The 42,124-nt window shown below is 31.2% G+C and carries 32 protein-coding genes and 2 pseudogenes; 10 read left to right on the forward strand and 24 right to left on the reverse strand.

Annotated features, from left to right (window positions below):
* Nucleotides 1-267: 267 nt before the first annotated feature.
* From Q1A15_RS20360 to Q1A15_RS20390, 7 genes and pseudogenes are all read right to left on the reverse strand, one after another.
* Nucleotides 268-687, reverse strand: a complete 420-nt coding sequence (locus tag Q1A15_RS20360; RefSeq protein WP_299628205.1) for a hypothetical protein — start codon at nt 685-687, stop codon at nt 268-270.
* Nucleotides 671-1,624: pseudogene (locus Q1A15_RS20365) on the reverse strand (RHS repeat-associated core domain-containing protein); the annotation flags it as partial. The gene Q1A15_RS20360 and the pseudogene Q1A15_RS20365, both read right to left, overlap by 17 nt.
* A gap of 719 nt (nt 1,625-2,343) precedes the next feature.
* Nucleotides 2,344-2,688: a hypothetical protein gene (locus Q1A15_RS20370; protein ID WP_299628207.1), complete on the reverse strand. Its 345-nt coding sequence runs from the start codon at nt 2,686-2,688 to the stop codon at nt 2,344-2,346.
* Nucleotides 2,664-2,969, reverse strand: coding sequence for a hypothetical protein (locus Q1A15_RS20375; protein WP_299628209.1), 306 nt, complete (start codon nt 2,967-2,969; stop codon nt 2,664-2,666). The genes Q1A15_RS20370 and Q1A15_RS20375 overlap by 25 nt, the downstream gene beginning before the upstream one ends.
* Before the next feature lie 2 nt (nt 2,970-2,971).
* Nucleotides 2,972-3,859: a tyrosine-type recombinase/integrase gene (locus Q1A15_RS20380; protein ID WP_299628211.1), complete on the reverse strand. Its 888-nt coding sequence runs from the start codon at nt 3,857-3,859 to the stop codon at nt 2,972-2,974.
* Nucleotides 3,852-4,784: a tyrosine-type recombinase/integrase gene (locus tag Q1A15_RS20385; protein WP_299628213.1), complete on the reverse strand. Its 933-nt coding sequence runs from the start codon at nt 4,782-4,784 to the stop codon at nt 3,852-3,854. Before Q1A15_RS20385 ends, Q1A15_RS20380 begins: the two co-directional genes overlap by 8 nt.
* A 116-nt stretch (nt 4,785-4,900) precedes the next feature.
* Complete coding sequence (locus Q1A15_RS20390) at nt 4,901-6,427, reverse strand: hypothetical protein (RefSeq protein WP_299628215.1); 1,527 nt, start codon at nt 6,425-6,427, stop codon at nt 4,901-4,903.
* Nucleotides 6,428-6,583: 156 nt separating this feature from the next.
* Between Q1A15_RS20390 and Q1A15_RS20395 the strand changes: the two genes are divergently transcribed.
* Entirely contained in the window at nt 6,584-6,916 is a 333-nt protein-coding gene (locus Q1A15_RS20395) for a helix-turn-helix transcriptional regulator (RefSeq protein WP_299628217.1), read from the forward strand.
* A gap of 189 nt (nt 6,917-7,105) precedes the next feature.
* Here Q1A15_RS20395 and Q1A15_RS20400 read toward each other — a convergent pair whose 3' ends face one another.
* The 7 genes and pseudogenes from Q1A15_RS20400 to Q1A15_RS20430 all read right to left on the reverse strand — a co-directional run bounded on the left by Q1A15_RS20400 (nt 7,106) and on the right by Q1A15_RS20430 (nt 13,176).
* Entirely contained in the window at nt 7,106-7,483 is a 378-nt protein-coding gene (locus Q1A15_RS20400; protein ID WP_299628219.1) for a hypothetical protein, read from the reverse strand.
* A gap of 5 nt (nt 7,484-7,488) precedes the next feature.
* Nucleotides 7,489-8,373: pseudogene (locus Q1A15_RS20405) on the reverse strand (RHS repeat-associated core domain-containing protein); the annotation flags it as partial.
* A 719-nt stretch (nt 8,374-9,092) separates the two neighbouring features.
* On the reverse strand, nt 9,093-9,437 hold the full coding sequence (locus tag Q1A15_RS20410) for a hypothetical protein (RefSeq protein WP_299628207.1): 345 nt from the start codon (nt 9,435-9,437) through the stop codon (nt 9,093-9,095).
* Complete coding sequence (locus Q1A15_RS20415; RefSeq protein ID WP_299628209.1) at nt 9,413-9,718, reverse strand: hypothetical protein; 306 nt, start codon at nt 9,716-9,718, stop codon at nt 9,413-9,415. Before Q1A15_RS20415 ends, Q1A15_RS20410 begins: the two co-directional genes overlap by 25 nt.
* A gap of 2 nt (nt 9,719-9,720) precedes the next feature.
* Nucleotides 9,721-10,608, reverse strand: a complete 888-nt coding sequence (locus Q1A15_RS20420; RefSeq protein ID WP_299628211.1) for a tyrosine-type recombinase/integrase — start codon at nt 10,606-10,608, stop codon at nt 9,721-9,723.
* Nucleotides 10,601-11,533, reverse strand: a complete 933-nt coding sequence (locus Q1A15_RS20425) for a tyrosine-type recombinase/integrase (protein WP_299628213.1) — start codon at nt 11,531-11,533, stop codon at nt 10,601-10,603. Before Q1A15_RS20425 ends, Q1A15_RS20420 begins: the two co-directional genes overlap by 8 nt.
* 116 nt (nt 11,534-11,649) lie before the next feature.
* Nucleotides 11,650-13,176 (reverse strand): hypothetical protein, encoded by a 1,527-nt coding sequence (locus Q1A15_RS20430; protein ID WP_299628215.1) that lies wholly within the window; start codon nt 13,174-13,176, stop codon nt 11,650-11,652.
* Between the two features lie 156 nt (nt 13,177-13,332).
* Here Q1A15_RS20430 and Q1A15_RS20435 point away from each other — a divergent pair, with 156 nt between their 5' ends.
* Nucleotides 13,333-13,665, forward strand: coding sequence for a helix-turn-helix transcriptional regulator (locus Q1A15_RS20435; RefSeq protein WP_299628217.1), 333 nt, complete (start codon nt 13,333-13,335; stop codon nt 13,663-13,665).
* A 189-nt stretch (nt 13,666-13,854) separates the two neighbouring features.
* On the opposite strand, the gene Q1A15_RS20440 is transcribed toward Q1A15_RS20435, so the two are convergent.
* From Q1A15_RS20440 to Q1A15_RS20460, 5 genes are all read right to left on the reverse strand, one after another.
* On the reverse strand, nt 13,855-14,232 hold the full coding sequence (locus tag Q1A15_RS20440; RefSeq protein WP_299628219.1) for a hypothetical protein: 378 nt from the start codon (nt 14,230-14,232) through the stop codon (nt 13,855-13,857).
* A 5-nt stretch (nt 14,233-14,237) separates the two neighbouring features.
* Nucleotides 14,238-18,818 carry a DUF6443 domain-containing protein gene (locus Q1A15_RS20445; protein ID WP_299628221.1) on the reverse strand — a complete coding sequence of 1,527 codons (4,581 nt, stop codon included), beginning with the start codon at nt 18,816-18,818 and terminating at the stop codon, nt 14,238-14,240.
* A gap of 7 nt (nt 18,819-18,825) precedes the next feature.
* Nucleotides 18,826-22,161, reverse strand: a complete 3,336-nt coding sequence (locus tag Q1A15_RS20450; RefSeq protein WP_299628223.1) for an RHS repeat domain-containing protein — start codon at nt 22,159-22,161, stop codon at nt 18,826-18,828.
* Between the two features lie 183 nt (nt 22,162-22,344).
* On the reverse strand, nt 22,345-22,578 hold the full coding sequence (locus Q1A15_RS20455) for a hypothetical protein (RefSeq protein WP_299628225.1): 234 nt from the start codon (nt 22,576-22,578) through the stop codon (nt 22,345-22,347).
* 16 nt (nt 22,579-22,594) lie between these two features.
* The gene (locus tag Q1A15_RS20460) at nt 22,595-22,888 is read right to left on the reverse strand and encodes a DUF6787 family protein (protein WP_299628226.1); all 294 of its coding nucleotides are present in this window, start codon (nt 22,886-22,888) and stop codon (nt 22,595-22,597) included.
* Nucleotides 22,889-23,037: 149 nt separating this feature from the next.
* On the opposite strand from Q1A15_RS20460, the gene Q1A15_RS20465 reads away from it, so the two are divergent.
* Genes Q1A15_RS20465 through Q1A15_RS20490 form a run of 6 tightly spaced genes read left to right on the forward strand, consistent with a single transcriptional unit; the run spans nt 23,038 to nt 26,701 of the window.
* On the forward strand, nt 23,038-23,418 hold the full coding sequence (locus tag Q1A15_RS20465) for a hypothetical protein (RefSeq protein ID WP_299628228.1): 381 nt from the start codon (nt 23,038-23,040) through the stop codon (nt 23,416-23,418).
* A 13-nt stretch (nt 23,419-23,431) separates the two neighbouring features.
* Complete coding sequence (locus Q1A15_RS20470) at nt 23,432-24,583, forward strand: hypothetical protein (RefSeq protein WP_299628229.1); 1,152 nt, start codon at nt 23,432-23,434, stop codon at nt 24,581-24,583.
* A 43-nt stretch (nt 24,584-24,626) separates the two neighbouring features.
* On the forward strand, nt 24,627-24,935 hold the full coding sequence (locus Q1A15_RS20475) for a hypothetical protein (protein ID WP_299628231.1): 309 nt from the start codon (nt 24,627-24,629) through the stop codon (nt 24,933-24,935).
* A gap of 11 nt (nt 24,936-24,946) precedes the next feature.
* Entirely contained in the window at nt 24,947-25,489 is a 543-nt protein-coding gene (locus Q1A15_RS20480; protein WP_299628233.1) for a YceI family protein, read from the forward strand.
* Nucleotides 25,467-25,850, forward strand: coding sequence for a hypothetical protein (locus Q1A15_RS20485; RefSeq protein ID WP_299628235.1), 384 nt, complete (start codon nt 25,467-25,469; stop codon nt 25,848-25,850). Before Q1A15_RS20480 ends, Q1A15_RS20485 begins: the two co-directional genes overlap by 23 nt.
* Nucleotides 25,835-26,701 (forward strand): DUF5777 family beta-barrel protein, encoded by an 867-nt coding sequence (locus Q1A15_RS20490; RefSeq protein WP_299628237.1) that lies wholly within the window; start codon nt 25,835-25,837, stop codon nt 26,699-26,701. The genes Q1A15_RS20485 and Q1A15_RS20490 overlap by 16 nt, the downstream gene beginning before the upstream one ends.
* Before the next feature lie 61 nt (nt 26,702-26,762).
* On the opposite strand, the gene Q1A15_RS20495 is transcribed toward Q1A15_RS20490, so the two are convergent.
* Both Q1A15_RS20495 and Q1A15_RS20500 read right to left on the reverse strand, forming a co-directional pair.
* On the reverse strand, nt 26,763-27,542 hold the full coding sequence (locus tag Q1A15_RS20495; RefSeq protein WP_299628239.1) for a class I SAM-dependent methyltransferase: 780 nt from the start codon (nt 27,540-27,542) through the stop codon (nt 26,763-26,765).
* A 6-nt stretch (nt 27,543-27,548) separates the two neighbouring features.
* A complete protein-coding gene (locus Q1A15_RS20500; protein ID WP_299628241.1) occupies nt 27,549-30,611 on the reverse strand; it encodes a DUF2723 domain-containing protein in 3,063 nt (1,020 codons plus the stop codon).
* Between the two features lie 292 nt (nt 30,612-30,903).
* On the opposite strand from Q1A15_RS20500, the gene Q1A15_RS20505 reads away from it, so the two are divergent.
* Nucleotides 30,904-35,775: a hypothetical protein gene (locus Q1A15_RS20505; RefSeq protein ID WP_299628243.1), complete on the forward strand. Its 4,872-nt coding sequence runs from the start codon at nt 30,904-30,906 to the stop codon at nt 35,773-35,775.
* 29 nt (nt 35,776-35,804) lie between these two features.
* Entirely contained in the window at nt 35,805-36,104 is a 300-nt protein-coding gene (locus tag Q1A15_RS20510; protein ID WP_299628245.1) for a hypothetical protein, read from the forward strand.
* 153 nt (nt 36,105-36,257) lie between these two features.
* Here the strand turns inward: Q1A15_RS20510 and Q1A15_RS20515 are convergent, their stop codons facing one another.
* The 3 genes from Q1A15_RS20515 to Q1A15_RS20525 all read right to left on the reverse strand — a co-directional run.
* Nucleotides 36,258-38,297 carry an OmpA family protein gene (locus Q1A15_RS20515; RefSeq protein ID WP_299628247.1) on the reverse strand — a complete coding sequence of 680 codons (2,040 nt, stop codon included), beginning with the start codon at nt 38,295-38,297 and terminating at the stop codon, nt 36,258-36,260.
* Between the two features lie 11 nt (nt 38,298-38,308).
* Complete coding sequence (locus Q1A15_RS20520; RefSeq protein WP_299628249.1) at nt 38,309-39,232, reverse strand: type IX secretion system membrane protein PorP/SprF; 924 nt, start codon at nt 39,230-39,232, stop codon at nt 38,309-38,311.
* Between the two features lie 39 nt (nt 39,233-39,271).
* Nucleotides 39,272-42,124, reverse strand: a 2,853-nt coding sequence (locus tag Q1A15_RS20525) for a gliding motility-associated C-terminal domain-containing protein (protein ID WP_299628250.1), incomplete at its 5' end; no start/stop codon positions are given.

Consider the following 42,124-nt stretch of genomic DNA (forward strand, 5'->3'; position numbering starts at 1 on the left):
TCTACAATACTTTATACTATCTACCAGTACATCGAAATAAATTTGTCTTGTAAATACATCTACCCAATATACTGTAGTAAAAGACACAAAATAAATGCCTGATCCATTATGGAATTTATATTTTCTACTCATAGCTTTACTAAAATATAAAAACTAAACAAAAAAAACCACAACACTTATAAAAATGTTGTGGCTATTATATTTAATTAATGTTATTGAATACTCTTACTTGGCACCCGAAAGGATTCGGGCGCTAGCGAGGGGGGGCTAATCTGACCCATTACCAATTATGTATGTATCATATGTTGAAATTTTACTTGAAGGAAAAATATGCATTTTCTTTTTTTCAGAGTACAAACCCATACCTTTTGATATTTTAAACTCTAGTTTAGAAATAATTTCACTCATATACTTATCTTTAAAAAAATGAATATATTTTTTATAATTGTTGTTATCAAGCGTATCAAATGTATATATGGTATTATATAATTTCAAGATAATTGTCAACTCCTTTTCATTAAAATCTTGTTCAGATTCCATCATAGAGCAATACATTAATACTTTTTCATCAAATTGTTTTAATGTCATTTTATTTTCAACTTTTAAAGTTCTTTGAGAGGATAAGCTACAACTCAATAGACCTGAGAGAATTAATATGATAAATATATTCTTATTTATTTTTTTCATAATCAATTATTTTTTGTGATGTTTCAGAAAAATTACTTGTCGCTTTAACAGGAGTAGCATGAGGTATTATATTTCCATCTTTATCTCTACTAAAACTCCATGTAAAAGAGCCAACAACTTGATCTTTACCCGAACCTCCGTAATTCGTTAAAACAAAAGTTGTATCAAAAGTTATATCTTTAATATTATACCCTACAACAGCAGTTGGAATATCAAATATAGTAATCTGACCAGTGCTTGTATTATTATCCCAAATTGCATTGGCATAATTTACATCATTCAAATCATCTTCACTATTGTAATAATTTCCATTTCCTGATTGTCCTGGAGAATTTGGTCCACCATCAACAAATGCTGTTCTAATTTCACCATTAATATTCATTTCTTGAAGATCAGGATTGTTAAGTTGCTCTGCATTAACGGTCTGTATAATTTGTAATCCATCTGCCCCTAAAGAGCTTGAAACTTCAACTCTTACATCAGTAATTAATGGTTCATTTGTGTGGAATTTCACAGAGCTATTATTACTTCTATTAGTTTTTACGTAATCACCCGAACGACCAGTACCTCCTCCTACTTGAGTAATTGTTGGACGGGATATTATTGGATCTTGTGATGGAAAAACAGTATGTACTCCAAATCCAAGACCATTAATTACATCATTTCCATTAGGAACAAACCCTTCAAGTCCTTCAATCTCTATTTTCCAAACAGGGTTATTTGATGCAAATTGATACAATATTTGATTTGGATAATCTTCAGCAATAGGATCTATTCCAAAAAATCTACCTAAAGCTGGGTCAGCATTTCTCCATTTATAAGATATCCAACCAAGTCCAAGTTCATCTTGATGTTCTTGTCCAAGATACCCCAGTTTTTGAGCTGTGGAGTTTCCAAGTGAAGAAACGTTGTTATTATAGCCTTTATGTTTCAATCCAAAAGGATAGTAGTTTACGCGTTTTTTTTAAAAACAGGCACACTTTTTTAACGGTTATCTACCAAAATCATAAAAAAATTGAACGTCCATAGCATCTTCTTTTCCTATTCCAAAGATAAAAAAACTAACCTAATCCGCGCCAGTAAAACCCTTGTCTTTTACTGGCTTCCACTCCCTCGATATCTTACATAATTGGCATTATAATACACTTGTATTTCATGTCAGGTACTTATAATGTAAATTATGTAAAATACTCCCTTCATCCATGCGCCCAAACGCTTTTTGAGTGGACGTAACCTATAAACAAGTCATTTTAAATCATAACGCAACTCCTCGCAGCTGCAGCCGCTGTTGCGTTATGATTAAAAACGTTTTGATTCTTTTTCCGTCAAGAGTAAGTAAACGTTTTAAAAGTATTGGGTTTTGCGGTTGATGACGAAGCAGAGAAGCCAATGCTTTTAAAATGACTTGTTTTTCATTCAGTATGGGAGCGTTGGAAGTGCGGCAATTTTACATAATAGTGTTATAACTACCTGGAGTTTACGCAAGAGTATTATAACAGCTATTATGTAACTTTGCTTTGGTGATGTGGCTGGTGAGCGGAACAACTTTAAAAACAGAGAGAAGAGAGGAACGAGCTGGCTGGATTTAAAGTTGTGGGGCAATACGTACTGATTGGTTTTTAACGAGCAACGAAGCGAAGCGGAGTTGCGAAGCTTTTAACTTCTTTTCTTCCTTCTTAATGGATTCATTGAAGTAGCAAAAAAATCTGTGACATAAACTGTATTTGTTGACACTTCTATAAAGTAGATAATCTTAATTGTATTACGTTTTGTTATAGGGTAAATCAATGATCTAAACTCTTTATTAAAACTAGCCAAATCTTCTTCTAAACTTCCTCTTTCTGGATTAATTTCTAAAGACATAGCTAATGCTATAATTTCATCTGATTTTTTATTAGCACTTTCAACACTATGGGTTTCGTACAGGTGAGTTAATAAATTCCAGTAGTACTGCTCGGCTTTTGAGGTAATTTCTACTACATAGCTTTTTGATTCTTCCAATGGTCAACTTCTTTCTTAAATTCTTTGATAGATCTTGTTTCTCCTTTTTCGATAGCTTCTAAAGATGCTTGTGCTCTTTCTTTTAATTCTTGTACCTCTGTAGTATAAAAATTATCTGATTCTTTAATTCCTTTGTCGATCATCGTTTCTAGCTTATTAAAAAGAGTCTCATTAATATGAAACAACTTTTGTATAAACTCATATTTTCTTGCTTCTAAATCCATAATCGTTACCGTTTTGGGTTTACAAAGATAATTTAATGTTTTTATTTCTCTTTTCATAATTAACTTATCGGGTGGAAGTTGTTAACGATTTCATGTAAACTTTCTAAATCGTCTTGTACATATCTTTCTGTGGAACTGATATATCGATGTCCTGCTAAGATTTGTACTTCTCGTAAGTTATAATGCCTTAACCAATTCGTAATTACACTTGCGCGTATTTGATGTACATTCTTTACTTTATAATTCCTCTTTTTTAACTTCTTTAAAACGTGTTGTATCGTATTACCTAATCTTGCGTTGTTTGGGATAAATACGCGATTACTTTCTATATTTTTTCTTGTAATGATTTCTTCTCTAATCTCTTTTATGTATTCTAAAAACTCTATGACTTGCCATGATTTTAATTCTAGAGTTCTGCTGTTACTTCTTGCTCCACTTTTTATATAAACCCTTCCCTTGTATAATTGTAAATCTTCAAGTTCTAAATGTATCAGTTCTGTGGTAGTTAAACCTTGATAGACTAACAACCCTAATAATACTTTATTGCGTTTTGCTGTTAAGCTATGGTATGGGTCTTTTATATATTCTGTTTGGTAACTGTAGTATAAATCTTCTAGTTCGTCAGCTTCAAGCAAATTGTAATTCGTTATCCTTTTTACGCCTTTAATATTAATATTTTCTATTGGATTGTCTACTCTGTAATTCTCTGAGAGTAGATAGTTAAAATATACTTTTAGACTTCCTATTTTATGCTTTACAGTCTTCTTTGTTGTTCTTCTGTTCTGTAGGTACTTAATGTATTTTAATAGTGTTTTATAATCAATACGCTCTGGATTGGTGTGATTGTTTTTGCTCCAAGCTATAAACTTATTTGCTTGTATCATGTAACCTTTAACCGTACTTTCTCTGTAGTTCTCTTTTTCTAAGTACTTTTTATAATTATTCATCTTGATGTATTGTTTTTAATAGATGTGTATAGATTTGTGTAGATTCTAAAGAGCTATGCCCTAAAAAGGTTTTGATATTTTCTAGCTTTACTTCATGCTCTAATAGATGCGTAGCTATGGAGTGACGTAATGTGTGAAGTGTAATCTTTTTATCAATAATACTTTTATTAGCAGTGACTTGTACTAACTTTTCTAATCGATTAGCAAAACTCATTCCTTGCATACGCTTTCCTTGCTTACTCATAAATAAGGCTTCACTTACATGGGCATCTTTAAACTCTAGTCGAGCTTCGTAGATATAATCTTCTAAGATTGCTGCATTCTTACGATTAATAGGTACAAAACGTTCTTTGTAATTCTTGCCTTTTCTAACTAAAATTCTTTCTTTATCAAAAAGGATATCACTAACATCTAAGTGTACAGCTTCATTTCGTCTAAGTCCACAGCTGTAGAGTATTACTAACATAGCTTTGTCTCGTAATCTAAATCGCTGCTCGTGATGACTATAATTCGTCGCATTAAATAGTTCTTTAATCTCGGATTTGGTAAGTATATTAATCTTTTCTTCAGTTGGGTTTTCTTCTGATTTTAGATGCACCGTAATTCCTCTATGATTGTGATGTTGTAAATATTCTTTAAACTTCTTTAAGGCTTGTTGGTGTTTGTTTAAGTAACTTTTACTTAAGGCTCCGCTTTGTCTTTGATTGCTTCGTTCTTGTAAATAGCTGTAATAATCTTTTACCGTTTGCGTAGTAATTTGATTGATATTCTTAATACAGCTTTGTTCCAGATAATAAAAAAACTCTTGTAAGTGATTTGGTAAATAATACACCGTACTTTCTGCATAACCTAAGATGTCTAACCACTCTTTAAAACTAACCAACAACACTTTATAACTCTGATTTTGTAACTGTAATTTTTTCATAGGTCGGTTGTGTTTTTTTAAAAGATGTACTTTAGTTACAATAAACTCTTACTGTTTATGTTAACTTCGCCGTTAAGTAGTGACGAACTATAGCGAAGTAGCGAACTTCGACAAACTCAGTTAACAAGGTTGATTTGATCTGTACAATCTTGTAACGCCTTACTTATTTGATCTTTAAGGTTTGTATATTCATTAATATCTATAATTTCATAATGATATAATTGACCTTTCTTTCCTTTGACTTTTTTGATATAACCTTCTTCTAAAAGTTGTTTGTGATAACGGCGTAATGTAGTTTCTTTTATCCGTAGGTTTTTTCGTATTTCTGAGCTAGTATAACTTGTTTTGTTTTCTATAAATAAATATCTTTTCAACTTCTCTAAATAATCTCTACATGCTCCTGTTATCGTATCTGATTTTCTAAGTAAAACTTCTGTGATTAATTCGTTAGCTTCTTCGATATCTTCAATTGTGGTTTCGATATACATTTCGCCTGTTTCTTCATTTACGTGTTGTTCTCTTTGATATTGTTTGTAAAAGGTAATTGCTTCTATAAATTGTAAATAATGTGAGTTAGTTCTTCTTGGTTTAAACACGGATTGTGGTAACTCTAAATGTTCCGCATAAGGATTGATTACCTTAATAGGTTTGAGTACTCTTTGTACATCTTTTAGTAATTCTCTAGCTTCTATTTGTTCTTCTTCATTGAGTTTACCTGCACTTATTAATCGCTGATAGTTCATAATACGTTTGTCTTGCTCCTCGCTTTCATCGATATACAGCAAAAAACTACGATTACTATTATCTTCATAAACACTTTCTTGTGTGGTACAACCCGATACACTTACTGGTCCTTCAACCGTTAAATGAATCGTCTTTGTTGTTCCCTTTCTATCTTTATGTACAACCGTTTTGGTAATTCTCTTTTTAGACTGTAATTCTCGTAGTGGATATAACACACTTTCTGCGCCGTCTAAATCTTCGATTAAAATAAGTTTATGTTGTAATTCGGTACGATTGAAGTAATAAAAAGCATTGGCTGAGAGTACTGTTATTTCTACTTTGTCTTCTTCGGGTATTAGCTCTGCAACCTTAGATTGTAAGTGTGTTTTTCCAACTCCGCTACCTCCTAAACTAATACAATGTAACGGATTGTTAGTTTTTCTGCTTGTAAATATGAGATACATCAGCAAGCGGTTAGTGTACTCACCGATTACTCCGCTTTTGCCGATGCACTCATTTGTTCTTTTTAGCAAATTCCCCTTCTTTAAAAATGCCTCTGCGGCTCGCAGTTCACTGGCATTTAAAGTTTTGTATTGTGGTTTATTAGCTTGTTCCTCTTTGCTAAGCAGTAAAAATCTGTAGTTCTCTAATTCGTGTGTTAATTCTTGTAATACTTTTCTTGTTATACTAGTTCCAATCTCTAAGCGTTCGGCTATTCTTCTAACAAACTTTTCTACTTGAGTATCGTTGTATAAATCTATGGAGTGGCGTAAAATATTGGTTGACTTTAACTTTTGTATGCTGAGCGTTACGCGTAAACTCTCTAGTTTATTTAGCTTTAAACCGCCTAATACATGAACTTCTAAGTGTTTTGTGGTGTATTTGTAATTGTTTGGATTGGAAGTATTAAGTTTAGTCATCTTAAAAGATTAAAAAATTACTATTCTCATATTTGTCTCAAAAGTAACTATTTCGAGAACATTAACAAAGACTTATATAAGATTTATTATTTTTTACGACTAGATTTTGTCTTATATTCGCATTAAAGAGGTGTAAAAAGATTCTAATTCTCAATAATGACTATAGCAGAACGTATACGATTATATAGACAACAAAAGGGTTTTTCTCAAAATGAGTTAGCCGAACTTTCTGGGGTAAATAATAAGAGTTTATCGAGATATGAGTTAGGAAGTAGTATTCCGCCTGCTGATGCTTTAAAAAATATAGCAGATGCACTTGCAATATCTGCCGACGCTTTATTAAGTGATGATATCATAACTATAAAAGATAAAGACTTATTAAATCGATTTGAAACAATTCAAGATATGACGGGAGATGACAAGCTAATAGTAATAAAGTTTCTTGATCTTGTAATTAGAGACTACAAAGCCAAACAAGCATATTCTTAAAAACAAAAAACCACGCTATACTAAAATAACGTGGCTTATATAAAAGTAAAACTCTATTAACTTACTCGTAAACGGCACTCGATAGAATCGAGCGCTAGCCGCTAATTTGACATTCGAGCGCTAGCGGGGAGACTTTTAATTATTTAAAATCATATTTTTTAATATGACCCTGTTTACTACATTACCTATCTAGTTTATTTTTTGCATGTTGCATTTTAACTCTTTAGTTATAAAAACAGAAAAATATTCGCTATCCTTCCAAATCTTTTTACCTTCAATATCTGGAGAAAACAGAGAATCTGATTTTGTAATATTTAAGTCTATCTCATTCACCAAAATTTTTATATTATCATATATTTTAACTTTATTAATCTCTTTAAGATTATTATTGCTTTTAGGGATTATAATAACTCCCTTAACTGAATTTTCAATTTTCTTTACTTTAAGAAGGTAACTTGTATCTGTCGAATCTATCTTTAAAATATTAAATTTTTCTTTTTTTTGACAAAAAGCTAATACAGGCAAAATAATTAAAATAGTAAATAGGAATATTTTTTTGGAATACATAATTTCTATTTTTTCTGTAATTTAAAATTCTTCTCTTTATATAAAACTTTTCTCTTTCTACCTTTGGTAACATACATTGTGACATCTCCTCTCAATGTAGTATAATTTACATTACTTATTTCAGGCTTATAGCCAAAACTAATATTTCGTCTAGAATCTGAATTATTTGCTTTTTTGTGGGCAGATACATATTCTTGACTATTTGGTTTAGCTCCTGGTGATTCAACGGCACCTATATATGCTTCCACTACTTCATGAAGAATTGTTACTCCTTCTTTCTGACCAATAAAATCTTCTTTAATTTTTGTATGATTAGGATTTACTGTTTGAGTGGCTGTTATACTTCCATCATCATTAACAGTGCTTCCCCCAAATGCTCCTCCTGTAAAAAGATTTCCACTCTTAGCAACAGTATTTTTATCAGTTGCATCAACGTTAACTATTCTTTTACTATCCTCTGTTGCTTTTAAAAGATGTGATGCTGCGCTTCCTTCTTCTAAAGTAACTCCTTCATTAACTGTCGCCCTAACTTTTCCTTTTTTATCTATTGTCAAAGTTAATTCAGAACTAACTGATTTTTGAAGTTGACTAAAAGCTTCGTCCGCTAATTCTCCATTAATAATAACATCCTGAGGTCCCATTCCGGTTGGGTCAATAAATCTAATAGGACTATTATATACGAAGTTATATGGAGACCATTCATAAAACTCTTCAGCAAGAGGATCAATATTCATCCACCTACCTAAACTAGCATCATAATTACGAGCATCAAAGTCATGCCATTGTAGACCTAACTCTTCATTAAGTTCTTTTCCGTTATACCCAAACTTCTGCGCCGTACTATTTCCAAGCGAGTTAGTAATATTATTATAGCCTTTATGTTTCAATCCAAAAGGATAGTAGTTTACGCGTTTTTTTTAAAAACAGGCACACTTTTTTAACGGTTATCTACCAAAATCATAAAAAAATTGAACGTCCATAGCATCTTCTTTTCCTATTCCAAAGATAAAAAAACTAACCTAATCCGCGCCAGTAAAACCCTTGTCTTTTACTGGCTTCCACTCCCTCGATATCTTACATAATTGGCATTATAATACACTTGTATTTCATGTCAGGTACTTATAATGTAAATTATGTAAAATACTCCCTTCATCCATGCGCCCAAACGCTTTTTGAGTGGACGTAACCTATAAACAAGTCATTTTAAATCATAACGCAACTCCTCGCAGCTGCAGCCGCTGTTGCGTTATGATTAAAAACGTTTTGATTCTTTTTCCGTCAAGAGTAAGTAAACGTTTTAAAAGTATTGGGTTTTGCGGTTGATGACGAAGCAGAGAAGCCAATGCTTTTAAAATGACTTGTTTTTCATTCAGTATGGGAGCGTTGGAAGTGCGGCAATTTTACATAATAGTGTTATAACTACCTGGAGTTTACGCAAGAGTATTATAACAGCTATTATGTAACTTTGCTTTGGTGATGTGGCTGGTGAGCGGAACAACTTTAAAAACAGAGAGAAGAGAGGAACGAGCTGGCTGGATTTAAAGTTGTGGGGCAATACGTACTGATTGGTTTTTAACGAGCAACGAAGCGAAGCGGAGTTGCGAAGCTTTTAACTTCTTTTCTTCCTTCTTAATGGATTCATTGAAGTAGCAAAAAAATCTGTGACATAAACTGTATTTGTTGACACTTCTATAAAGTAGATAATCTTAATTGTATTACGTTTTGTTATAGGGTAAATCAATGATCTAAACTCTTTATTAAAACTAGCCAAATCTTCTTCTAAACTTCCTCTTTCTGGATTAATTTCTAAAGACATAGCTAATGCTATAATTTCATCTGATTTTTTATTAGCACTTTCAACACTATGGGTTTCGTACAGGTGAGTTAATAAATTCCAGTAGTACTGCTCGGCTTTTGAGGTAATTTCTACTACATAGCTTTTTGATTCTTCCAATGGTCAACTTCTTTCTTAAATTCTTTGATAGATCTTGTTTCTCCTTTTTCGATAGCTTCTAAAGATGCTTGTGCTCTTTCTTTTAATTCTTGTACCTCTGTAGTATAAAAATTATCTGATTCTTTAATTCCTTTGTCGATCATCGTTTCTAGCTTATTAAAAAGAGTCTCATTAATATGAAACAACTTTTGTATAAACTCATATTTTCTTGCTTCTAAATCCATAATCGTTACCGTTTTGGGTTTACAAAGATAATTTAATGTTTTTATTTCTCTTTTCATAATTAACTTATCGGGTGGAAGTTGTTAACGATTTCATGTAAACTTTCTAAATCGTCTTGTACATATCTTTCTGTGGAACTGATATATCGATGTCCTGCTAAGATTTGTACTTCTCGTAAGTTATAATGCCTTAACCAATTCGTAATTACACTTGCGCGTATTTGATGTACATTCTTTACTTTATAATTCCTCTTTTTTAACTTCTTTAAAACGTGTTGTATCGTATTACCTAATCTTGCGTTGTTTGGGATAAATACGCGATTACTTTCTATATTTTTTCTTGTAATGATTTCTTCTCTAATCTCTTTTATGTATTCTAAAAACTCTATGACTTGCCATGATTTTAATTCTAGAGTTCTGCTGTTACTTCTTGCTCCACTTTTTATATAAACCCTTCCCTTGTATAATTGTAAATCTTCAAGTTCTAAATGTATCAGTTCTGTGGTAGTTAAACCTTGATAGACTAACAACCCTAATAATACTTTATTGCGTTTTGCTGTTAAGCTATGGTATGGGTCTTTTATATATTCTGTTTGGTAACTGTAGTATAAATCTTCTAGTTCGTCAGCTTCAAGCAAATTGTAATTCGTTATCCTTTTTACGCCTTTAATATTAATATTTTCTATTGGATTGTCTACTCTGTAATTCTCTGAGAGTAGATAGTTAAAATATACTTTTAGACTTCCTATTTTATGCTTTACAGTCTTCTTTGTTGTTCTTCTGTTCTGTAGGTACTTAATGTATTTTAATAGTGTTTTATAATCAATACGCTCTGGATTGGTGTGATTGTTTTTGCTCCAAGCTATAAACTTATTTGCTTGTATCATGTAACCTTTAACCGTACTTTCTCTGTAGTTCTCTTTTTCTAAGTACTTTTTATAATTATTCATCTTGATGTATTGTTTTTAATAGATGTGTATAGATTTGTGTAGATTCTAAAGAGCTATGCCCTAAAAAGGTTTTGATATTTTCTAGCTTTACTTCATGCTCTAATAGATGCGTAGCTATGGAGTGACGTAATGTGTGAAGTGTAATCTTTTTATCAATAATACTTTTATTAGCAGTGACTTGTACTAACTTTTCTAATCGATTAGCAAAACTCATTCCTTGCATACGCTTTCCTTGCTTACTCATAAATAAGGCTTCACTTACATGGGCATCTTTAAACTCTAGTCGAGCTTCGTAGATATAATCTTCTAAGATTGCTGCATTCTTACGATTAATAGGTACAAAACGTTCTTTGTAATTCTTGCCTTTTCTAACTAAAATTCTTTCTTTATCAAAAAGGATATCACTAACATCTAAGTGTACAGCTTCATTTCGTCTAAGTCCACAGCTGTAGAGTATTACTAACATAGCTTTGTCTCGTAATCTAAATCGCTGCTCGTGATGACTATAATTCGTCGCATTAAATAGTTCTTTAATCTCGGATTTGGTAAGTATATTAATCTTTTCTTCAGTTGGGTTTTCTTCTGATTTTAGATGCACCGTAATTCCTCTATGATTGTGATGTTGTAAATATTCTTTAAACTTCTTTAAGGCTTGTTGGTGTTTGTTTAAGTAACTTTTACTTAAGGCTCCGCTTTGTCTTTGATTGCTTCGTTCTTGTAAATAGCTGTAATAATCTTTTACCGTTTGCGTAGTAATTTGATTGATATTCTTAATACAGCTTTGTTCCAGATAATAAAAAAACTCTTGTAAGTGATTTGGTAAATAATACACCGTACTTTCTGCATAACCTAAGATGTCTAACCACTCTTTAAAACTAACCAACAACACTTTATAACTCTGATTTTGTAACTGTAATTTTTTCATAGGTCGGTTGTGTTTTTTTAAAAGATGTACTTTAGTTACAATAAACTCTTACTGTTTATGTTAACTTCGCCGTTAAGTAGTGACGAACTATAGCGAAGTAGCGAACTTCGACAAACTCAGTTAACAAGGTTGATTTGATCTGTACAATCTTGTAACGCCTTACTTATTTGATCTTTAAGGTTTGTATATTCATTAATATCTATAATTTCATAATGATATAATTGACCTTTCTTTCCTTTGACTTTTTTGATATAACCTTCTTCTAAAAGTTGTTTGTGATAACGGCGTAATGTAGTTTCTTTTATCCGTAGGTTTTTTCGTATTTCTGAGCTAGTATAACTTGTTTTGTTTTCTATAAATAAATATCTTTTCAACTTCTCTAAATAATCTCTACATGCTCCTGTTATCGTATCTGATTTTCTAAGTAAAACTTCTGTGATTAATTCGTTAGCTTCTTCGATATCTTCAATTGTGGTTTCGATATACATTTCGCCTGTTTCTTCATTTACGTGTTGTTCTCTTTGATATTGTTTGTAAAAGGTAATTGCTTCTATAAATTGTAAATAATGTGAGTTAGTTCTTCTTGGTTTAAACACGGATTGTGGTAACTCTAAATGTTCCGCATAAGGATTGATTACCTTAATAGGTTTGAGTACTCTTTGTACATCTTTTAGTAATTCTCTAGCTTCTATTTGTTCTTCTTCATTGAGTTTACCTGCACTTATTAATCGCTGATAGTTCATAATACGTTTGTCTTGCTCCTCGCTTTCATCGATATACAGCAAAAAACTACGATTACTATTATCTTCATAAACACTTTCTTGTGTGGTACAACCCGATACACTTACTGGTCCTTCAACCGTTAAATGAATCGTCTTTGTTGTTCCCTTTCTATCTTTATGTACAACCGTTTTGGTAATTCTCTTTTTAGACTGTAATTCTCGTAGTGGATATAACACACTTTCTGCGCCGTCTAAATCTTCGATTAAAATAAGTTTATGTTGTAATTCGGTACGATTGAAGTAATAAAAAGCATTGGCTGAGAGTACTGTTATTTCTACTTTGTCTTCTTCGGGTATTAGCTCTGCAACCTTAGATTGTAAGTGTGTTTTTCCAACTCCGCTACCTCCTAAACTAATACAATGTAACGGATTGTTAGTTTTTCTGCTTGTAAATATGAGATACATCAGCAAGCGGTTAGTGTACTCACCGATTACTCCGCTTTTGCCGATGCACTCATTTGTTCTTTTTAGCAAATTCCCCTTCTTTAAAAATGCCTCTGCGGCTCGCAGTTCACTGGCATTTAAAGTTTTGTATTGTGGTTTATTAGCTTGTTCCTCTTTGCTAAGCAGTAAAAATCTGTAGTTCTCTAATTCGTGTGTTAATTCTTGTAATACTTTTCTTGTTATACTAGTTCCAATCTCTAAGCGTTCGGCTATTCTTCTAACAAACTTTTCTACTTGAGTATCGTTGTATAAATCTATGGAGTGGCGTAAAATATTGGTTGACTTTAACTTTTGTATGCTGAGCGTTACGCGTAAACTCTCTAGTTTATTTAGCTTTAAACCGCCTAATACATGAACTTCTAAGTGTTTTGTGGTGTATTTGTAATTGTTTGGATTGGAAGTATTAAGTTTAGTCATCTTAAAAGATTAAAAAATTACTATTCTCATATTTGTCTCAAAAGTAACTATTTCGAGAACATTAACAAAGACTTATATAAGATTTATTATTTTTTACGACTAGATTTTGTCTTATATTCGCATTAAAGAGGTGTAAAAAGATTCTAATTCTCAATAATGACTATAGCAGAACGTATACGATTATATAGACAACAAAAGGGTTTTTCTCAAAATGAGTTAGCCGAACTTTCTGGGGTAAATAATAAGAGTTTATCGAGATATGAGTTAGGAAGTAGTATTCCGCCTGCTGATGCTTTAAAAAATATAGCAGATGCACTTGCAATATCTGCCGACGCTTTATTAAGTGATGATATCATAACTATAAAAGATAAAGACTTATTAAATCGATTTGAAACAATTCAAGATATGACGGGAGATGACAAGCTAATAGTAATAAAGTTTCTTGATCTTGTAATTAGAGACTACAAAGCCAAACAAGCATATTCTTAAAAACAAAAAACCACGCTATACTAAAATAACGTGGCTTATATAAAAGTAAAACTCTATTAACTTACTCGTAAACGGCACTCGATAGAATCGAGCGCTAGCCGCTAATTTGACATTCGAGCGCTAGCGGGGAGACTTTTAATTATTTAAAATCATATTTTTTAATATGACCCTGTTTACTACATTACCTATCTAGTTTATTTTTTGCATGTTGCATTTTAACTCTTTAGTTATAAAAACAGAAAAATATTCGCTATCCTTCCAAATCTTTTTACCTTCAATATCTGGAGAAAACAGAGAATCTGATTTTGTAATATTTAAGTCTATCTCATTCACCAAAATTTTTATATTATCATATATTTTAACTTTATTAATCTCTTTAAGATTATTATTGCTTTTAGGGATTATAATAACTCCCTTAACTGAATTTTCAATTTTCTTTACTTTAAGAAGGTAACTTGTATCTGTCGAATCTATCTTTAAAATATTAAATTTTTCTTTTTTTTGACAAAAAGCTAATACAGGCAAAATAATTAAAATAGTAAATAGGAATATTTTTTTGGAATACATAATTTCTATTTTTTCTGTAATTTAAAATTCTTCTCTTTATATAAAACTTTTCTCTTTCTACCTTTGGTAACATACATTGTGACATCTCCTCTCAATGTAGTATAATTTACATTACTTATTTCAGGCTTATAGCCAAAACTAATATTTCGTCTAGAATCTGAATTATTTGCTTTTTTGTGGGCAGATACATATTCTTGACTATTTGGTTTAGCTCCTGGTGATTCAACGGCACCTATATATGCTTCCACTACTTCATGAAGAATTGTTACTCCTTCTTTCTGACCAATAAAATCTTCTTTAATTTTTGTATGATTAGGATTTACTGTTTGAGTGGCTGTTATACTTCCATCATCATTAACAGTGCTTCCCCCAAATGCTCCTCCTGTAAAAAGATTTCCACTCTTAGCAACAGTATTTTTATCAGTTGCATCAACGTTAACTATTCTTTTACTATCCTCTGTTGCTTTTAAAAGATGTGATGCTGCGCTTCCTTCTTCTAAAGTAACTCCTTCATTAACTGTCGCCCTAACTTTTCCTTTTTTATCTATTGTCAAAGTTAATTCAGAACTAACTGATTTTTGAAGTTGACTAAAAGCTTCGTCCGCTAATTCTCCATTAATAATAACATCCTGAGGTCCCATTCCGGTTGGGTCAATAAATCTAATAGGACTATTATATACGAAGTTATATGGAGACCATTCATAAAACTCTTCAGCAAGAGGATCAATATTCATCCACCTACCTAAACTAGCATCATAATTACGAGCATCAAAGTCATGCCATTGTAGACCTAACTCTTCATTAAGTTCTTTTCCGTTATACCCAAACTTCTGCGCCGTACTATTTCCAAGCGAGTTAGTAATATTATTATAGCCTTTATGTTTCAATCCAAAAGGATAATAATTAGATTCTTCTACGATTTCATTTTGGGTAATATTACCATCTCCGTTATTATCTGTATATGATAAGCGTATGTTTCCTAAATGATCTTTGTATTGGTATACGTAATCAAATGATGAGATTGCCGCGCTACCGCTCGCAATGACAGGTTGTGTGTAACCTTCTGCATGGTTGAAGAATTGTAAAGTTTCTTCATTGTTATCTCTTTGTTCATAGATATAATTACTTGCATAGTTAATTGTCAAATCATAAGGATGTTCATTTGATACTATTTTTCTTAGCTTCTCTCCAATAGCCGAATAAAAATATTCAATGCCACCATCTTCAAACTCTACGAAAACAGGAAGATTTAAATGATTATAATCAATATTTACTATACCTTTATTTGCATCGGTAATCATATTACCATTGGCATCGTAAGTATAATCATCTCCTGAAGTATTTCCATCTTTGAAACCATAATGACCACTGTAAGCTAAACTTGTATTATCTGTAACTTTTTTAAGTTTATTTCCACTATCATAATCATAAGTCAACTTATCCATATCTCCAAAAATAGTCGCTTGAATATTCCTCGGACCTTGACGTCGAAGTGAAGTAATATTTCCGTTCTTATCGTAATTTACAGAATTCAGGTTATATCGTCCTGTGTTGTCGATAGCACTTGAGATTCTATTCAGTGCATCATAAGAGTAATTGTAAGTCTTTTTACTGTTATCTACATTGGCAGTTTGCCAGCTAGTCTGAGAAATATTACCATTATATAAACGCTTACTTAACTCCACATCACTATCGTTATACTTGATTCTAAAGTTAAACAAATCATTGTCATTATGCACATCTTCATTGATATTTGTTAACCATCCACGAACATTGTACTTATAATCAACCTTTTGTAATCCTTTACTGTTGTCTACAATCTTAAAGTCTTTGATAGTTGTTCCTGTTGAGTGAATAGAAATATCCCCTAATAAAGTACCTGAAGATGTTTTTGTTGAAATATAAAATGTTTCTCCATTCTTTTTATAGTGAATCTTATTTCCAACACGTTCAACTCTAAATACAGATCCCGGTGTATTAAAGTTATCTAAAACTAACTTACTTCCTCCTGACTCATAAACCTTCACAGAACTTTGACCATTTATATAAATAGCATAATCTATTGTTGTGTATGATGCATTGGTATTATTTTGAGATAAACCAACCATATAAAATTTATGCCCTACATTAGTTATAAACTCCACATAACCATTTCCATTGATATTTCCTTGAGTTGCTAATCCATGAGACCAACCTTGAGCAGCTGTTTTGGTTATAGTATTATTATTAATTGTTATACCACTTGTGACATCTTTATATCCAGCTTTGGTTCCGTTTCCTACTAATTTACTCTCTAATTGACCTAAATCATCATAATTATTCTTTACAATTCGTTCTGAGATTTGATCATTTACCTGTTGTGTTTGACTTACCAAACGATCCATATGATCATACTCGAATCGATCTACGGTAATAATATCAGCCTTTCCTGTTTTTTTGTGAGTAGTTTTTGTTTCTAAAACTTTACCTGTAAAATCATCTAACTTATTCTCAACAATGTCTATTGTATTTAAATAGTCATTCTTTGAATACACATAAATAGGACGAGCCTTTTCATCGTAATAACTTACTGTTGTGATCCAATCGTTAGTAGATAAAACTCGTACTTTAGTCACTGTAGCTAATCCTTTAGTTCTTGTTGTAGAAGTTTGACCATAACTCGTAGTTACTGTAACTGATAAACCACTTGGTAAATCTACATAAGTGTCATAGTAGTTTACTGTGTAAACTTCTGTTACTGCTGTTGGAATAGATGTACTTGTATAAAATAGATTTATGTTTCCTCTTAATTGAGAAGTTAATTCTCGTTTTTCAAATTGAGTGTAATTTCCAGTACAAGCATAACGTTGCATGTCTTTTCTGAAAGATGTATTAAAAGTATAACCAGTATAGATTACTCTACCTAGTTTATCGTACTTGGTAAATAACCATTGGTTTTTTACTTTTAAATTAGGATCTTGAGTTAAGACAGGACGATCTAATTTATCATAAACGATATATTCCCAACCTTTACCAGGTATTTTCTTTTCAACCAAACGGTTTCTATTATCGTATTTGTATTGATAACATAATTCACTTAAAACCGTACTTGATGGCTTAGCTACTGTTCCTTCTGCCTTTGGTGGTAATACATAAGTTAAATTACCATAATCATCGTAGACATAATATGTATCGTGTCGTTGATTATTATTGTATGTACGTTTTAAAACTACTTGTCCTTGTTTGTTCTTAAACTCTTCGGTAGTATGATCTAAACCTGAAGTCCAGTTTTCATCCTTGGTAATCGTTTTACTTAATTCTCCTAATTTATAATATCCGTTATTATTACTACTTGCAGTATTTAATTGTAATGTTGGAGTATATAGATTGTCAGAAAAAAAAGTCGTTATATAATATTTACGAACTTCATTTCCTAGATTGGCTTGGTAATCGAATCGAATTTCATGATTATTACCTAATTTCCAATCTGTTCCCGGTGCTGCTTGTTGCATTACTCGGTTTAAAGGTGAATTTTCAAATCCTTTTTCTGAATATGCATTGATGTCTCCAGGTAAACTTACTCCTGCAAAATCCTTAGCATATTTTTTGCCATAGTATGATTGAGTGGCTAATTCAACATCGCCCGTACGAAGGTTTGCATTGTTTGCCCCATTAGTAAATGGTAAATATTCTTTGGTTTGTCTTCCTAAATTATCATAACTCACATGAGTAACAATATCATTTATTTGCTCTTCTCCTACTAAAGTAGTTGGACGATTCTTTAAAGCATCTAAAGGTAACTCACTACCATCTAACTCTTGAAATAATGGACTCCAAAAATATTGACGGACTGTAGTATCAGTAGTGTAAAATAAATAATTACGTAAACGAGTTTGTGTATTATCTGATCTCCACCTGAATTCGTTACCGCCTGCCAATTTATTACCATTAACATCGTACACGCCGCTTATGCCTGTATTTGAACCTCTATATGTATGTGGGTGTACAACTCCAACCAATAAATACCAAGTATTAGCATCAGGTAATAAGAGATGAGTAAAATATGGGTTTCCATTAGCACTTCCATCTAGATTATCCACATTCTGTATTCCATGGTATGTTCTACCTTGAGCAGTAATACCAGTTTTATTTTTCTTAACCCAAATACTGTAACGATAACTTTTCGTATTGTCAATCTTAAAATAATCAGTATTCCATCCTCCATCTGGACCACTTGCTGCGTTTGGAATACACTCCCATAATAAGTCGGTATCTCCAAAAGGTGTCGTTCCTGAAACGATTCTATTTTCTGAATCTATACCAATTCTATTGAAAAAATCAGTAGAGCCTGTGTTTCCTGATGTCCAATCTAACGGAATTACATTAGAAGAAACTGTATTTCCTCCTGCTTCTAATCCAATACTCTGTTTTAATCGGCCTAAACCATCAAAGTATTGAATGGTAGTCATAACCTTATTTTTGTCATGACCTGTAATTGGTGTGGTTCTCGCTTCTTTATAAGCTTTTGTAACCACATAGTTCTCATTCGTATTCTGTGAGAATACGATAACAGGAACTAGTAATAATATATAGAATATCTTTTTCATTGCATCTTTAGTTTTTGTAGTTGTACTGGTGTTCTGTAACAATATGACCTTCTGAATTTCTAATCAACTTTAGTCTATTAAATTCATCATATTCATAATAAATTGTTTCACCTCTTGGATCAGTAATACTTGTTACTCCAACTAATGGATCGTAAGTAAATGTGGTTACTAATGCTTCTTTTAAAGCTGTTAAATTACGTAGGTTGTTTAATGCAACACGTAAAGCGCCTTCTGATCCTGTTGTATTAATACTTCGATCATTATCGTTATTCGATAAGGTTTGAAGATTTGTAATTGTAGCTGACGGAATTGTGCTTAAGGTTGCTCCTTCTATTTTAGCAATAGGCTGCGTTTGATTGTATCCCCAGATATAAACTACTGAAGTCCCGTCTTTTTTACTTACCTCGGTCGGATTCCCTTTGTTATCATAACTATGGAAAACTACTCGGTCTTCTAAAATTTGACTTCCTTTACTCGTTTGAACTTTTTCTGGCATATAAATACTATTTCCAAAATCTTTATAAATCGTATTTTGTTTACTTAAAGTTGTAGAATTTACACCTACTGTTTTTATAGTTTCAACTTGTAATGGTTCTGAAATACGATTTTGTGATATTAATCTAGTATTATTAAAATCGTGTGCAAACTTTCTATTGGTTGTGATAATTTCACCTTTACTATTTGTTATTTTTTCTTGATTAACAATTGATGGTGTGCTTGAAGAATGTTTATACTCTATTCTTTGTATAATATCTGTATTATCAAATTTTTCTGTTATAACTGTTGATTTTAATCTATACCACTCACTATAACCTAAATATTTTGCAAACCTATATGCATTTAGCTGCGGATCTTTTATAAGTTTTACTCCAATAAAATCGTATTGTAATTGACCATAACTACTGTAATTATTAATTTGTTGCCTTACTGGTGTATAGTTTGAATTTATTTGATTCCCATCTTTCTTATACGCTACCTCTTTTAAAAGATGTCCTTCTTTCCATGTCAAATGAATATTAGGTATGTTTTTAAGCATACTCTCATGAGTAGTGCTTTCTATATGCGGATAAATCTCTGGTTTAGAGAATGTATACTCTGTTTTATATGTATTACTAACAGTTTTTGTTATATTTTCGTAGCTTATTACTCCTCTATTTTCAAAAAATAAAGAAGACATACTACTTGATGATAATCTAGTTGCTCTTTTTCTTTCTGCGATTACATAATCATCGAAAAAGAATGGATTGTTTGATGAAAATCCACTTGTTAATGTAGAACCGAACTTATTATAACTATAGGTTTCTGTTTTTTGCACATTATTTTCATCAGTAAGTGTTATTTTTTTTACTCGTAATCCACCAACATTAAGATGGTCTGGAGTTTCATCATAATAATTGTACATGTATACTCTAAAGTTAGCTGATGGACTTGTTCCACCAACTCCATCTATTGTACCTAGACCTCCTCCAGCAAAAGTTGTACTACCTTGAGCAACTATTTTATAAGTTCCAGGTACTAAATCTAAATCAAAAAGCTTTGATGAAAACACATAGTTGTAACTTGGATTAGAAATACCTTTAATACTTAATCTATACTCGCAAGATGGATTAGTATCTATCGATGTACTACATCCTGTTAAGATATTTACATTAACTTTAACAGGTCCTACAGAATTAGCAGGAATAGTGAAGACTTTTTCATATAGAATATCATTTACTTTATTCGTATTTGACTTCTCAAATAAAACACTTCCGTTTTTTAATCTATTACTTAAATTATAATTGTAATTACCAGTATAATATTGTTTTTTAGAAAATGCTCCTATTAATTCTGAAACCGTATTAGTTTCATATTCATAGTTCACTTTACCACCTGTTGGATAAGTTATCTCTTTTAAAACACCTTTTTTTGCCATTATAGTATCTACAGATCTGTCAGAATATCCTCGATAATAAGAACCAATACTTAAAAAATTAGAAAAAGTAGGTAATTTTAATTTAGGTATTAAATTTTGATTTGTATGTTTTCCATTGTAAAAACCCCAATAATCCTGAGCATTCGAAAATCTGGACGGAAGAGCATTTGGATCATTGTACGAAAAAATATGAGATGGTAATCTTTCTATTTGATTCGAATTTGTAACGTTCTCTTCATATACTTCACTAAGAAATAATCTAGATTTTCTCTTTTGAGCATCTCCTAAATAATCTAAATTATTAGGTGCATTACTAGATTGAGAATAAAAATAATTTAATTTTAATCGTTTAACTAAATTATTACTTTTATCTAAAACACTTATTGATTTTAAAGCATAAGAATCGTGATCTTTTCTTTTAACACTCTCTCGCTCAAAGATTACTCTCCCATTAGAACATTCAATTTCACTAATAAAATACTGGTCTTGAAAAACTCCAACTACAGATTGACTAAACCTATTATAATCAGATAAACTATGATTTATAATTTCACTATCACCGCTTCTAGAAAAAGTTTGGGTATTAGGTTCGTATTTAAAATACTTAAAATTTACAGTTCTATTATTTGGTGAAATAATTTCAACCAAATGCCAAGTCATAGTATGTGTTGGTATAAAATTAGAATTTACTGAATCATCTCCATTTTGATCGACAGAAAATGAAACAGAACTTCTGTTTTTATCAGTTGCAACATAGGTTCCATCATTTTTGATTCCAAAATAAAATTTCATTCCATTAGGCACTGTAAAAACCCATCCCAGAATTTCTTTCGAAATACTAGAATATTTTGGTTCTATTTTTATATCTGAATAAGGTGTTTGAACAAAAATCTTCTGTTTTTGATTATAAAAAAAAGTACCACTATATCCAAGAAAAGAAAATTTATATATATCAGATTCAGTATCATAATTATTAAAAAAATCAAGACTCTGCGATGCCATACTTTGATCAAGAAGAGAAAAAAAGTCTCCAAATTGATATGCAACATAATCTCTTGATGATTCTAAAGTTTTAGTAGTATGGATAAAACCAAAAGTTTTCATATCGTCTGGTTTTCCTTTAACTATTCTACTAACTGTTCCTCCTGAATTTAAACTCCAATTCGTTCCTACCCAAGAAGCCACATCTTCAACCTTAACACCACCTGCATGATAAGATAGTGATATAGGTACATTAATGTTTCCTTCCGTAACCGAATAAAAGGGAATATTTATACTTGGAACTCCTGTATAATAGTTTACTGGAGTTTCTAAATAACGATCAAACGATGCTACGTTTGGTGTTGATGGGACTACATTTGGTAGGTCCTGACTGAATAATACAGTAATGCTTGATACATATAACATGATCAATACGAGGTTTCTCATAAGAAAAGGTATTTAGCAATTAATTAATAACAATTTTTAACGCTACGAAGATACCTCTTTTAGAAATTAAAAAACTTCTCTAAATTGTTAAATTTACAATCACTTTTATTATTAAACTTATAATCAAACCAATATATTTAAAGAGGCAAAAAGTCGCATTCCAGTTTGAATATTTATATCAAATTACACCAAATAATTAAACATTGAAAACAAAGCCAAAAACGACCAAATAAAAATCATAATCCAATATAGTTTAGGATGTTCTTTTTTAGTTACAGATTCTACAAAATTAATTTCTTCACTTCTAATAATATGAACTAAACCTATTAGTATAAATAATGCCCAAAACCAATCCCATTCAAAAATTACAGCTAATATTAGTAATATCAATGCTAGTATTGTTTTCCACTTATCCATTATTTTTCACTCGATTTTAAATTGATATTCCAAATCGTTTAAGCATCTTCTTTTCCATATTCCAAAAGAATTGAAATTGACCGAAAATCCAACCAAAAGCAACTAAAAAGAGCTGATAAAATATAAAGCTAGCAATTATAAATAACGGATAATATACTATTGCTGGCACATTATTTAGAGTTAAGCCTAAAGCTTTTAAAATCGGTCTGCCAATTATAACTGATGAAGAGCCTGTTATTGAGAATATAAAAAAGATAATTAAGAGTTCTCTTGTTGTTTCTATTCCCCAACGCTGTTTAATTTTTTCCATCTAAAAAACTTTTCGCCAAAAGTATAAATGCCACTATACATCCATTTTGATTTATATCAAAAAACAAGGAAAAACATGATTTTGACATAGATCAAAAAAACTTTTTCTCATCCTTCACAATTTTGCCTCAGCATTAAAAATCTTAAACAGTGAAACAATTTTTATTAATCATAACAATCATTTTAACGGCTTGTTCAACAAAAATTGACCAAAGAGTTTTTGGAATATGGAAAACCAATAGCAACTACTATAAAGCAACTTATAAAATTGAAAAAGTCAATAAAAAAATTATAGGAAAACTTCTGTATTACAACGATGGTACTACTGTGTTACATGAAACAAAAACTAAAAAAGACATCTTTATAAAAGATCTTAAATATAAAAACCAATGTTATGTTGATGCTGTATCTGGTGCTACAAAAACTGCTACTCAGAACTATAAAATTAAAGTAAAACATAACGATACTCTAGAAGTAACTACATACATAAGAAATACACCTTTAATCGAAACTTGGACTAGAAAACAATAACACTAAATAATTTATGAAAAAAAGACTTATTATTTTAGGAGCTTTTACCGCTCTATTTTTAACAAACTGCGACGATAATAGTAGAGATATAACTGGTGGAACTACACCTACAATTCCAACGAATCCTGTTGCTGAAGTAAAACCTGCTGATATTATTGAAGATGGATTTGATTTTCTTGAAAAAATGCAAGGACATTGGGTAGGATCTAATAAAGTTATTGCTGATGATTATCCTTGGTTTGCTTGGGATTATCGAGCAATTTCTCCTTCTCACATTCATGGAATTCATGAAGGTGGAACACTTGGTAATTTATTCACTTCTTTCTTTGTTACGAACTATAAAGGAAAACGAACTATTATGGCTCGTAATGGTGGTTTATTGAGTGGTATTTATAGAACAAGTTATTTTGTTTTAGACAAAGTTGAAAATCGAAATTCTGAAGGAAAATATTATCGTTTAGTAGATGCTGTTGGTGGTGATAACATCATGTACATGGAATTACGATTTAAAAACGATAGTTTATATTTTAATTCTTACACAAGTAATTTAGGAAATAGAGTTCCTACACGTCATATGACTTTTAAGGGAAAAAAGATGCACTTCGAACTTGCTCAAACTGCTGCTAACGCAACTAACTTTCCTCAAAACACAATCGATCAAGGTTTAGATTTTGCAAATGGATTTGTTACAGAGAATTTACATGTTGATCAGCAAGGAACTGCTCCTAAATCAGCAACTTTTTTAGCTTCTCAAAGCAATAATAATGTTTATGAATTAGCTCCACAATCCAGCGATCCTTATACTATAATTGATCATCCAAGATTAGGAACACTAACCGTAAATATTACTAGAAACACAAACATTACTACCGATAATTTGTTAGTCTATTTATCTAAAGATCCCTTAACAGATACTGATGGGTATTTTACTCAATCTGCTGGAGCTTTTGATACTTTGCTTCATTTCCCAACTTTAGAAAATGGAGAAAATAATTTTCTTTTCACTTATTTACATCCTGGAACTTATTACTTAACTATTGTATCTGATAAAGATAGTAACGGAGCAGCTGGTCAAGGAGATATTACAAGTATTTCAAAACAAATAACTATAGCTCCACTTGAAAATAAAATTGAAGACGTAACCAATATCGATATTCAAAATTAATCTTATGAAAATCATTCAAAAATTATGTTTAATCGTTTGCACGATGATACTTGTTAATTGTACAACTGCTGAAATTCCACTTGTAGGTCAAAACCCTATTAACAGAACAGTTACTTATACACAAGATATACAGCCTATTATTTTAGGAAATTGTTTGACTTGCCATAGTTCTGTAAACCCAAGAAATGGATTGATTTTAGAAACCTATGAACAAGTTAGAAATTCTTCGGAAACAGGAACTTTAATTCCTCGTATCAACGACGCGGCAAACCCAATGCCACAAAGTGGACTTTTAGCTGCTGATAGAAGAGCGCTTTTCGATCAATGGAGAGCTGGAGGTTACATCGAATAAAAAGAAAAATCATGAAAAAATTAATCATTATAACTCTATTACTGATTTCACAATTAGTAGTAGCTCAAAAATATTTTACAAGAACAGGTACAACTCATTTCAAAGCCTCAGTTGAAGCTTTCGAACCTGTGGAAGCCGTAAACAATAGTTCTACTACAATTATAAATGTAGCCACAGGAGATATTGCAGTTCAATTATTTATTAGCGCTTTTCAGTTTAAAGTCGCTTTAATGCAAGAGCATTTTAATGAAAATTATATGGATTCTGATACATACCCAAAAGCTACTTTTAGAGGGAAACTCAGTAGTTTTTCATTAGAAAACTTACAAAATCAAAAAGATTTTCCTCTACAAGGTACACTTACTATTCGTGGAATAAAAAAAGAAATTAACACTATTGCAAAGGTTTCTATTGAAGATAATATTATAAAACTTTCGAGTAATTTTTCTGTACAACCTCAAGATTTCGGAATTGAAATTCCAAGTATTGTACGTAAGAAGATTGCAGAGAAAATAAATATAAAAATCAACTATGAATTGGCTGAAAAAAAATAAGCTCTTGGTAGGAATTGGCTTATTCCCTCTTATTGTTTTTTTGGGGTATAAATACACATATAAACCTCATAAAACAATTGAAAATCTTGTTCCTGTATACACAGGAAATGCTATAGAATTCTTACAAAAAGCAAGTCTCGATTTTAAGCAATGGAACACTAAGATTATTAAAATAACTGGACAAGTTACAGGTATTGACACTAAAGGAATTACACTAGACAATCAGATTTTCTGTCAGTTAAAACATGTTGAAAAATTATCAATTCTTAGTCAGAATCAAAAAATTACAATAAAAGGTCGTGTCGTTGGATACGATGATTTACTAGAAGAACTAAAACTAAATCAATGTATACTAAAATAAACGCTTTTCTAATCATGCTGTTAGCTACTTTACAGATAAATGCACAGGATGATTTACTAAATGAACTTGATAACGCTACAAAAGATGTAAAACAATTCGATTTACCAGCTTTTAAAGCCATGCAAATAGGTAATTTACAATCGACTAAAATTGCTGATAAAGGAGATTTATATTTAGTTGTTGCCCATAGATTTGGATCTCTAAAAGATGGAATTGATGAATTCTTTGGATTAGATCAAGCTAATACTAAAATTCAGTTATTATATAGCTTTTGGGATCATATTCAATTAGGATTAAGCAGAGATAGCTTTGAAAAAACTTATTCTGGTACTATCAAATTTGGACTAACAAAACAATCCAATAAGTTTCCTTTAAACATTGTTGGTTATGCTAGTGCAGATATTAACTCAGAAATAAAAAAATCGAATTACCCTAATTTAAAATTTGGTGATCGCATGAGTTATACCTTCCAACTTTTGGCTTCTCGTAGAGTTTCTAAAAACTTGTCTCTACAAGTTGCTCCTTCTTTTGTTCGACAAAATTTACAAGATTTAAATGCTACAAAAGAACGAAATCATAATCAGTTTTTAATGGGAATTGGAGGTCGTTTAAAAGTTAGTAAACGTATGAGTATTAACCTTGATTACGCCTACAACTTTAATAAAAACAAGAACTCTATATATAATAATCCGTTGACTTTGGGTGTAGATATTGAAACTGGAGGACATGTTTTTCAACTATTATTTTCAAATGCTAGAGGAAGTAATGATAGTGCTTTCTTAACAAAAGCACAAGGAGATTGGAGTAAAGGGGATATCTCTTTTGGATTTAATGTTGTTCGTGTTTTCTAATTATCTGGGATTATTAAAAAAAGACTCTCCAAATGGAGAGTCTTTTTGTTTTTCTATTTTCTTACTTTTCTAAAATGCAAAAGAAATCTAGCGTTTTCACTGAATAAGCTTTTAACGTATAATCTTCAGAATTAATATCAATAACTTCTGATTTGTGTTGTTTTAAAAGCTTTTTTCTATTCATTCTATTCAATAATTCATAAGGAATTTTGAGTATCCAAGCAGGTAATTTTTCATGTAAACTGAAAACATCTAACTTCAAAATTTTTAATACAGAAGCCTCGTTATTTCTATAATACACATCTGTTTTACTATTCCCTTCAATTCCTTTTATGGAAATATTAGTAAATACCTTACTTAAAACTCTTTTCAATTCTTCATGTTTATATTCTCTGTAATGCCATGGATTTCTAACTATGGTTTTATCTGCATTTGGTGTGGTTAAAAAAGCTTTTCCTCCTGGTTTTAGAACCCTAAAAATTTCACTTAAAAACAACGCATCGTTTTTAATATGTTCTATAACTTGAAAAGAAACTATAGAATCGAAAGAATTATCGAGTATATTTTTTAATGGTGGAATTCTTTGCTGAATGACATCTGCTTCTGGATATTTACCTTTTAATGACGTTACCGAATAACTAGATTTATCTATAAGTGTAAGTTGAGATACTTTTGAATGGTAAATTGCTACTCCATAACCTTCACCACAACCAATTTCAAGTGTATCTCCCTTAATTAAATCTTTTACAACTTCGTAAGCTTTTCTAGTTCTGAGATATAAAGGTCGATCTGAAATTATTTTGGAAGATGTAACTTCTGTTGAGAAAAAATATTTTAACATGTATATTTAATAAGGCCAGTTTGTATTATACCATTTTTGAAATCTAACTTCAATAGCTTTTGCATCTTCTTTAAGTGTGCTTCCTTTTTCTAAATTCAGATCGGAAAACTGATGAATCATTTGAAAATACATTGTTTTCAATCTATTTGCATATCGAACATTTATAATAGGATTTGGTGGATTAAAAGAAATCAACCATTCTAACTCTTCTTTAAGGTTCTTAATTGCTGTTAAACAAATCTCTTCTCCTTTTTGTGGAGCATTTGTTCTGAAGTATAATTTTCCAATTGCAAAGGCATATTGTTTAAACGGCACCGTAGCATTAGGAAAACTTTGAACACTTGTATTTAAAATATCTTTAGCTTTTTCAACTTGATTTTCTTCTAATAATGCTTGCGCCAAGAAGTAATAATTTCGTCTTAAAATTTGCTGCGCATAAGCTCGATTTTCATAATCTATAAAAACATCTGTATCAATAAAATCCTTAAAATGAATATCTTGTTTAAATAAACTATATGATGTTTCTGTATCTACAATTTTAGGATTCAATCCGTTTTTAGCTCTAATTACTGGCGCCAATAACTCTACCATTCCTTTCTGAATTGTAAATTGCTTTAAGCCAACATAATGATTTGTATTTCCATTTATTGCAAAAGCAATTGGTCTTTCGTTAATATTTTCTTGAACGATATTTAAAACACTTAAATCATTTATTCCATAAATATCTTTTGAGTATTTCCAGTTAATTTTATCAATAAGCTTTAATTGTAGTTTATCCGTATTTAATTGTTTAGCAAATTGCAATGTATCCACAGAAATAGAAAACACATCTGATGGTATATAATGAATTTGCTTGTTATAAATCGTTTTTGCTGATTTCGGATTCGCTAAAAATTGAAACAACATATCTAAATTGACAGGTTGATTTGTTTCTTTTTGTAATGGTAAAACTTCTTGCGGATCTTTTTTGTAAATATGCTTCGGAAGTGAAATTTTAATTCCTTTTGAAGTATTCATCGTTAACTTTAACTTTTCGATATACCAATCTAAATTCAACTGATCGAAATTCACAACTCTTACATCTGTTCTATAATTTTCAACTTCTTGCAAATACCATAACGGGAATGTCATATTATCTCCATTCGTAATTAAAATCGTGTTCGGCGGACAAGAATCTAAATATCCTTTAGCAAAATCTCTCGCGAAAGTATCGTTTTGTCTATTATGATCATCCCAACCTTTTACCAGAAGTTGTGCTGGTACTGCAATTAACACTAATATAGAAACTCCAGTTGTTAAAAGTTTTTTATTTGAAATGAAAGAAAACCATTGGTATAATTGTGTTACAGCCAAACCTATCCAAATACAAAACGGAATAAAAGAACCGATAAAAATGTAATCACGTTCTCTAATTAAAATACTCGAAGGTGTTGGGTTTACGTATAATGTGATTCCTAAACCAAAAGTGAAAAAGAACAATAATGAAGTAAAGAAATGTACTGGACTTTTCCTAAGGAAAAACAAACCTAAAAGTCCGAAAATAAAAGGTAAAAAATAGTAAACATCTTTACTTAAATCATTCTTATAACACTTAGGAATCTTAGACGATTCCCCTACTCTATTCGCATCTAAAAACTCGAAACCGCTAATCCAATTTCCGTTAAGAATTGTTCCTGCTCCTTTATTATCATTTTGTTTACCAGTGAAATTCCAAAATAAATATCTTAAATACAACCAGTTTACTTGATAATTATAAAAGAAACTCAAGTTTTCTTTAAATGTTGGTTTATATATTTTCTGATTTTTATCCATTATTGGATAAACAATAGATTCACCTTTAACCGTTGTCCATGTATTATAACCAGAAATATCAGCAGGTTTTGTACTAAACATTCTAGGAAAAAAAGTACTGAATTCTCTAGCGAAGTTTTCTTGACTTAAAACTCCGTCATCAACTTCAATATATTGCTTTTTTTCTTGATCATAATAAAACTTTGGTTTTCCGTTAACCAAAGGTCTATTCTTATCTAAAGGTGCATTAAAATAATATCCTTTTAACAAAGGAATAGTACTCACACCAAACTGTTCGGCTTTTATATACTTGAGTAACTCTAAACTGTTTGAAGGATTATTTGAAATTGGTGTATTGCCGTTAGCTCTAATTAAACTTGCTCCATACGGACTGATTCCAATGTAAAAAAACAGCAAACAACCACTTATTAGAAGTAGTTTTTTATAATGCTTAGTTATTGATAACCAAAACACTACAAAAAAGATTACTAAAAACAACAAATACAGTACTAATAATCCACTATTTACCTGAAAACTTAATGTATTTACAAAGTATATATCCAGTTGTAACGCAGCTTTTAAAAATCCTTGAATTGCGAATCCATATATCAATAAAAATAGAAATACACCACCACCTAAACCGATTGCTATATTTTTTAATGAAAATTTATACTTCTTTCGAATAAATATCAGTGAAATTGGTATTACTATAGATATGTTTATTAAGTGAACTCCTGATGAAAGTCCGAGTAAAAGTGCTATTAAAAACAATAATTTAATCGCTCTTTTTCTATCTGTAGTTTCTAGCCACAACATGGCTAAATACCAAACTGTAACTAACAATAAAAAAGATAAAGTATACACTTCTGTTTCTGTAGAAGAAATCCAAAAACTATGAATAAATGCCAATGTTAATCCACTTATAATTCCATTAATAATTGGTAGAAATGTGTTTGTTGAAAGTTCAGAATTTCGAATAGAGTTTTTAGTAATAATTATTGTAATAAAATACACGATCATTACTGTTAATGCTCCGAAAAATCCAGAAATAATGTTGCTTAAAAAGGCAACACTGACAAATGGAAAAACTCCCATAATTACATTACAAATTAACATGTAAAAAGGTGATCCTGGAGGATGTGTTACTTGCAATTTATAATTACTAGAAATAAACTCGGCACTATCCCAAAAAGAAATCGTATGCGACGAACAAATAACGTAAATCACAAACACGATTGTGAACAATAACCAACCAATAATTTGTTCTTTTTTCTTCATTTTATGCACTATGGTTCGCGTTAAAAGATATAAGTTTTTTCCATCTAAAAGATAAAAAATTTTTCTTCTAAATTATTTTTAAAAAAAAGTGGATTAAAAAAACAGGGTACTTAAAGAGTTAACTGTTCTATAAATAGGCACATTTATAATTTGCAAACAACAAAAACAAAACATCAACACAAAATACTGAAAAACAACAGTATATGTTTTGTCCGTTTTTTGTCCGGTATAATTATAAGTGTAATCCTTTAATATTTAATTTATTTGAACAGAATTTAAAATCCCAATTCACATGAAAAAATTATTCCCTTTAATAGTTTTTTTTCTCTCTGTTTTCTATTCAGTAAAAACAGAAGCACAAACCCTTAATGAAATTCAAGGTACAGGATCAGGAGTTAGTATTACAACTGGCGATTATAATACCATGTTTGGTGATAGTACTGGTTCGGCTGCTACAGTTACTTCTAGATTAACATTTTTTGGATTTGGAGCAGGTAAGAATGCTAATAGTACTAGTAGTTTTGGCGGATCAATAGGAATGGTTGCTATTGGTTACATGGCAGGGTATTCAAATACTACTGGATTTGACAACATATTTATAGGAGAAGAAGCTGGTCGATTAACATTAACAGGTGGAGACAATACTTTTATTGGAACCGAATCTGGAGAAAATAATACTACTGGATACGATAATACTTTTGTTGGTGAAGAATCTGGTACGAAAAATACGACTGGATATGAAAATACTTTTATTGGTGAAGATGCTGGTATGAGCAACACTACAGGTTATAAAAATGTTTTTGTTGGTAATGAAGCCGGAATTTCTGCTGACGTTGGATACAGAAATACAGCTGTAGGTAGTGAAGCCATGAGCGATGTAGATGACGGGCATCATAATACTTCCATCGGAGATTCTTCTGCAATTGATATTGGAGATGGAATTTATAATACTATGATAGGAGCTGCTTCAGGTCCTGCAACAGAATGGGCAGATTTCAACACTTTTGTTGGGGCCATGTCTGGTTGGGATAATAATAGAACTAACAGTACCACAAATGCAAATCGTAATACTTATGTTGGTTTTTTATCTGGAGCTTCTAACAGAGAAGGTCAAGATAATGCTGGTTTTGGAGCTTTTTCAGGATATGGAAGAGCTGCAGGAATAACATCTTCAGGAGATTTCACTGGTTTTAGAGGAAATACTATTCGTCATAGAACTACATTTTTTGGTTCTCAAGCAATTGCTGCCCAAAATGATGTAATCACCATGGGATACTATTCATACAGTAGTGGTAGATTTGGTATTGGAATTGGTAACGAAGGAAATATGGCAGATGCCACTGGAGCCATTGGTATGGGATATCAATTTGTTACTACTAATAATGGTGATTATTCTGTTGGAATTGGATATCAATCTAATATTTCACAATCTGATGCTGTAGGTATTGGACGAGCTGTAGATATTGATAATACACAAGCTGTGGCAATTGGTGCTAATACTGTTGCTCAAAATAATGGAGCCATTGTTATTGGATATGGAGCACGATCAAATGATATCATAGATAGTTCTCCTACTGGTCCAACGCCTAGTGCTGTTGAAGCAACTAATAATATTGCCATTGGATATAATGCTGTTGTAAATGCTAGTAATTCTATTACTATTGGTAATGGAGCTACAACTTCTTCAGCAAATGCAATGATTTTAGGTGGAGATGTAAACCCTGTACGAGTTGGAATAGGTACAAGTGATCCAAACGAATTTGCTTCATTAGATTTAACTGGAACAAATAAAGGTTTAATTGTAAACCGTATGACAACTGCACAAAGAACAGCAATGCAACCAAGCTTTCCTACGGTACCAACTTCTCCTGGAATTAGAGAAACTGAAGCTGGTTTAATCGTTTATGATACAGACGAAAACTTACTATACTCTTGGAACGGAACTGAATGGGTTACTTTATTAGCTGATAATTTAGGAAATCATACTGCTACTACTACTTTAAATATGGGAGATAATGTAGTACGATTTAATTTTGGAGAAACTAATGGAGTAGAATTTAATAACAGTGAACGTTATAAAATTTCATACGGAGGAAGTGCGAATTACGATTACGGTCCGGTTACTGGTGTAAGTATCAAAAACTCTATGAGTACTTCAACTAGTAATGGTTGGACTTGGGGACCTTATAATGCACCTCCTGTAGCTGCAATTAGCACAGAAGGGAAAATGCAAATTGCAAATAGTTTAAACATAGCAGGAAATTACGAATTTCCAGTTGTAGATGGTACTGCTAATCAAGTATTAGTTACAGATGGTTCTGGAGCATTAACTTGGACATCTAGAAATTTGTCTTACGATGTCGATACTGGTCTATTATCTATCGGAAATGGAAATACAGTACAGCTAAATGATATTATTGGAGGAGGAATTTCCGGAGATTCATTAAGAATTGACCATCCGAATGGAGGTGCTAGATATATAGATATTGGTGCTATTTTTAAGCAAACTAAATACAATAACACGAATAAAATTTTATCATTTGGATTAAATCAAGATGTAGATTTATCTGATTTAGCTCAAGACTTAACTTTAACAGACAATACATTAGCTTTATCTAATGATGCTACTTCAGTTGATTTAGCTAAGTACTTAGATAACACAGATAATCAAGCATTATCGTTAGTTACGAATACATTAAGTATTTCTGGAAACGCAGGAACAGTAGACCTTTCTTCTTATTTAGATAATACGGATAATCAAGATTTAACTCTTACAGGAAATACTTTAGGGCTTACTAATGATGCCACTACAATTGATTTAGCAAAGTATTTAGATAACACAGATAGTCAAGCATTATCGTTGGCTACGAACATATTAAGTATTTCTGGAAATGCAGGAACTGTAGATCTTTCTTCTTATTTAGATAATACGGATAATCAAGATTTAACTTTATCTGGAAATACTTTAGGATTAACGAACGATGCGACAACTATCGATTTAGCAAAGTATTTAGATAACACAGATAGTCAAGCGTTATCGTTAGCAACAAACACATTAAGTATTTCTGGAAATGCTGCAACTGTAGATCTTTCTTCTTATTTAGATAATACTGATAATCAAGACTTAACTCTTACAGGAAATACTTTAGGATTAACGAACGACGCGACAACTATCGATTTAGCAAAGTATTTAGATAACACAGATAGTCAAGCATTATCGTTAGCAACAAATACATTAAGTATTTCTGGGAATGCAGGAACTGTAGATCTTTCTTCTTATTTAGATAATACGGATAATCAAGATTTAACTTTATCTGGAAACACTTTAGGATTAACTAATGACGCTACAACTATCGATTTAGCAAAGTATTTAGATAACACAGATAGTCAAGCGTTATCGTTAGCAACAAACACATTAAGTATTTCTGGAAACTCAGGAACTGTAGATCTTTCTTCTTATTTAGATAATACAGATAATCAAGATTTAACTCTTACAGGAAATACTTTAGGATTAACGAATGATGCAACAACTATCGATTTAGCTAAATATTTAGACAACACAGATAGTCAAGCGTTATCATTGGCAACGAACACATTAAGTATTTCTGGAAATGCTGCAACTGTAGATCTTTCTTCTTATTTAGATAATACGGATGCACAAACAATTGCTTTCTCTGGAACAAACTTAAGTATTGCTAACGGAAATACAATCGATCTATCTAGCTTACAAGATGGAACTGGAACTGACAATCAGGATTTAACTTTAACTGGAAATACTTTAGGGTTAACTAACGATGCTACTACTGTTGATTTAGCTAGATATTTAGATAACACAGATAGTCAAGCATTATCGTTAGCAACTAACACATTAAGTATTTCTGGAAACGCAGGAACTGTAGATCTTTCAGGTTATTTAGATAATACAGATGCGCAAACAATTACTTTATCCGGAACGAACTTAAGTATTGCTAACGGAAACACAGTAGATTTAGCTAGTTTACAAGATGGAACTGGAACTGATAATCAAGATTTAACTCTTACAGGAAATACTCTAGGATTAACTAACGATGCTACATCTGTTGATTTAGCTAAATATTTAGATAATACAGATGCGCAAACAATTACTTTATCGGGAACGAACTTAAGTATTGCTAACGGAAATACAATAGATTTAGCTAGTTTACAAGATGGAACTGGAACTGACAATCAAGATTTAACTTTAACTGGAAATACTTTAGGATTAACTAACGATGCTACTGATGTTGACTTAGCTAAATATTTAGACAATACAGATGCACAAACAATTGCTTTATCTGGAACGAATTTAAGTATTGCTAACGGAAATACAGTAGATTTAGCTAGTTTACAAGATGGAACTGGAACTGATAGTCAAACATTATCTTTATCTGGAGCTACTTTAAGCATTGCTAATGGAAATAGTATTGATTTATCTAGTTTACAAAACGGAACTGCAACAGATTCTCAGACACTGGCAGTTTCTGGGACCACTTTAAGTATTGAAAATGGAAATACTGTTGATTTATCAAGTATTCAGGATGGAATTGGAACTGATAATCAAACTTTAGAGTTAATAAATAATAATTTAAGTATTCGTAATGGTAACTCAATAGATTTATCTGCATATGTAAACTCTGATAGTCAAAACTTAACTGCGGCAACATTATCAGGTACAGATTTAACAATAGAAATTGAAAATGGTGCTTCTGTATCAGTAGATTTAGCTCCTATTGTTTCTAACTTACAATCAGAATTAACTACAGCACAAATTCAACTTGCAAGATTACAATCTCAAATGACAGATGTATTATCTCGTATAGAAACTATTGAAAATTGTGCTTGTGATGCTACTTTATCTGTTGGTGGTAATACTCAACCAAGACAAAAGAGTCCGAAATTATATCAAAATATTCCAAATCCATTTAGTAGTACTTCAACTATTAAATACTATTTGCCACACGATATAAATAATGCTTCTATCATTTTTACTGATGGTGTTGGAAAAGTAATTTCAAAAATTGCTTTAGAAGATCGTGGTGAAGCTGAATTAAATATTAATAGCGATAGATTACCTGTTGGAGTTTATCATTATACATTAATAGTAAATAATGTAAAAGTAGATAGCAAACGAATGATTATAAAATAGATTATTTTATTATATATAGTTTTTTTCACATGAAAAGCATCGCAGTTTTGCGATGCTTTTCTATTTTCAAAAAAGAAGTAATTAAGAATTACAAGACAGATATAACCATACTAAACATTTGTAAAACGAAACCGAATAACAACAACATTAAACCATACTGCGACATCACAAAGATTTTAGTTTCTTCATCTTTTTCTAATGATGAGTCTACTTTAAGTGCTTTGTACAACCTTTTATTCGGAACACCATATTTTGAAATAAGTAATATTCCAATCATTTCTATAACTATGCTTATTATACTAAGAACCATGTTTTCTTTACAAAATTAGTTTGAAATCAGATTTTGATCAGTATTGAAATTTATTTTGAAACTATTTAAAACTACTCTAAAATAGATCTATTTTCTTTTTCTGATACTGCATAAAAAAAGCATCAACTCATTTTTGAGTTGATGCTTTCTATCTTACTTAAGATTTATCTATTTACATTTTTATGATAATAAATTCTGATCTTCTGTTCAATTGATGTTCTGCTTCAGAACACACAACTCCATCTGCACATTTATTTATCAATCTAGATTCTCCGTAACCAATAGCACTTTCCAATCGATTTGCAGCGATTCCTTGACTTATTAAGTAATCTCTTGTAGATTTTGCTCTTCGATCTGATAATGCCAAATTGTATGCATCTGTATTTCTAGCATCTGTATGAGATTCAATCTTAATAACCATTTTAGGATATTGTGTCATTAAAACTACAATTTTATTCAACTCAATAGCTGCATCATTTCGAATGAAAGACTTATTCAAATCAAAATAAATTATTCCAATTTTTATTTTAAGAACTCCGCCTTCTTCTACGATAAGTTTATCCAAAGTTTTTAATCCTAAAGGAACGATAGTTTCACCAGGAATTTTATCTGTTAATACAGGTTTATCTTTTTTACCATATCCCGTTTTCTGTGCTTCAACTTTATATTTTGTATCACAATCTAATACTGTATTAAACTGATAAGCTCCATTAATATTGGTAACCGTAGTTTCTAATTGCGCGCCTTTTTCGTTGTATAAAATCACATTTACATTTGCAATTCTCTCACCAGTAACTTCGTTAGAAACATAACCTCTGATGGATTGATCACACTCTGGTTTTTCTTCTATGATTGGAACTCTAATGAACGAATAAATATCGTCGTCACCTTTACCTGTTGATCTGTTTGAAGCAACAAATCCTCTATTTAATTTTTCTTTTATAATAAATGAAAAATCGTCTAACTTACTATTTAAAGGTGCTCCTAAATTTTTAGGTGTACTAAAAGTTTCATCAATTATTTTACTTTGATATACATCTAAACCACCTAAACCTAAATGTCCGTCTGAAGCAAAATACAAAGCTTTATCTGTAATGAATGGAAACATTTCTCTTCCAGCAGTATTTACTTTTTCTCCTAAATTTCTCGGTTCAGAATAACGTACCTTATTAATGGAATCATTTTCTTTATTTTGAAAAACATCTACAACAAAAATATCTGTTCCTCCAATCGATCCTGGCATATCTGAAACAAAATATAATAACTTTCCATCGCTACTTAATGTTGGATGTCCGACTGAATATTCTTCACTATTAAAAGGTAGTTCTTGAATATTTTCCCAAACTTCTTTTCCTTCTTCATTTTGTACTAGATCGGCTCTGTATAATTTTAAATGATTGGTTCCTTTGTCGTCTCTTCCAAGTTCACCATCGTAATTATTTCGGGTAAAATAAACACTTTTCTGATCTGGTGTAAATGTTACTGTAGCTTCGTGATATCTAGTATTAATAGTTGACGAAAAATCTTCTACATTATCTATATCAGATTCAATAGCATTTAAATCTCCAACATATAAATTTAGAAATGGTTGTTCATTCCAATGGTAAATTCTAGTGTGGTAATTAGACGAATCTGCTGCTGATGAAAAGATCAATTTATCTTTATAATACATCGGTCCGAAATCTGAATACTCAGTGTTTATTGATAAATTTTGTAAAACGAATTGTGGTTTGATATTTAAAACATCTTCAATAGTTTGATCGATTTGATCGTAATTCACAGATCTATCATCTACTTTTTGAGTTTTCTTTGCAAACTCTTTCATCCATCGTTTAGCTTCATCATACCTACCGATTCCTTCTAAACTATGTGCATATCTAAAAATGTATTCTGGATTAATATTTGGAAAATATGTTGATATAAGTTTGTTATATACTCTTTCAGCATTTTCCATGTCTGTATTAAAAAAATAGGCATCTCCAGTTCTTTTTAAAACACGTAAATAGTTCTCTCCTCTATTTTCTTTATTTCTTAATAAACTATTCAATTCTGTTTCATAAGCTTGCGCAGCTTCTTTATACCACATTTTCTTAAATAGCTTGTCTGCTCTCGGAGTTGAACTTTCAATATCTAAACTATCTGAAACAAAATTCTGAGCTAAGGAACTTTGGAATATACTTAAAACGAAAATTAATATAATAGATTTTTTCATTGTCATAAACTTTAAAAGAAACGTGGTGATTTTAATTGTTTTTCTTTGGTCTTCAATTCAAATCGTAACATGATTTCATGTGTTCCTGAATTAAAATCTCCAAGTCTAGTTGTAGTTAAATCGTAAGCATATCCTAATAATAATTTAGGACTCAATTGAAATCCTAATAAACCACTAAAAGAATCATCCCAACGATAAGCAGCTCCTAATCTTAATGTATCATAGATTAAAAAATTGGCAGATAAATCTACAATAGCAGGCGCTCCTACTACAAACTTTCCTAAAAATGCTGGCTTAAATTTTACGTTATCACTAAGATCAAATACTTTTCCTGCGATTAAAAAATAATGCAATCGTTCTGCGCTAACATCAAAACTTGTACTACTAAATGTATCTCGATCGAAATGTTTATTCGTTAAAAAGTTAGGAACAGAAATTCCTAAATACGATTTGTCATTTCTCCAATATAAACCTGCTCCAAGTGTTGGCAAAAACTTGTTGTTTATTGAATTTACATCTGGATTGGTTTGAAAACCATCAAACAAATCTACATTTAACAATCTACCTCCTGCTTTTAATCCAAAAGATAATCTACTTTTATTCCTCAATTTAATTGTATAAGAAAGGTTGGCATCTAGATATAATTCTCTAGATGGACCTAACTTATCGTGTACAAAAGCAACTCCTAAACCAAGGTTATTACCAATTGGTGATTCTACAGTTAACGACTGTGTTTGCGGAGCTCCTTCAATTCCTACCCATTGTGTTCTATGTAAGGCCACTACTGTTAAGTGACCTCTAGAACCAGCATAAGCTGAATTTACGGATAATGTATTAAACATATAATTAGTGTACTGTGGATCTTGCTGTGCTTTACCAGAAATAGCACTAAAAACTAGAAACAAGACTAATACTATTTTAAATTTCAAATACATTTTCAATTTTTATTTTAATTTTTTTATTTGATTTTGATCTTATCTTACTATATATAACCATCCTACTCTAGCTTCTGAACCATCTCCTAAATCTAGAACATAATAATAGGTTCCTATTGGTAATCTTTCATCTTTATTGATAACTGCTCTACCATTAGAAATTCCATTAAAGCTATTGTCGTAACCCTGTTTTTCGTAAACTATATTACCCCATCTATTGTAGATTTCTAATTTATTATTAGGGTATCTATCAATACAATCGATATAGAATACATCATTTTCTCCATTTCCATTTGGTGAAAACTTATTATGAATGGTTAAACATATAGGTGAAATTGTAACACTATTACTATCGTTATTTGGATTTCCATCGATTTGATCTAAAGACTGTAAAGAAGCTGTATTTTCATAATCGTTTATATCTAATACTTTTACTTCAATCTCTAGTAATTCAATTGCTCCTGAAGGAACAGATGGTATCGTCCAAATTCCAGCTGTTGGATTATATGTTCCTGATGTAGCAACAGAACTCATATACTCATATCCACTAGGTAATGCCTCAGCAATTACAACAGAAGTAGCATCTAAACTTCCTTCGTTTGTTACCGTAATTGTAAAATTAATAACGTCATTAATTGCTGGTTCTGCAACGTCTACTTGCTTGTTAACAGATATATCTGCAGTAGGTGTATTGATTGAAATTGCGCTTTCATCATTTTCACTTTGATCTCCATCATCGTTATTTGGAGTACTATTTGGATCGAATTGATCACTTTCTGTTATTTGAGCAATATTTAAATATTCTCCTGCTTGTAATGTTGGCATATTAACTGTTGCTTCATAAGTGATTGTTAATCCTGTTAAAGGAATATTCAATCCAGACCAATTAATCGTGTTTCCTGTTAAAACTCCTCCATCACTAATATTCGTAATATTGCTATAACCAATAGGAATACTATCTTCTAGAGCTACTCCTGTAGCAATATTCGGACCTGCATTGTTAACCTGTAATGTAAATGTGATTACATCACCTACATTAGCATTAACATTACTCACTGATTTTATCAATTCTAAATCAGAAATTCCTACTTGAACTGTAAAACTAGCTTCATCATCATCATCAATTCCATCTCCAAGATCATCAACAGTATTATCAGCTGTAACATCACTATCAGGATCAATTTGATCTACTGCTTTAATTTCAGTTTCATTAGTGAATTCTCCTGGAATATCTGCTGGTGTATTTACAATAACATCAATAAATAATGTTTGCGAACCATTAGCAGGAATATCATCTACTGTCCATAATCCTGTTACTGGATCATACGAACCTGAAGTCGCACTAAATTGCTGATAAACAAAACCTGATGGTAATAAATCTAATACTTCAACATTAGTAGCATTATCTGGACCTGCATTACTTACATTAATTTGGAAACGTAATGCATCTCCTGGCTGTGCACTTGTAATACCTCCTACAGTTGTTTTATTAATAGAAAGATCGGCAACTGTTTGGATTGGTACTGTAACTGCCTCTGCATAATCATCTTCCGTCGTTACTCCATTTCCAGGTGTTGAATCGCTATCTACAACATTAGAAGCTGAAACTTCTGCTGTATTTAAATAAACTCCTGTTGGTCTTACTCTTACATCTATTAATAATGTTTCTACATCTCCGGTTGCTAAATTTCCAACAGTCCAAATTCCTGTGTTTTCATTATATGTTCCTGTTGAAGAACTAAATGTTTGGAAATCGTAACCAGAAGGTAATAAATCGGTCACTTCAACTCCTGTTGCTGTTTGCGGACCATCATTTCTAACTGTTAATACAAAAGTGATTTCATCTCCAACTAATGGAGTTGTATCACCATCTACAACAGCTTTTGTTAATGATAAATCTGCTATTGAAATTACTGGTGTTGTTATAGCGCTATCTTCATCATCTTCACTTTGATCTCCATCGTCATTGTTTGGAGTAGAATCGGCATCGACAACATCTGAAGCACTTATTTGTGCAATATTTAGATAATCTCCTGTTGGATTTACTAATACATCAATTAATAATGTTTCTGAAGTTCCGCTTGCAATATTACCAACTGTCCAAATACCTGTAGCTTCGTTATAAGTTCCTTCTGTAGAACTGAACAATACAAAGTCGTATCCTGAAGGTAATAAATCTGTTACTTCAACTCCTGTGGCATCTTGAGGTCCATCATTAGTTATTGTAATCTGGAATGTTATTTCTGAACCTACTAATGGAGTTGTATCTCCATCAACAACAATTTTGGTTAATGATAAATCTGCTATTGAAATAACTGGAGTTACAATAGCATTATCTTCATCATCTTCACTCTGATCTCCATCATCATTGTTTGGAACAGAATCAACATCAAATACATCTGAAGCTGTTACTTCAGCAATGTTTAAATAATCTCCAGTTGGATTCACTAAAACATCAATTAATAATGTTTGTGATTCACCTGAAGGAATATTACCTACTTGCCAAATACCTGTAGCTTCATTATATAAACCTGCCGTTGAACTATATAAAATGAAATCATAACCAGAAGGTAATAAATCTCGAACTTCAACTCCTGTTGCATCTTGCGGACCATCGTTAAATACTCTAATTTCAAAAGTGATTTCTGAACCTACAAGCGGAGTTGTATCTCCATCAACAACAATCTTAGTTAATGATAAATCTGCTTGATTAACTATTGGTGTTATACTCGTTTCATCGTCATCATTAATTCCATCTCCATAATCATCTGCAGTAGCATCACTTGTTGGATCACTATCGGGATCAAACTGATCGCTGGCACTAATCTCTGCATTGTTCGTATAACTTACTCCTGCACCTGGCGCATTAACCGTAGCCGTATAACTTACACT

The sequence above is a fragment of the uncultured Tenacibaculum sp. genome, assembly GCF_947495995.1.
Taxonomy (GTDB): Bacteria; Bacteroidota; Bacteroidia; order Flavobacteriales; family Flavobacteriaceae; genus Polaribacter.

Excerpts from the sequence above, each read along its gene's own strand:
- Q1A15_RS20420 (WP_299628211.1), bottom strand. The coding sequence starts at position 10,608 with ATGAATAATTATAAAAAGTACTTAGAAAAAGAGAACTACAGAGAAAGT.
- Q1A15_RS20360 (WP_299628205.1), bottom strand. The coding sequence starts at position 687 with ATGAAAAAAATAAATAAGAATATATTTATCATATTAATTCTCTCAGGT.
- Q1A15_RS20390 (WP_299628215.1), bottom strand. The coding sequence starts at position 6,427 with ATGACTAAACTTAATACTTCCAATCCAAACAATTACAAATACACCACA.
- Q1A15_RS20415 (WP_299628209.1), bottom strand. The coding sequence starts at position 9,718 with ATGAAAAGAGAAATAAAAACATTAAATTATCTTTGTAAACCCAAAACG.
- Q1A15_RS20395 (WP_299628217.1), top strand. The coding sequence starts at position 6,584 with ATGACTATAGCAGAACGTATACGATTATATAGACAACAAAAGGGTTTT.
- Q1A15_RS20400 (WP_299628219.1), bottom strand. The coding sequence starts at position 7,483 with ATGTATTCCAAAAAAATATTCCTATTTACTATTTTAATTATTTTGCCT.
- Q1A15_RS20480 (WP_299628233.1), top strand. The coding sequence starts at position 24,947 with ATGAAAAAATTAATCATTATAACTCTATTACTGATTTCACAATTAGTA.
- Q1A15_RS20500 (WP_299628241.1), bottom strand. The coding sequence starts at position 30,611 with ATGAAGAAAAAAGAACAAATTATTGGTTGGTTATTGTTCACAATCGTG.
- Q1A15_RS20460 (WP_299628226.1), bottom strand. The coding sequence starts at position 22,888 with ATGGAAAAAATTAAACAGCGTTGGGGAATAGAAACAACAAGAGAACTC.
- Q1A15_RS20385 (WP_299628213.1), bottom strand. The coding sequence starts at position 4,784 with ATGAAAAAATTACAGTTACAAAATCAGAGTTATAAAGTGTTGTTGGTT.
- Q1A15_RS20490 (WP_299628237.1), top strand. The coding sequence starts at position 25,835 with ATGTATACTAAAATAAACGCTTTTCTAATCATGCTGTTAGCTACTTTA.
- Q1A15_RS20450 (WP_299628223.1), bottom strand. The coding sequence starts at position 22,161 with ATGAGAAACCTCGTATTGATCATGTTATATGTATCAAGCATTACTGTA.
- Q1A15_RS20470 (WP_299628229.1), top strand. The coding sequence starts at position 23,432 with ATGAAAAAAAGACTTATTATTTTAGGAGCTTTTACCGCTCTATTTTTA.
- Q1A15_RS20445 (WP_299628221.1), bottom strand. The coding sequence starts at position 18,818 with ATGAAAAAGATATTCTATATATTATTACTAGTTCCTGTTATCGTATTC.
- Q1A15_RS20440 (WP_299628219.1), bottom strand. The coding sequence starts at position 14,232 with ATGTATTCCAAAAAAATATTCCTATTTACTATTTTAATTATTTTGCCT.
- Q1A15_RS20495 (WP_299628239.1), bottom strand. The coding sequence starts at position 27,542 with ATGTTAAAATATTTTTTCTCAACAGAAGTTACATCTTCCAAAATAATT.
- Q1A15_RS20425 (WP_299628213.1), bottom strand. The coding sequence starts at position 11,533 with ATGAAAAAATTACAGTTACAAAATCAGAGTTATAAAGTGTTGTTGGTT.
- Q1A15_RS20515 (WP_299628247.1), bottom strand. The coding sequence starts at position 38,297 with ATGAAAAAATCTATTATATTAATTTTCGTTTTAAGTATATTCCAAAGT.
- Q1A15_RS20505 (WP_299628243.1), top strand. The coding sequence starts at position 30,904 with ATGAAAAAATTATTCCCTTTAATAGTTTTTTTTCTCTCTGTTTTCTAT.
- Q1A15_RS20375 (WP_299628209.1), bottom strand. The coding sequence starts at position 2,969 with ATGAAAAGAGAAATAAAAACATTAAATTATCTTTGTAAACCCAAAACG.
- Q1A15_RS20510 (WP_299628245.1), top strand. The coding sequence starts at position 35,805 with ATGAAAAGCATCGCAGTTTTGCGATGCTTTTCTATTTTCAAAAAAGAA.
- Q1A15_RS20475 (WP_299628231.1), top strand. The coding sequence starts at position 24,627 with ATGATACTTGTTAATTGTACAACTGCTGAAATTCCACTTGTAGGTCAA.
- Q1A15_RS20485 (WP_299628235.1), top strand. The coding sequence starts at position 25,467 with ATGAATTGGCTGAAAAAAAATAAGCTCTTGGTAGGAATTGGCTTATTC.
- Q1A15_RS20380 (WP_299628211.1), bottom strand. The coding sequence starts at position 3,859 with ATGAATAATTATAAAAAGTACTTAGAAAAAGAGAACTACAGAGAAAGT.
- Q1A15_RS20430 (WP_299628215.1), bottom strand. The coding sequence starts at position 13,176 with ATGACTAAACTTAATACTTCCAATCCAAACAATTACAAATACACCACA.
- Q1A15_RS20520 (WP_299628249.1), bottom strand. The coding sequence starts at position 39,232 with ATGTATTTGAAATTTAAAATAGTATTAGTCTTGTTTCTAGTTTTTAGT.
- Q1A15_RS20435 (WP_299628217.1), top strand. The coding sequence starts at position 13,333 with ATGACTATAGCAGAACGTATACGATTATATAGACAACAAAAGGGTTTT.
- Q1A15_RS20455 (WP_299628225.1), bottom strand. The coding sequence starts at position 22,578 with ATGGATAAGTGGAAAACAATACTAGCATTGATATTACTAATATTAGCT.